Raw genomic sequence first — 57,671 nt, 5'->3', positions numbered from 1 at the left:
TGATCAAATCGAAACATTTATGTTGTCGGCTGTGCGCGGGGGGGATTGCGCGGTATGGCGGCCATGCCGGTATGGCGTGATTTAAATGAAGAGATTCAAATCTGGCGGCCGCTTTTGGCATTTTCCCGCCAGGAATTGGCTGAGTATGCCCAACAATGGGGATTGTCTTTTGTTGAAGACGAAAGTAATGAAGACTCCGGTTATTTACGTAATTGGATGAGAAATCAGGCTTTGCCGCAATGGCAGCAGCGTATTCCGAATTTTGAGCAGCAAATTTGTGCCAATGTTCGATTATTGCAGGAAGATTTGCAGCTTTTAGATGAATTAATTGAGTCTGAATACCAGCGCATCAGTCCAAACGGAATATTCAGCATCAGTCTGTGGCGGCAATGTACGCCGCTTTTGCGCCGTCGGCTGCTTTGGTATTTTTTGCGAAAGCAAACGGAATCATTGCCGTCTTATCACAGTATTGCCGATTTTGCCCGAGTATTGGAAACCGCTGATCAGGCGCAGTTGAATTTGCCAGACGGGGAACTGGTCGCATATCGGAATCAGCTGTTTGTTTGTCAAGAAAGTGAGTTTCAAAAACTGCCTTGGTGTAATGGCAGCGAAGTTCGAGGCCGTCTGAAAGATATTTTGTTAGAAAACGGTTTCGTTTTATTACCGTTTAAGGGAGGTTTGTCAGAAGAGGAGTTGGAAAAGACGGCAGTACTCCGAAATGTGGTCAAAGGTGATGTGATTTATTCGGGGGAGAGGAAAAAATCAGTCGAAAAACTATTGCAAGAGTGTCATATTGTGCCACTCGTCCGTAAATATTGGCCGATTATCGTAAGTATGGGCAACAAGTGCCTTGCTGTTGTTAATCTTCGGGTGGGAAGCGATGTTCAAATAGGGGAAGGCTATCTGCCTGTACATGAAAAGTTAGCTAAATATATAGCAGAAAAGTAAAGAGGCTAACTTTAAAATTAGTAAGTATTAGTAATTTAACTACTTGTGCTAAGTGTATATATAATAAGCAATACAGCTTATGTTAGAGCATCTGCACGAATAAACTTTTGCGATTAAATGTAATCTTGTGGAACTATTTCAAAGCGATGCTGTCTTTATTGTGCACAGCACGCTTTACTATTTTTTGGTTTAAAGCAGTAAAACGATTAAAGGTTGGGTATGAACGATCGCCAAATAGATCAAGTTTTGGTGGAGCGCGCGCAGAAAGGTGACCATAAGGCATTCGAGATGCTGATGTCCAAGTATCAGCGTCGGCTAAACAGACTGATTTCCCGTTTTATTCAGGATGAGCATGAAGTGCACGATGTAACCCAAGAGGCAATGATTAGGGCTTATCGTGCGCTGGTTAATTTTCGAGGTGAGAGTGCATTTTATACATGGCTGTACCGTATCGGTATCAATACGGCAAAGAATTTCCTGACCACTTCGGGTCGCCAGTTTTTTGTCAGCTCGGAAGCAGCCAATGAGGAGGGAGATGTTCTCGATTTAACCGATCAGATTGCGGATTACCATACGCCGGAAGCTGAAATGATGAATCGGGAAATCTTGCAGACCGTCGAAGCAAGCATCGCGCAACTGCCAGACGATATGCGTCAAGCCATTACGCTTAGGGAAATGGATGGCTTGTCTTATGAAGAAATAGCTCGGGTAGTGGATTGTCCGATAGGTACTGTACGTTCGCGTATTTTCAGAGCGCGTGAACTGATTGCAAAAGATTTGCGGCCGCTGTTGGATACTTCTGAAGATCAAAGGTGGTGATAAAAATGAACGAAAAAACAAATAAAGCATTGGAGTATGTGTCTGCATTGATGGACGGTGAAGCATTGACTGATGAGATGCTGGATGCTGTATTGGCAGATGAGGAAGCCTTGCGCGCTTGGCATGAGTACCACATTATCGGCGACTGTATCCGTCAGGGTGCGGCGGCGAGTGTTGCTGGTGAAACTATGCAAAGCAAAGCATTTACAGTGCCTCAAGCCGAAGCTGAAGGCAAACAGGAAAAATATGCTCAGCGTGAAGCGGCCAATAGCGGCTTCTTCAAATTCTTTGCGGCCGCAGCCAGCGTGTGTGCGATTGCTGTTGCAGTATGGCAATTTACACCGCAAACTTCTCGTGAGTCTATGCCAGTTGCAGAGAAGTCTAATGTTCAGCCTGCCCAAAATATCATTCCGGTAAGCGGTACGCCTGTTGAAAAAGCAGCTTCCGAACCTGGCGAGACTGTTGTGCCGAATGCGGCAAAAGACGGCAAACTTGAAAACCGTCCGACTGTCCGTACCGAGCAGCAAAATGAGCAACAGACTGTTGTACAGTAAAAAATGAAATCATGTAAAACCCTTGCTTCATTGCAAGGGTTTTTTATTTTCGAAGCAAAACCGTCAGGCCGTCTGAAAGCATGGCTTCAAGGAAGTTAAAACAGTTATAATGCGCTCCATGAAACTGATTACCTCTGCTCAAAACGAACAGCTCAAACATTTATTCCGTCTGCTGACGCAGGCTAAAGCAAGGCGCGAAAGCGGTGAAACCGTATTGGAAGGTGTACATCTGCTGCAAACTTATTTGCAAAGCGGAGGTACGCCCAAACAGGTGTATCTGCCTGAAAAGAAACAGCAACATATTGAAATTCAAGAAATTACGGCGCAGTTGGATGAGGGATTGATTACTTGGGTCGGTAACGAAGCACTGTCTAAAATCACCAGTCTGACCGATGCCGATGATGTGATGACTTGGATTGATATTCCGCAGCAGGCAGGTTTGCCTTCAGACGGCGATTGCGTGGTATTGGAGCGGGTACAAGACCCCGGTAATGCAGGCACGATTTTGCGTAGCGCGGCAGCGGCCGGAGTCAGGCAAATTGTGTGCGGCAATGATTCCGTGGATATCTGGTCGCCCAAAGTGTTGCGAGCGGGGATGGGTGCGCATTTTCTGCTGTCTATTTTCAGCCGAGTGGAATTATCCGCTTGGATGAAAACGTATCAGCATCAAATTTGGGCAACTGCCTTGGGCGGTCGCAATATCGGTTTGTATGAGATGGACCTCAGTCAACCCTGTGCTTGGGTATTTGGCAACGAAGGCAGCGGCGTGAGTGAAACGGTAAAAGAGAAGGCCGATGCCTGTGTCAAAATCCCCATGTTGGGGCAAACCGAATCCTTGAATGTCGCGATGGCGGCAACGGTTTGTCTGTTTGAACAAATGCGGCAGCGTATCCATGCCCAGGCCGTCTGAAAACAATAATACGATTTTATTTTAAGGAACAAAAATGCAAATACTGACTTTTGATGAAGCGGCACGCAGCCGATTGATGGAATTGTTGGATGCCAAATCTGAAGCCCACAACACCATGCGTTGTGATGAAGTTCAAGGTTTTATGATGGCTTTATTGAGCGGTCCGGATGCTTTGAATCCGACCAACTGGCTGCCAGAGATTTTGGGTGAGGAATCTTTGTTTGATGCCAAAGAGCGCACTGAAATCGAACGTTTGGTTATGGCAATGGCCGCCGATATGCGCATGAAGCTCAACGAAAAAATTCTGCCTGATTTGTGGTTTTATGAAGATGAAGCCGGCAATCCGGATTTCTACACTTGGTGTAACGCCTACCTTTACGCACTGGATATTGTGCCTACCGATTGGTTTGAAGCAGTCAATCAGGAAGAGTTTGAAGATTTGTTCTATCCGATTATGGCTTTGGGTGGTATTTATGACGACGAGGAAAACGGCGAAGTCATCTTGCATCTGAATGAAAAAGAGCTGACCCAACTGGAATCTGACTTGCCGCATGTCCTGCTTGATATTTACTGGTACTGGCAGGCCATCATCAATAAACCGCAAACCGTACGCCGTGAAGGCGAAAAAGTAGGTCGCAACGATCCTTGTCCGTGTGGCAACGGTAAAAAATACAAAGCCTGCTGCGGTAAATAAACCATGAAATAAAAAGGCCGTCTGAATGCTTGAAATTCAGACGGCCTTTAATGTTTTTTGTTTAGAAGAATGAGGCTAACCAAACAAACAGGATAGTCAGTGCAATAGTTAATGCGCAGCCGATTTTAGCTACGGTACCGATGATGAAGCCGATAAACGTACCGATACCGACTTTGCCTGCCTGCCATGTGTCTTTGCGTGCGATAAATTCGCCGATGGCCGCGCCGGTCAACGGGCCGAGCAACAAGCCGGGAATGGAGAAGAATGCGCCGACGATGCCGCCGATAAATGCACCCCAAACCGCGGTTTTACTTGCGCCTGTATATTTTGCACCCAATGCGCCCGCCACATAGTCCATCGCAGTACCGAATACGGCAACGATGGCCAAAAAGGTCAGCGTACCCGAGCCAAACACTTGATAATCGCCGGCATAACCCAACAACCATGCGCCACCAAACATCAAGCCCAATCCAGGCAAGGCAGGGTAAATCGTTCCCAAAATACCGACAACAATGGCGATCAAGCCGAGAACTATGAGAACAGCAGTCATGAGGTTCCTTTTGAATTTAAGAGTGTAATAACGGCAGTATTATGGGCACTTTTTGTTATATTTTTTGAGAGATTGTGCAATAAAATGAAAAATTATCCGGAGGAGCATTCAATTAAAATTGATGGGTAAATATCTGAACTCATTATTGTGAATCACGCTGTGGATAATTAAATAAATTTTTATTCAAATATAAAAGCAGGCCTACCAATACAGCTAAGTACACTGCAACCCAATACGCATCCGTATAACCAATAGCCTTGGCCAGCCGCAGGGCGGAAAAACCGGCCGCGTAACTGCCGAGCAGAACCACGGAGAATTGCAGGCTGCTGTCGAATGCGGCGGTGGCGCGGTCGGATTTATCCATCACCAAAGCCAGTATTACCGGCAGCAGCAGCGTGTAGCTCAGACTCAGGGCGATGATTTGCGCGGGCGGCAGCCAAGGGTGAACGCGGGCGAGCACGTCGATGGCGGTCATGGACACCAAAAGCGGCAGTTGCAGCGCGTAGAGCAGGAACACGAGTTTGCGGCGCGGATAATTGCGTGAAAACCAGCCCGATAGCGGCGTAACAATCAGGCAGGCAACAGGAATACCCACCGCCAGAATCCCGCCCGTCTGTTTCGGGGAAAAGCCCAAATCCGCCAGCTTAGGCACAAAAGTCGCCGCCGCAAATGCATACGGCGCGGCAACGGCAAACAGTAAAACCAGCCACCGCCAGCCCGTTTCAGGCCGCCGCCAAAAGGAAACCAGCCGCGCTGCCAACGCCGTCCAACTGCCTTGCGCCGTCGGGCTGTCCGGCTCGCGGTAGCACAAGAGTTGCAGCAACATCAGCAGGCTGAACGCCAGCATAAAGCCTACCGCCGCCGTCTGCCCGTATTCCTGATACAGCCACAATACCAGCGCGCCGCCTATCATCTTGCCGCCGCGCGCCGCCATCGTCTGAATCACGCCGCCGAAACCGCGTTCGCGGTGCGGAAGGACGATGCACGACAAGCCCAGCATCGCGCAGCCGTACACCGCCGACATGGCCGAGAGCAAAACGCAGCAGACCAGAAGCAGCGCGAAGTTCTGCGTTATGTCGGTGCAGGCTATTAGCCCGAACACTGCCGAAAGCCCCAGTGTCGCCGCCAGCAGCCAGCCGCGAAACCGCCCGAACCGCCCCGCCGGCTGTCGCTCCATCAGCGCGGCAAACAACACCTTCGCCGCTTCGATACCGCCGATTAAATGTATCCAGCTCAGTTGGTTCAGGCTGTAACCGTGGTTTTTCAAAATAGCGACCAGCGCGACCAGATAAAAACCGGTCAGCGTGAATTTGTAGGTACTGCCGCAGATAAGCAGCAGCCAGTCGCGTGAGTTTGGGGAAGTCTGATTGTCGAACATCACATGATTCTTCTGAGAATGAGGCGAATAAAGGTACAAGGCCGTCTGAACACATTGGGTAGCAATAGTTGATTTGTATTTAAGACCCGTAAGTAATGGGTCTAGTATTTTTTTAGACAGCCTTCAACGCTTCTTCTGCGCGAAGCAGGGCGGTTGTTTCATCTGCTTCGACGATATAGTTCACGCCCAGTGCGGGGGCGAGTTTGGACGATTGTTCGCGGAAGAATGCCAGTTGCGCCGCGTCGGGTTCGATGAGGAGCATGGCAGCGCAGTGTTCGGCGAGTTGCGGCCGGTGTGCCTTTATCCATTCGATGTAGGTTTTGCGGTCGGCAATGCGCTGTTCGTCGCTCACCTGCCGCCGCATCGGGGTGCAGACGGTGGCGAAGCGGCGGTTTTGGTTTAACAGGGTTTCGAATTCTGCCAGCCAGTCGGAAAAGTCAGCGACGTGGGTCAGGTCGGTCAGGTAGATGGTACCTTCGGGCAGGGTTTTGGCAGGGGTGAAGTAGTGCATGGGATTCCTTTGGATGTTTTTGGGGAGCAGGCGCAGGTTGGATATTGATGATTAGACTTCTTGTGCCGTCATTAGCTTACGCAAGTCCGCTTCGCTACCCCCGTACAGGCGAGAATCCAAACCTATCCGTATAGAAACTTATCGGATAAAGAAGTACCTTCGAGGCTTCATTCTGGATTCCCGCCTGTGCGGGAATGACGATAATCGGTTGTTACGGCCGTTTCAGCTGACCTTCGTTATTCCAGTAACCGTAGGTAGAGCATTGATGCTTGATCTACGATAGTTTCAGACGGCCTCCATCATTTCAGCCCCGCCTAAAACTTCCATTCCGCGCTCACACCTACGCTTCTGGGGCGTTGGTAGAGTGCGTCTTGGCGGTCGGCGCTGGAAATGAATATGGGGCGGCGGCGGTTGAACACGTTGTCGGCGTAGAGCGAGATGCGGCCTTGTTTGAAGTTGTAGGCGGTGTAGAGGTTGACTTGGTTGTATGCGCCGATTTTGCCTGATTCGGCATTGTCGGCGGCGGAGTAGTAGTCGCCGTAGAAGCGCACGTCGCCGCCGGCTTCCCAGCCTTTGTCGTTCAGGTATTTCACGCCAATGTTGGCGGTGTATTTGGGTGCGCGGCCGAGTTTGTTGCCTTCGATGCCGCTGTAGGGATAGCTTTTGATTTTGGTGTTGAGCAGTCCCAGTCCGGTGGTGAGTTTCAGGCTGTCGGTGGTCTGCCAGTCGGCGGCGAGTTCTGCGCCGTAGGTGTGGACTTTTTTGGCGTTGCGGATGACGACGGAGTTGATGCCGAGATAGAAGGGGAGCTGCATGTCGCGGTAGTGGTTCAGGAACAGGTTGCCGGAGAGTTGCAGGCGGCGGTCTGCGCTGCGCCAGCGGGTGTACCACTCGTAGTTGTTCACATATTCGGGTTCATAAGTGTAGGTTACGACGGGGCGGCCGAAGGTGATGCCCGCGCCGCCGGGGTTGTAGCCGCGTGCGGCTTTGATGCCGCTGACCCATTGGTCGGTGGGTTTGAAGGCAATGTCGATTTTGGGCAGGAACACGGTCTGGCCTTTGTCTAAATCAAGGTGCAGTGCGCCGCTGCCGCCGCTTCTTTTGTGCGTTTCTTTTTCAAGGCGGGCGGCGGCTGTGATGTCCCATTTTTCGCTGGGGCTGTATGTGGTTTCGGCAAACAGGGCGTGCACGCTGTTGCGGTCGTCAAAGGTGTTGCGGCCGCCGATGCTACGGATATCTACCCATTCGTCTTGTTTGCTGCGGAAATAGTGCAGTCCGGCAAGGCCTTTCAGACGGCCTTTGTTGGAAAAATGCAATACTGGCTCCCATTGCAGTTCGCGGCCTTTGAGTTCGGCGGGCACGCCTTGCGGGCTGACGGTCATCGGCAGGTGCAGCCGCTCGTTGTGGTAGCGGCCGTAAACCAGTTTGTTTTCCAGTTTCAGATAGTCGTTAAGCTGCCACGATACGTCCCAGATGCCCGATGTTGAGCCGGTTACGAACACGGGCTTTTCTTTTAAAAAACGGCGGCTGGCGGTATTGCCCATGATTTCGTTTTGCGGCGCGCGCGAACGGATGTGGTTCAGCGTCAGGCGGCTGTAAAAATCGGGATGGTTTTCGGGCGTGAGCAGGAGTTTGAAGCGCACGTTGGTGTTTTCCACGCGACGTGGGTTGCCGGTCGGTTCGTAGGACACGAACGGCTCGTAACTTTCGCGCTGCTGCCGCTCCGCGCTCAATCTGAAGGCAAGGTTGTTTTTCACAATCGGGCCGGACACTACGCCGGCGATGTTGCGCGTTTTTTGGTTGCCCAAACCCAAGCGCAGCGCGCCTTCCCATTCGTCGGTCGGGTCTTTGGAACGCATCACCACCGCGCCCGCCACCGCATTCTGCCCGCGCACATGGCTTTGCGGCCCGCGCAAGACTTCCACCTGCTGCATGTCCCACAGCGACTGCGTGCCGAAGGCATATTCGTTGTAAGTAGCGGAGCGGCCGTCTATAGAGAGGTTCAGGCGCGGCCTCGTGCCCGCGAAAAACGCCACCGCGCCGACGGCGGGGCCGGAGCCGTCTACGCCGCGCACGGTCGGCAAATCGTTGCCGCTGCCCAAGTCCACCGTGTTCACGGTCTGTTTGAGCAGGTCGGTTGCGGAAAGATTGTGGCCGCTGCGGTCGATGTTCGGCACGGTGAAAACGCGATTGGACGTGGCGGTTTCAAAGCCGCTGCGGTTGGTGCGTTCGCCGGTTACGACGACTTCTTCTAACTGCACCTGTTCCGCATCTTGCGCCGCATCAGCGGCATAAATCCATTCGGAGGCGAAAGCGGTAGCAAGCAGCAGCGGCAGGCGGCGGAGGGAGGGTTTCTGCATTTCCTTATCCTTTCAGACGGCATACGTCGGAGCTGATTGAACATCAGATAATCCAACCGCTTCGGCAGTATGCAAATATTTGTGTTTACACATTTACATAAAATAAACTATTAATGTAAAGTATAAGAAATAAAAAACAGGAATGCAAGTGTTTATCATTCACTTTAATTCCTCTCTTATAATAAATTGTCTAAAAAAATTCCTTCTCCTATTTTAGGGAGGAGAGTGATTCTGTAACCTTTATGAATTTGGCCTGCTAAGCATCCGACAGCCCTCATCCATAGGGTGGAGCGGAGGGATAAGGAAAGAGGCCGTCTGAAACGCCGCCGTATTGCCATTGACGCAGTGGGGAAATATGATAAGTATCCTGCTTACGGATAAATTTAATGAAAGCCCTTTATGAACAAAATCAAAATCTTCTTAATGTCATGAACGCCAGCAAACAACAAACCATTGCCGACACCGCCCGCCGCCTGTTCCGCGAACACGGCTTTTCCGCCGTATCCGTGGGCAGCATCTGCGCCGAGGCCGCCGTCAGCCGCGTTACCTTTTACAAATATTACAGCGGTAAAAACGCGCTCTTGCAGGAAATCGTTACCGAGCAGAAAAACCGAGTCCGTGCCGAATTTGAAAATCTGCTTGCACGGCAATGTAGCCTGCGTGAAGCTGCTGAAACCGTTTTTGCCCTGCAAAAACAATCGTTTGAAGAACTCTATTCCGCCGCTTTCCTGCGCGACATTGAAGAGAATACCGATTTGGAGCTGGAGCGGTTTTTCCACGAATTGAACGAAGAAAAATACGCCTTTATGCGCGGTTTCTTCCACACCCTGCAACAACGCCGCCTGATTCAGCCCGATTTGCCGGTCGAACTCATCGACCTGTTCATCCGTCAGGCGGATATATTGATGCACCATCCGCAACTGACTGCGCTTTATACCGCTGCACCGCAAAAGCTGCCGCAGGATATATTGGGGTTGCTGCTGCACGGTTTGTCAGGGAAAGAATAAGATAAAAAAGAATAGAAAAAACTTCAAATGTGAATATTCAGACGGCCTTTCAGTCAATAGCTACCGAAAGGCCGTCTGAATGTCTAAACGCGTTTACATACCGCAGGTTTTGGGTTTGTTTGCCAAAATATTGATGACTTTGCGTTCGGCTTTTTGCGGTTCGATTTTGATTTCGCTTTCGTCTTCTTCTCTGCCGTCAGAGAAACGTTCCGGCATTTTTTCGCTGTCAAACGCCAAGTCGCCGCCGTGTTTCAGGCTTTGACCACGTTCCAAGCCGACAAAGTCGAAAAGTTCGGTATCGGCCAAATGTGATGGAACGACGTTTTGCAGCGCGGAGAACATAGACTCAATACGGCCGGGGAAACGTTTGTCCCAATCGCGCAGCATGTCACCGATGACTTGGCGTTGCAAGTTGGGCTGAGAGCCGCAGAGGTTGCATGGGATAATTGGGAATTGCTTCAGCTCGGCGTATTTGATCAAGTCCTTCTCTTTAACATACGCGAGAGGACGGATAACGATATGTTCGCCATTGTCACTCACTAGCTTGGGCGGCATGGCTTTGAGTTTGCCGCCGTAAAACATATTCAGGAACATGGTAGCGAGGATGTCGTCGCGGTGGTGCCCCAATGCGATTTTGGTGCAGCCTAATTCTTTTGCAGTGCGATAGAGAATACCACGGCGCAGGCGGCTGCACAGTGAGCAAGTCGTTTTACCTTCGTCCAACACGCGTTTGACTGTCGAGTAGGTGTCTTCTTCAACGATTTTGTAGGGGACGCCGATGCTTTCGAGATAGGTCGGCAATACTTCTTCGGGGAAGCCCGGCTGTTTTTGGTCGAGATTGACGGCGACCAGTTCAAAATCAATCGGTGCACTGGCTTGAAGCTGGCGCAGAATATCTAAAAGGGCGTAGCTGTCTTTGCCGCCGGAGAGGCAGACCATGATTTTGTCGCCCGGCTCGATCATGTTGAAATCGTTAATGGCATCGCCGACGGCGTGGCGCAGGCGTTTGCTGAGTTTGTTGTTTTCTAATTCTTGCTTGGTTTTTTTTGACATGGCTGTTTGTGCTTTGAAATAATAGAAAAATTTAAGGGCGGTATTGTACCGCAAAAGAATAAAGGCCGTCTGAAAAACTGCGTTTGCTTGGTTGAAGCTGCGTTTTCAGACGGCCTGATATTTGTGCTTTATTTGATTTGAAGGGCGGTAATTTTGATTTCAACCTTCCAGTCGGGCGAAGCCAGTTTCGCCTCCACGCAGGCACGAGCCGGAGCACGTTCAGGGGCTGTCCATGCGTCCCAGGCTTCGTTCATGGCGGCGTAGTCGCTCATATCGGGCAGATAGATGGTGGCCTCCAAAATATGGGCTTTGTCGGATTGGCATTGTGCGAGCCATGAATCGATTTGCGCCAAAACATTTTCAGTTTGCGCTTTGGCATCGGCTTCAGGATTTTCCGGAACCATGCCGGAGAGGAAAACCAAGCCGTTGGCTACGACGGCTTCCGAATAGCGTTTGCTTGTGCCAAGATAGCGGATGTCCATGTTGTCTCCTGATTTCAAAAAGAAGGTATGGTAACATTGCAGTTGTTTACGTTCCACATTTAAGAGGGGCCGTCTGAAAAGGATGGTGGGAAACAACCCATGAGTAAAGCAGAATATCCGGTTACGCAGGCAGTGCGCTTTTTACGCAGTAAGAAAATTGATTTTGTCCCTTATGTTTATGCGTATGAAGAACATGGCGGTACGGCGCGTTTTGCCGAATGTACGGGCAAGCCCGAGCATCAGGTCATCAAAACGATTGTTTTGCAGGATGAGCATAAAAAAGGCTTGGTTGTTTTAATGCACGGCGACAAACATATTTCTACCCGCAATCTGGCGCGCGAACTGGGCTTGAAACACATCGAGCCGGCAACGGCAGATCAGGCGGCGAAATGGACAGGATATTTGGTCGGCGGTACGTCGCCGTTCGGTATGAAAACCGCGTTGCCGGTTTATGTGGAAGAAAGCATTTGGGCTTTGGACGAGATTTTTATCAATGGCGGCAAACGTGGGTTTATTGTGGGCATGAAACCTGAAAACCTGCGGACGCTCAATCCGCAAGATGTTCATGTTGCAGTCGATTCATAAAGGATAGGAATACAGATGGAACAATTAAATTTATACGAAATCTTGGGTGTATCTCAGGATGCGGATATCAACGTTATCCGCGAAGCTTACGGCAAATTGGTTGCCAATCCGGATATTCAGAAAGATGCGGAGCGTTTCAAAGCCATCGGACAGGCGTTTGAAGTATTGTCTCATCCGGAAAAACGTTTGGCTTATGATGCGGCTATGCAGTACGAGCGCCAGGAAGTCAAAGACAACAGTTTCAATGATACGGCTGCCAATCATACGGCAAACTATAATACAGGGAACAATAATATGGGGGGCAATGTGGTCAGTACGTCCAAATCCGAAGTAAAAAACTATGTTTTTATTGCCTATGTCACATATGCGTTGGGCTTGTTTATTTGGTTTACACCCGTCGTCGGTGTGATTTTGGCGTTTATCAAACGCGATGAAGCGCAAGGCAGCATTTACGCCAGCCATATTGATTATCTGATTAAGACATTTTGGGTGTCTTTGATTGGTATGGTTTTAGGGATGCTGACCATACTTATCTTAATCGGTTGGCTGATTTTGGTGGCAACCGGTATTTGGCTCATTTATCGAGTAGTCGTCGGACTGATTAAACTGAATGAAGATAAGCCTGTTCCTACTCAAGGATGGTTCTAAAGCATGGCATATTTATTGGCAAGTATCGTTTGCAGCGTGTTGGTTTCCGTATTGCTGAAAGTGGCGCGCAAGCAAAAAATCAATATTGAGCAGGCGGTAGCGGTGAACTATATCGTTGCCGTTACTTTGACCATGCTGGTGTTAAAGCCCGATTTGAGCAATCCGCAGGTGTTTTTACCGACTTGGTGGCTCTTTGCGGCTTTGGGTATCTTGTTGCCAAGCGTGTTTGTTATTATGGGCAAATCCGTTGATGCGGCAGGTATCGTCAAATCGGACGCGGCACAGCGCTTATCGCTATTTTTGCCCATTATCGCTTCATTCACGCTTTTTCATGAACAACTGACCGAAGGCCGTCTGATTGGTTTGGTATTGGCATTTACAGCATTGTTTTTCTTACTTTGGAAAAGCGATGGCGGTAAGAAATCCGGCGGTCTCAGTACGCAAGTGATGCTGCTTTTGGGCGTTTGGTGCGGCTACGGCGTCATCGATATTTTATTCAAACAAGTGGCAAAAAGCGGTACCGCGTTTGCCGGCAATTTGCTGGTGGCGTTTTGTTTGGCCGGCATCTTGATGTTTGGCTACCTGTTTGCCAAAGGAAGCAAATGGACCAAAGAGGGCATAGTAGGCGGTATGATTTTGGGCTGTCTGAACTTTTTGAATATTGTTACCTACATTTCTGCACACCAAATCATGAAGGATAATCCGACTTTGGTGTTTGCGGGTATGAATATTGGTGTGATTGTTTTGGGTACGCTGATTGGTGCGGCAATATTTAAGGAAAAAATCAGCAGCATTAATGCAGCCGGTATTAGCATTGCTATTTGCTCGATAGCCTGCCTGTTTTACTGGCCGCAGATTCGCAGCTTACTGGGTTAAAAATACTCAGGCCGTCTGAAAGTTTTCAGACGGCCTTATTTTTATTATAAAATAGCCATTCATGCGCCGATTTGTCCGTATGGAAATTAATTTGCGCTTACGGGCGTTTCTATGTTAAACAAAGAAGTTGAACTCACACAATAATATCGATAGTTACATCATGAAACATATTAAAAAACACATTCAATGCGCCGTTCTCGGCATGCTGGTATTGTCCGGCTGTCAATCGTATCAGGAAGATCAAAGCCGCCGCAGCAAAATGGCTCAATTCGCGCTTAACCATCCCGTAGCCGCCCAAGTTATCGGCATGGAAGACGAAGGTTTAATCAATATGACCAGCAATGCCACACGCTTTGCCGAGCGTTCAGGTTTGGACGACAAAGCAAACGGCGACAGCAGGGGAACACAGGTCAATGCCGTACGCCAAGCATTATGGCAGGCAGCGATTGCTTCTAAATTCGACAGCATTATTGCCGAAAAAGCAGGTAATGCGCGCCTGACGGATATGGAGTTGCGAGAAGGTAAAGACGACTACTTCAGCCGTTACCTTGCCGACCAGGCAGTCGATCAACGTAACAACCGTATCGGCCGCAGTATCGGCAGTGCCAAGCCTGACAGCGATATGAAAACGTTGGTGGCAAGCATTTTGTTCTACTACAACAAAGTAGGCTTATGGACGGCTTCCGAAGTGAAAAACCGTTGGCACATCAAACAGGAAAAACTTTCAGACGGCCAGTATGCCGAGGCATTGAAAAACATCGCCCAATTGGATCAAAACGGCATGACCGAACAGGAACGTAGCGGTTATAAAACCGATACGCTCAGCGAAATCAAGCGTTCGGTTAAGGCCATGCGTCAAGTCGAAGACTGATTTTAAGACTTCATTATTGAAAGGCAATTGTTATGAATTTCCCTCCGCGTTATGTCTCAAACACCCGTATGCGCCGTATGCGTAAAGACGATTTTTCACGTCGTCTGATGCGCGAGCATACTTTGACGGCAGATGATTTAATCTATCCGGTTTTTGTATTGGAAGGCCAGAATCAGGAAGAGGTGGTCCCATCCATGCCGGGTGTCAAACGCCAAAGTTTGGACAAATTATTGTTTACCGCTGAAGAAGCACTGAAGCTCGGTATTCCTATGCTGGCTTTGTTTCCTGTGGTAACGCAAAACAAAACCGAGTTTGCGGAGGAGGCTTATAACCCTGAAGGCTTGGTGCCGACAGTAGTACGAACCCTGCGTGAGAAATTCCCAGAGCTGGGTATCATGACCGACGTTGCCTTGGACCCCTATACCATTCACGGCCAAGACGGTTTAACCGATCAAAATGGCTATGTCCTCAACGATGAAACCATTGAAGTTTTGGTAAAACAGGCTTTGTGTCATGCTGATGCAGGCGCACAAGTCATTGCCCCATCAGACATGATGGACGGACGTATTCTTGCCATCCGTGAAGCCTTAGAAGATGCTGGACATATCCATACGCGCATTATGGCGTATTCGGCAAAATATGCTTCAGCGTTCTATGGCCCGTTCCGCGATGCTGTTGGCAGCTCCGGTAATTTGGGTAAGGCAGACAAGAAAACCTACCAAATGGATCCTGCAAACACTAACGAAGCCTTGCACGAAGTAGCATTGGATATTCAAGAGGGCGCAGACATGGTAATGGTAAAACCGGGTCTGCCGTATCTGGATGTCGTTCGTCGAGTTAAAGACGAGTTCGGCGTACCGACTTATGCCTATCAAGTTTCCGGCGAATATGCCATGCTTCAGGCTGCCATTCAAAACGGTTGGCTGGATGGTGAGAAAACCATTTTGGAAAGCCTATTGGCATTCAAACGCGCCGGCGCTGATGGCATTTTGACTTACTATGCGATTGAAGCGGCAAAATTGTTGAAGAAGTAAAATAAAGAAATAAATCAAAAAAGCGGCAAACAGTGTTTATCCTGTTTAGCCGCTTTTTTGTATTACTTAAGATTGGCTCAATCATTATATTTCAGACGGCCTGGATACGAACAAATGTATAGTTATTAATAGATTAATTGAGATCTAAGTTACTGAATTTCAAATTATGCAATTTTGAAATTTATGGTTTGTTTTTAATAATATCGTCTGGTACCTAAGGCTTCTAATATGTTTTCAAGTAACGGCATGGTAATGAACGACAGTATCAATGAAGATATAATGCTTATCAAAATAATTTTATTTAAAAATTGAGCATATTGAGTTTTTGAAAAAGCCAAAGCCACAGCAATAATGAAATACAGTAATGTCATGAAAGGTGGGAACGCCAAGTAGTAAAAAGCAGTACCGCATATCACGCCGGATAGGACGATTTTGCTTAATTTGGACAGTTTCTCAAACTCAAGAGGCACGATAACTAGTGGAAGCACAAATGGTTTAAAAAATAGATAATTCATTTGTGTAAATAGTGGATCAAATGCCCAATATTCTTTTATGCGGACGTACTTCAAAAAAATAAAGGTATGTAGGAATATAGATAGTAATATACCATAGAAAATAACTTGTTTTCCAAGCTGCTTCTTAGAGTAGAATCCAGCAAGCCTGATAAAGGCAATGACAGCTGCAACTAAGCATAGACCCATTAGGAGGAAAAGGATAAATCCTATTTTTTCTCAATTTGTTATAAATATCGGTGGATTGAATTTTTAGTTTTCTTTAGAGTCCGACTAAGGTTTATTTTTTGAAAATCTAAAAAAATCTTATATAGTAATTTTGACCAAATAAAGGCCGTCTGAAAAATAGCCTACTGATTTTTCGGACTAAGTAGCCTAGAAGGTGATCCGAATGTCCAATTATTGAATATTCAAGGAGGAAAAGGGGAAATAAAGGGGAGATTTGGAACAAAACAGCTGAAATCCTGTATTTGGATCTCAGCTGTTGGGTAGAGTTTTTGCTCAGGCATAGACTTATTGATCCAATCGGATTGACTTACCTTTTATTTTGGTGCAAATACCTCCATCCTCTCCACATCGCACCAGTTTACCATTATCAATAGCTTTATTAATTTCCTCAACCCATTCTATACGTTTTATTTGGGTATTAGCTAATTGAATAGAATAAACTATCGTACCTAAACATAATAGGGCAGTTAGGCCAAATAGAGTGATTGATGCTATTACCAAATATTTTAAATTTTTAGCTGATTGCTGTTGCTGCTTTTCAATTTCACGAGAATTTTCAAGCAACCATCTTCCACTTGTCTCCATTCTTTCGGTAAATTTATCTACAGACTGATTTATACCACGATGTACTTCTTCTGCTGCAGTTTGCTTAATAGTATCTACTGAGCGGTTCAAATCGGTAGTCGCTATATTCAATTCTTCGAATGCTTGTGAAATTAATAGTTCAGCATTTTTTGCCCGCTTTTCCGTTTGTCCAGCTAAAGCAATGATATTATCAGTCAGATGATCAATTTTTTGGTCCAGATCCATATGCTTTCCTTAGCTTCGAAATATACCTGAAGCCCTTGATTGCTCTTCAGCCAATCTCATATTTTCCTGTTCCTGAAGCATTTTTTCTGTATTTTGTTGTAAACCTCGATTAATATTGGAAGCAAGTAGACTGTCTAGCGAATGTTGCATTGTTTTGTCGTCTGCTAATAATGCTGCAAAACCGTATTCACGGAATTCTTTAGAGGAAGCATTTGAAGCTAAAGGTTTGCTAAGATCAAGTTTATTTGCATCAGCATAAATAGTTTTATCGCTATGAGGATGTTTACCCTTATCTTGCATAAGATGCATTGACCGACTATCGAATATAGATTTTGGAGTAGGCGCACTATTAATAAGCTCCTTAATCTTTTCCTGATCTCTATCGTATTTTTCTGTCATGTTACGCAAGATTTTCATTTTTTCGAAAAGATTGGCATTCGCAAAACTGGCTGCAGCAAATAAAGTTTTTGAGGTAGCTACATCACCTCGATAGTCTGAAATCATAAATTTATTTGCTTCAGCTAGTTGGCGAGCGCGAGTGTAATTATGTTCAGAAAGGATCGAATCTTTACCCACAAAATGATCAGATGAGTGAGTTTTAAATGATCTTACTGCTGCAGTCACTGCATGGTAAGCAGACGTATTGCTTTTATTGTTATAGCCAGATTTTTTTAATGGTGCAAGGTCGTCTTGTTCGGCTAGAATGATAACTTTGCCGTAATGCGGATTAGCAGAAGAGACGACATCTGCAGCTTTAACGTAATTGGTTACATCACCGTTACCCTGTCGTACACCATGCATACGGACAGCGCCATATGCATTAAAGGTTACTCCTTCATGACCAAAGCGGTATGTTTGAATTTGAACGTGTGTCCCACCGAGTGAATGTCCGGTATGGGTAACAGAAGGTTTGGGTAAATATGGGTTTTTACTATGAAATTCTTCTGCTTTTGCAATAGCCATGCGTGTTAGTTTTTCTGCATCGGCTGATTGATTATTCATACTTCGGGTAACCATTTTTAAGTCTGTATACCCATCACTCAAATCCTTAAGGCTGATTTCGGTTCCTCGATGAGCAGCGATAAAGTCATTGGTACGGACATCTTGATATACAGCACCATAATATCCAGTTTTCGGATTATTCCATACAGCAGCCACTTTATATTCATTACCTCCGATTTTAATAGTTTCGTTTCCTTTGGTAACGGAGCGTGAGATATAAGCATCTACAGCCAAATCGGCATATTGTTGTCTGGTAATTGTACTCATGGCTGAATTTCCTCTAGAGAGACAGTAATACTGAACATTTCTTTGTGTTTTTCTGCATCATACAGTTCAGGTGACACTATGCCATAATGAACAGAATCAGTATAAAGAGTACCATCTTCTTTTTTTGAAAAGGGATATGTCCATTTCCAGTAATATTGTGTCAGTGATTTTTTATTCAGTAGTTTTTCCAATATATCGCTAAAATTAAATCTAGTTTCTTCTGGTTTCCCCGTTGCTGATAGTGAAAATCCAAATCCTTCAGGGTTCCAGTGACAAACTCCGTTACCAAAGTAGTCTTCATTTAAAACAGCATCTGCATATATAATGGATTCATATTCAAACTCATTGATTTGATGGATATCAAACTGCACATTTTTTTCAGGATGGGCGGGAGCTCCTTCAATTTTATTGATAATGTATGTGCAATCCTCAGCTTTATAGCCAACACCCATCTTTCCCATGAGTTTTAAGGGGCCTGGAGCATCATTAATTTTAATTTTGAGGCGGTATGCCTGTTTAGGCTGAGGATTTAAATGAAATTTGGCTTCTGTCTCTTGTTGAATACTCATACTGTTCTCCGAATTACTACAAGCACTTATGCTGGAAATTGAAAGCAGGGCTGCAGTCAATAATACGGTCATCGGTTTCATTAGATAGTCCTATTGGAATAGAGAAGATAGTCCGAAGACTGGTGCAGATGGCTTTTTATTTTACACGAATAAATTAGTGAATCAACATATTAATCATTTTGGACATTTCTTTATTGTCGGGGGAAGGCATTTTTAAGAAGCCTTTGATAGGAAATTATTGTTTTGTGGACACACTTTTTTGCAAAGGTCTCGGCTTGTGCGGTTTACTGGAAGAAAGTGCTCATGAGAAATCCCCTAAATGCCTTTGTGGGAATTTAGGGGATTTTGGGGAATTTTGCAAAGGTATCAAGCCGTCTGAAAACTGCTGCAGACGGCCTTTTAATTATATACTAATAAATTTCGAACTAACTTATTGATTATTTTAGAATACGTAATATATTTTTTACTGTTAGGGAATCATAATATTCTATTTAACTAATCGAGCATGTTTCGGGAACAATGATTCTGCATTCTTTTGCCCCTTTTTTCATACAATTTAGCAAAGCTATTTTTTCTGCATTTCCCGGAAGGCCTCCACCTGTAAATACAATATAATTCCTTTTTAGCCTTCCTTTTGCAGCTGAGAGACAACTATTCTTGACCCACTTAAGCACTTCACAAGGAGTATTTTGGCTTCCTTTTTGACACTCTTCAATTGCTTTCTCTTGTGCCATCTCCAAAGATCCTTGATTTGTAGCTACTGCAAAATATCCTGTTTGTGAACTTAAAGCAAAAGCTGCAAATAAGGGTGGAACTTCAATATTAATATTATGATAAATGATTTCTATAGGGGGCGCAGATCTATTTTTAGAACCGCAATTTGGATTGTAACCATATTGACACAAGGTAGGGTCGTTTTGCAGGGCGCCTCTTGTGGCATCATAGGAATAAGCATTAAAGCTTAGCAAGCCTAAAAAAATAACAATCATTTTTTTCATTATGATTTTTCCTGTTGTTTAGTGGTGGCTACACCCGCCGTGGGTTTCACGCAAAGCTTCTGCTGCTTGTTCGTCTGCGTGGTAGCTGGAGCGAACCATTGCGCCGATGGCGGCATTGGTAAAGCCTAATTCGTATGCTTCTTTTTCAAAAACTTTGAATTGGTCGGGCGTTACATAGCGCAAGACGGGCAAGTGGCCGTCTGAAGGTTGCAGATATTGGCCGATAGTAATCATCTCGATATTGTTGGCACGCATATCGCGCATGATTTCGCGCACGTCCTCGTCTGTTTCACCCAAGCCGACCATGATGCCGGACTTGGTCGGGATATGGGGCATCATTTCTTTGTAGCGGCGCAGAAGCTCGAGGGAGTGTTGGTAGTTGGCACCCGGACGGGCTTTTTTATACAGGCTTGGATGGGTTTCCAAGTTGTGGTTCATCACGTCGGGTGGTGTTTCTGCCAAGATTTCCAGTGCGATGTCCAGACGGCCGCGGAAATCGGGAACAAGGATTTCGATTTTGGTATTCGGGCTGGTTTCGCGGATGGCTTTAATGCAGTCGGCAAAATGTTGTGCGCCACCATCACGCAGGTCGTCGCGGTCGACGGAAGTGATCACGACATAGCGCAGGTTCATGGATTTGACGGATTCGGCCAAGTGTTTAGGCTCGTCAGGATCCAACATATTGGGGCGGCCATGGCCAACGTCGCAGAACGGGCAACGGCGGGTACAAATATCGCCCATGATCATGAATGTGGCCGTACCCTTGGTAAAGCATTCGCTGATATTTGGACAAGATGCTTCTTCGCACACGGTATGCATTTTTTGTTCGCGAAGAATGTTTTTGATTTCAAAGAATTTCTTGCCCGGTAATTTGGCGCGGATCCATTCGGGCTTTTTCAATTTTTGTTCCAATGGAACAACTTTAATCGGAATGCGTGCAGTTTTGTCTGCGCCTTTTAGTTTGATGCCGCGTTTAGGGTCGTTTTTTACTTCTTCACTCATGGTGATGTGTTCTTTCTGTCGTTATAAAGGCCGTCTGAAAAGCTTATTGCGGCCTTTATGGCCTAAGGGCTTGTGGGTTCAGAGGGGTAGTTAAAAGATGGCGTTGGGGTTGAATATTTCAGACGGCCTTATGCCAGCTCTTTTTGTAAATGCTTGGTCAGTTTGTCTGAGACTTCTGCCAAACTGGGTGCCAGAGAGACATAGTCGGCAATTTGGGTCATTTCCATACCGGCATAACCGCAGGGGTTAATATGGGTAAACGGACTTAAATCCATGTTCACATTGAGAGCCAAACCGTGGTAAACGGAGCCGTCTTTGATACGCAGGCCCAGGGAAGCGATTTTACGCCCGCCGACATAAACGCCGGGACGTTTTGGGTCGGCGGCTGCTTCGATGCCGTATTCTGCCAAGGTGGCGATAATGCTGTTTTCAAGTGCGGAAACGATATGGCGAACGCTGGTTTTACGGCGTTTGAAATTGATCATCGTATAGACGACCAATTGACCGGGGCCGTGATAGGTAATTTGACCACCTCTGTCAATTTGGACAACGGGAATATCGTCGCGGATGAGGAGGTGTTCGGGCTTGCCGGCCAAGCCTTGGGTAAATACGGGTGGATGTTCGACCACCCATAATTCGTCTTCGGTGTTTTCGTCACGCGAGGCATTAAATGCCTTCATGGCTTCGAAAGTCGGCAGGTAATCGACCAAGCCTTTGTGCACGATTTTCATTACAGCACCACTTTTACCAATTCGTGTGAAGTCAGGTCGCGGTAGATATTGTCGAGCTGCTCTTGGTTGTTGACATTTACTTTGACGGTTGCGCCGGTGTAGTTGCCTTTGCTGCTTGGGCGCGTAGTAATGTGGTGCGGCTCGGTATCGGGAGCGTGTTTGCGCACGGTTTCCAAGATGGCGGATTCAAATTCGGGATGAACTGCACCCATAACTTTCAAGGAGAAAGTGCAGGGGAATTCAATCAGTGATTTTTTTTCAGTTGAGTCTGTCATGGTTTATTGCCTTGTTTGGTTTGCTCGGGCCGTCTGAAAAGTTTTCAGACGGCCCGAAATCCGATATATTTTATCGTAAACGTCCATATCGGGCTATTAAAAATGATGTTTTCGAAAATAGGTGCGGATAAGCCGTTTTCAAGTCTTGAAATGCAGCGCTTCAGCCCAATTTTGAGCTACATTCTGATTTAACAATGATTGAGATTTCTAACTATGCCGACAAAAGACAAATATTTCGAGGAATACAGTGCGCTGGCTACCTTGCCTTTACGCGATGTCGTGGTGTATCCGCATATGGTATTGCCGCTGTTCGTCGGTCGTCCTAAATCGATTGCGGCCCTTGAGGCAGCAATGGCCAATGATGATCCGGTTTTCCTGTTGGCCCAGCTTGACCCTAATACAGAAGACCCTAAAGCTGAAGATTTGCACCAGACCGGTACGGTCGCCCAAGTTTTGCAGGTTTTGAAGCTGCCTGACGGCACCGTTAAAGTGTTGGTAGAAGGTATCCGTCGTGCGCGCGCATTGACGGTTGACGAGACAGGCGGACTGTTTTTATCCCATGTTGAGGCGATTGATGAAAACAACGACAAGGACAATCCCGAAATTGAAGCCTTGCGCCGGACTCTGCTGACTCAATTTGAGCAATATGCGAAGTTGAACAAAAAAATCCCTGCCGAAGTCATTAGCACCATCAGCAGCATTGATGACAACAGTCGTCTTGCAGATACCATTGCCGCGCATTTGCAGCTGAAATTGGAGCAGCGTCAATATGTATTGGAGACTGCCGGCATTGTTGACCGTTTGGAATTTTTGCTGGCGCAGTTGGAAGCCGAACTCGACATCATGCAGGTTGAGAAACGCATCCGTGGCCGCGTGAAACGTCAAATGGAAAAATCCCAACGCGAGTATTACTTGAATGAGCAAGTGAAAGCGATTCAGAAAGAATTGGGCGAAGAAGACGAGCGCGGCGAGCTGGATGCGCTGGAAAACAAAATCAAAGAAGCAGGCATGAGCAAAGAGGCTGAAGAAAAATGTCTGTCTGAATTGAAAAAACTGAAAATGATGCCGCCGATGTCTGCGGAATCTACCGTCGTGCGCAACTATATCGATACTTTGCTTGAGTTGCCGTGGAAGAAAAAATCCCGTGTCAGCAAAGATATTGCCAAAGCCGATTTGGTGTTGAACGCTGACCACTATGGTCTGGAAAAAGTCAAAGAGCGCATTTTGGAATATTTGGCTGTTCAAAAACGTATGGACAAGCTCAAAGGCCCGATTTTGTGTCTGGTGGGTCCTCCGGGGGTAGGTAAAACTTCCTTGGGTGAATCGATTGCCAAAGCCACAGGCCGCCAATATGTGCGTATGGCCTTGGGCGGTGTGCGTGATGAAAGCGAAATCCGCGGCCACCGCCGTACCTATATCGGCTCTATGCCGGGCAAAATCCTGCAAAACATGGCGAAAGCGGGTGTGAAAAACCCATTGTTCCTGCTCGATGAAATCGACAAGATGGGCAGCGATTTCCGTGGCGATCCGGCCAGCGCATTGCTTGAGGTGCTGGATCCTGAGCAAAACAACAAGTTCGCCGACCACTATGCCGAAGTCGATTATGATTTGAGCGATGTGATGTTTATTGCCACTTCAAACAGCTTGAATATCCCGACTCCGCTGCTTGACCGTATGGAAATTATCCGTCTGTCCGGTTATACGGAAGATGAAAAAATCAATATCGCCATGCAATACCTTGTGCCGAAACAAATGAAGCGCAATGGTGTGAAAGAGGGCGAGTTGGTGGTTGATGAAAGTGCGGTGCGCGATATTATCCGTTACTACACCCGCGAGGCCGGTGTCCGCTCGTTGGATCGCGAAATTGCCAAAATCTGCCGCAAAGTTGTCATGCAGGTTACCTTGAATGAGGACAAGAAAAAAGCGTCCAAATCTAAAACAGTAAGCAAGGCCAAGCCTAAAGCGATTAAAGTTACTGAGAAAAATCTGCATGACTATCTGGGCGTGCGCCGTTTCGACTATGGTGTGGCTGAAAGCGAAAACCGCATCGGTCAGGTAACCGGTTTGGCTTGGACCGAAGTCGGTGGCGAGTTGTTGACTGTTGAGGCGGTTGCCTTGCCGGGCAAAGGTACGATTCAATGTACTGGTCAACTGGGCGATGTCATGAAAGAATCGGTATCAGCCGCATGGTCGGTTGTCCGTTCACGTGCTGAGTCAGTGGGTTTGGCTCCTGATTTTTACGAGAAGAAAGACATTCACGTCCATGTGCCTGAAGGTGCGACGCCAAAAGACGGTCCGAGCGCAGGTATCGCCATGACTTTGGCGATGGTTTCTGCCTTCACCAAAATTCCGGTGCGTGCAGATGTGGCAATGACCGGCGAAATCACTTTGCGTGGCGAAGTTTTGCCTATCGGCGGTTTGAAAGAAAAACTGCTGGCTGCTTTGCGCGGTGGGATCAAGCATGTATTGATTCCAAAAGACAACGTCAAAGATTTGGAAGAAATCCCTGAAAATGTCAAAACCGGTCTGACCATTCATCCGGTCAAATGGATTGATGAAGTGTTGGCTTTGGGCTTGGAAGCTCAGCCTGAGCAATGGGCGGCTGAATTGGCGGTTGCCGAGACCCCGCAAACTTCTAAGGCGAAGTCAAGAACAAAAGCAACCAAGCATTAAGTTGGCCGTCTGATGTTGCAAAAAATGTGGTTTTGCCCTGAATGCCACAAAAATAGGGCAATTCCACATCTTTTACTTGACATGATAATTTCAGAATTGCTATAAAGTGCGTATGTGCTTTAAAAGTGCTTAAGCCCCGAGTATTCGGGCATTTCATCATTTTTTACGATAGGAAGGGACTAATTGTGAACAAGTCTGAATTGATCGAAGCAATTGCTCAAGAAGCCGGCATTTCCAAATCTGCTGCGCAAAAAGCTTTGGATGCTACTACTAATGCCGTAACCAACGCATTGAAAAACGGCGACACTGTTACTCTGGTCGGTTTCGGTACTTTCTACGTCGGCGAACGCGCCGAACGTCAAGGCCGCAACCCTAAAACTGGCGAGCCTTTGACTATTGCTGCCGCTAAAACTCCTAAATTCCGTGCCGGTAAAGCATTGAAAGACGCTCTGTAATTTAGAGTCTTTCCCTGAATGGGAATAAAAAACCGATTTGATTCGGTTTTTTATTTTGAAGGCCGTCTGAAAGTTTTCAGACGGCCTTTAGTTTGTTGAGTGCATAAAAAGGCTGAAATTCTAATGATAAAAGGATTTCAGCCTTTTTAGTTTATCTTGTTACATTTGATTTTTATATTAAAACGCCTTATCATTAATAGAAACAATAATAGTATTCAAAACAAACCGCACTTATCGAAAGAAGGGGCAAATAGCCATTCATAACCAATCTTTCAAATGTGCAGCACATTCGCCACACTTCTCACGTTTTTTCAATAATCTGATTTTAAAACAAATGAAAAGAGAGGTTTATGTCTACCATTCCTTTGTCGCGCCTTAAAAAAGGCGCAGTCGTACATATTGATTCCATCGTTTCCAATCCTGTTTTTGGTGATTTGGATACCTTGGTAACCCGTCGCCTTGCAGATTTGGGTTTTTCCAGCGGAATGCCGTTGCAAGTGATTGCAGTGGGTGGTTTTGGGAGAGGCCCGTTTGCGGTACGTTTGGGTAACCAATCTCAATTTTCCCTGCGTTTGGAAGAGGCCGGGAAGATTATGTGTCGTATCGTTGAGGCCGTTTAAGGCCGTCTGAAAGAATAAGGAAAAATGATGGAACTAAGCTATTTTGCCTTGATTGGCGCGCCAAACTGCGGCAAAACCGTTTTGTTCAACGGTTTGACCGGCTCACATGCCAAGGTTGCCAATTATCCGGGCGTAACTGTCGATAAGCGCGAGGGCGCCTTCCTCGACGACGAGGCCGTCCGCATTATCGACCTGCCGGGCACATACAGCCTACGCACGACCAGCCCCGACGAAGCGGTGGCGAAAGATGTAATGGTAGGCAAGATGGGCATTCCGCCCGATGCCATTATTGCCGTTGCCGACGCGACCAACCTGCGTATGACCCTGCGCATGATTTTGGAACTGAAAACGCTGGGACTGCCTATGGTGGTGTCGCTGAATTTGAGCGACGTGGCCCGCAAAAGGGGCTTGAATATCGACGCGGCCAAACTGAGCGAGTTGTTGGATGCACCTGTTTTGGAAACAGTTGCAGTGAGCGCGTCGGGCGTACAGGCTGTACGCGAAGCCGTGGCAAAGCTGCCGCGCAAACGCTCTTTCCCCGCAAACCCCGCCTCTGCCGAACGCACGCTCGATGCGCTGGATAGCGACAAACTTTATCAAGAAGTCGAATCGATTTTGGCACAAGTGGTACGCACCCAGATGACGCTGCCCGCATGGCACAAAAAACTCGACGACATCGTGCTGCACCCCGTCTGGGGCATGATTATGCTGCTGGTCATCCTGTTTATGGTGTTCCAAGCGGTTTACACATGGGCGGCGCCGATTATGGACGCCATCGAAGGCGGCTTTACCGCGCTGGGCGAATGGATAGGCGCCAACATGGAGCCGGGCATCCTCAGCGACTTGCTCGTCAACGGCGTCATTGCCGGTTTGGGTAGCGTGTTGGTGTTCCTGCCGCAGATTACGATTCTGTTCGCCTTCATCCTGCTTTTAGAAGACTCCGGCTACCTGCCGCGCGCAGCGTTCTTGTTGGACAACCTCATGGCAAAAAGCGGTCTGTCAGGACGCTCGTTTATCCCGCTTCTGTCGAGTTTCGCCTGTGCCGTTCCCGCCGTGATGTCGGCGCGTACGATTAATGACCCGCGCGAACGTCTTGTTACCATCGCAGTCGCCCCGCTGCTGACCTGCTCCGCGCGGCTGCCCGTGTACGCGCTGATTATCGCCGCCGTCATTCCTAATCGCACGGTAGGCGGGATTTTCAACCTGCAAGGGCTGACACTGTTTATACTCTATCTCGCAGGCATCCTGTCTGCCGCCTTGGCAGCGTATATCATGAAACGCTTGGCGCGTATGAAAGGCAACGTGCAACAATTCCCGCTTCTGATGGAGCTGCCGACTTTCCGCACGCCTAACTTCAAACACATCATGACCAGCTTGTGGGATAGGGTAAAAGCCTTCCTGAAACGCGCGGGTACCATCATTTTTGCGTTGGCCGTGGTTCTGTGGGGCTTGGTAAGCTGGCCGCAACCGCCTGAAGGCGCAACCGGTGCAGCCATCGATTACAGCTTGGCAGGTACGCTTGGTCATGCTATTCAGCCGTTGTTTGCACCTTTGGGCTTTACTTGGGAAATGTGTATCGCCATGATTCCGGGTATTGCCGCGCGCGAAGTGGTCGTTGCCGCATTAGGTACTGTTTACGCCGTCAGCGCATCGTCTGAAGATGCAGTACAAAACGCACTGATTCCTATCATACACAACAACTGGGGCCTGCCGACCGCCTTTGCCTTCTTGGCTTGGTATGTGTATGCTCCGATGTGTGCCGCGACTTTGACCGTAATTAAACGCGAAACCAAATCCACGAAAAATATGCTTATGATTACAGGCTATTTGTTCCTGATGGCTTATTTTGCCGCATTCGTGGTTTATCAAATTTCTTCAAGGATACTATCGTCATGACTCAATATATTATCGTCGGCTTGATTATGCTCGCCTGCGTATTCTTCCTCTTGCGAAAATTCGTATTCAAACCGAAAAAACGCGACTGCAGCAGCGGCTGTGGCAAATGTGGTGGTTGCGGTTAAATAAAGAGGGTTAGGTAAAAGTAAAAGGCCGTCTGAAATGGTTTCAGACGGCCTTTTTTATATTTGCTCTATGGTTTTTCAGATTTAAAACTAAGTATCTAGGGTTTAGCACAAAGATTTATTGAACGGGAAGTCTGAAATGTCCGGTAATGGTGTAGCGGTAGAGGACATCGTCTTCATGGGTTCCAGAACCGATATTATGGATAATCAGAGGTCTGTCACCGATTTTTCGATCGGAGACAATGCCGATATGGGGACGGTTGCCTTTTAGTTCCCAAGTTACAATATCGCCAGCCTGATAGTTTGTATCTTGAACGGCCCAGCCTTGACGCGTGAAATAAGTCATTAGGTTAGGGACGCGGCGGTGGTCGATATTGGTATCAGGTTGTTTCAAACCCCAGCGTTTCGGATAGACGGAAAAGTTACGACTCATGTCTTGATGAACAAGCTCTTGCAAATCTATATTTTGGTCACGCAAGGCTCGGATGACCACGTCCGCGCAAACGCCTTTTTCCATCGGTACATCGCCCATCGGATAAGTGAGTTTCGTGTAAGCCGGGTCGTAACGAAGGGTTTTGCCAATTTGGTTGCGCGCAGATTGTACGATTTGCGGTGATGGTTCTTCGGGTTCGGTAATCTCTTGTTGAAAGAAATCGGTAGTAATACTTGAGATAGAGTTGTGATGATGGGCAAAAAATACAGCTGTTGTAATCAGAAGGATGGAAAGCGCAATACTGATAATTATGGGCTTAAAGGTAGTTTTGTGTTTCATGATATATGCACGGCTTAGATGTTGTCTGCATTATTATCAGATTTTTGGATGGATTGGCAATGCATAATGGAAAAATGGTCTTGAGCAAGTATGTATGGGCAAATAATAGATGAGTGTTATTGGGTATTACTAAAACATTTTTCGTAAATATAGATTTTAAATTGGCACATGATAAAAGGCCGTCTGAAAACTTTTCAGACGGCCTTGGTTAGTGGAAAAGGCTTATTTCAACGCTTCCAACAGCTTTCCGTGTATTCCGCCGAAACCGCCGTTGCTCATGACCAAAATATGGTCGCCTGCTTCGGCATTTTTCACGATTTCGGCAACGAAGGCATCAAAGTCTTTGCCGACATGTAGCTTGCCGCCCAAAGGCGCGAGGGCTTCGGCGACGTCCCAGTCTACGCCGCCTGCGTAGCAGAACACTTGGTCGGCATCTTTGAGGCTTTCGGGCAGGGCGGCTTTCATGGTGCCGAGTTTCATGGTGTTGGAACGCGGCTCGAGGACGGCGAGGATGCGTGCGTTACCGACGCGCTGGCGCAGACCTTCGATGGTGGTTTCGATGGCGGTCGGGTGGTGGGCAAAGTCGTCGTAAACAGTGATGCCGTTCACCGTGCCTTTGATTTCCATACGGCGTTTGACATTTTTAAATGCACTCAAAGCTTCGCAGGCCGTCTGAATATCGACTCCGGCATGACGTGCGGCGGCGATGACGGCAAGGGCGTTCATGCGGTTGTGTCCGCCCATCAAATCCCATGCGACGTGTCCGGCTTTTTTTCCATCAAGCAACACGTCAAACGAGCCGTCGGCATGGACGGTACCAACCTGCCAGCCTTGTTCGGTACCAAATTTTTCTACGGGCGTCCAGCAGCCTTTGTCCAAAGTATCTTGCAGGCTTTGCTGCTGGCCGTTGCAGACGATTAAGCCTTCAGACGGCACGGTGCGTACCAAATGATGGAATTGGGTTTGAATGGCGCCTAAATCGGCAAAAATGTCGGCGTGGTCGAATTCCAGATTGTTCAAAATGGCGGTACGCGGACGGTAATGTACGAATTTGGAGCGTTTGTCAAAAAAGGCGGTATCGTATTCATCGGCTTCGATAACGAAGAATGGGGATTTTGAATTAGGGTCTTGGCGCGGCGTTTGCGGCAGACGGGCTGAAACGCTGAAGTTTTCCGGTACGCCGCCAATCAGGAAGCCTGGTGCGAGACCGGCATACTCTAAAACCCAGGCGAGCATGGAGGCTGTGGTCGTTTTGCCGTGTGTGCCGGCTACGCCGAGTACCCAGTGCTGATGCAATACGTTTTCAGCCAGCCATTGCGGGCCAGAAATGTAAGGCAGGCCTTTGTTCAAAATGGCTTCAATCACATCCATGCCACGTTTGGCAACGTTACCGATAACGTAAATATCAGCTTTAAATTCGTCTAATTGAGCGGCATCAAAACCTTCGTGTACGTCTATGCCCAAGGCTTCGAGCTGGGTGCTCATCGGCGGATACATCTTCGCGTCGCAACCGCTGACTTTAAAACCTGCTTCTTTGGCAATAGCCGCTATGCCGCCCATAAATGTGCCGCCGATACCGATAATGTGGATGTGTTTCATGATAAGACCGTCTTAGGAATGAATTAATTTTAAAGCCGTCATTATAACGGAGTTTGGATAAAGGGGTCGTCTGAAAAGTAAAGCGGCAATAAGAATAGGGGATGATACATACGAAGCCGTGGATGTCAGCCACTTTAAAAACGGCCGTACTGAATGCGTCCGTCCTGTTTCAGAAGAATCGCTGGCATTTGTTGGTACTTTGTTGCAGGAAAAACCGTCTCGTGAAGCACTGGACGCCGTATTGGCCGAACACAAAGCACGCATTAAAGCTTGTAAACTCGGTCAAGGTCCAAACCGTCACTTGCTGTGCCATCAAATTGATGGCGGCTAAAGCAGGCGGCGAGCTTCCTGAAATCTATAAAGATGAAGGCTACCAAACCTTTACTACCGACTTTCTTTCTACTTCAACCGTAGGCGACAACAGAGCGGTAGTAAATTTTGCTTTTGCACCGACTTCAGTGGGCGGCTTGGGCATCAACTACACAATCACGTCGGAAGGCTGGCTGTATACGGTAAGCCATACTCAAGAGCAACAAGAGAAAGTCAACACATTCGTCGATGCTCTGAAAGTAGGCGGAAAAAATCTGCTCGAATTTCTTAATGCTTGATAGCGTGAAATTTTCCGCAGATTGAGCCTGACTCAATCATAGTAAACTGATACATAAAATGCCGCTTGAGTGATAAGCGGCATTTTTATTGTCTATGGGTTTCTATATTTATTTAGGCTGGCAGTGATGGTTTGCGGTCTCGGAAAAGCTGTGGCTGTAATTGTAAAAATAATGCCGTCTGAAAAATAAGTCCTGAGCAAACCACGCTACGACTTATTTTCAGACGGCATTTGTCTTCTGTATTTTAGGATTTCTATTAAAGTGCTGCTTCTGAGCGTTCTCCGGTACGGATACGGATAGCCTCTTCAACCGGATAAATGAAGATTTTACCGTCACCGATTTTGCCGGAATGTGCGGTTTCCAAAATGGCATCCACAGCCTGATCGACTTTATCGTCAGCCAATACCAATTCGATTTTCACTTTAGGCAGAAAATCGACCGCGTATTCTGCGCCGCGATAAATTTCCGTATGGCCTTTTTGGCGACCGAAGCCTTTAACTTCGCTGACAGTCATGCCGGTAATGCCGATTTCAGTCAGGATTTCACGTACATCGTCGAGTTTGAAAGGTTTGATAATAGCTTCGATTTTTTTCATATTGAGTCTCCTTGTTTGCGAAAAGGCCGTCTGAAACATTCAGACGGCCTTTGTTCCATCAAGTTCGTTCAAATTTTATTTGAGTGAACTTATTTCTTTTTCTGCGCAGGCAGGTCGGTACATACGCCCAATGCCACTTCCGCAGCCATACCGATGGATTCGCCCAGGGTTGGGTGTGGGTGGATGGTTTTACCGATATCAGCTGCATCACAGCCCATTTCAATCGCCAAGCAGACTTCGCCGATCATATCGCCGCCGTTAGGACCGACGATACCGCCACCGATGATGCGGCCGGTTTCAGCATCAAAAATCAGCTTAGTGAAACCATTGTCGCAACCGTTGGCAATCGCACGGCCGGAAGCAGCCCATGGGAAGTTGGCTTTGGTGATTTTGCGGCCGGAGGCTTTGGCAGACAACTCGGTTTCGCCAACCCATGCCACTTCAGGAGAAGTGTAGGCAACGCCCGGGATAACGCGTGCGTCGAAGTAGGCTTTGTGGCCGGCACAGTTTTCAGCGGCAACGTGGCCTTCGTGAACGGCTTTGTGTGCCAACATCGGTTGACCGACAATATCGCCGATAGCGTAGATGTGTGGCACATTAGTGCGCATTTGTTTGTTCACTTCGATAAAGCCGCGGTCGGTTACAGCAACACCGGCTTTTTCAGCGCTGATGAGTTTGCCGTTTGGTGCACGACCGGCAGCTACGAGTACGGCATCGTAACGTTGTGGTTCTTTAGGCGCATTTGCACCTTCGAAGGTAACGTAAACGCCGTCTTCTTTAGGCTCGACAGCAACAGTTTTGGTGTTGATCATGATGTTGTCAAAACGGTATTCGTTTTGTTTTTGCCATACTTTAACCAAGTCGCGGTCTGCGCCTTGCATCAGGCCGTCCATCATTTCAACAACATCCAGGCGAGAACCCAGCGTGCTGTAAACCGTACCCATTTCGAGACCGATAATACCACCGCCGATGATCAACAGTTTGCCTGGTACTTCTTTCAGAGCCAAAGCGCCGCTGGAATCGATGATGCGCGGATCTTCAGGGATGAAAGGCAGTTTGGTTACGCGGCTGCCTGCTGCAATGATACAGTTTTTGAAGGCAACGATCTTTTTCTCGCCGGTAGGCGTAGCTTGTTCGTACACTTCGCTGGTCGTCAGAGAAACTTCCAAGTGGTGCGGATTCAAGAATTGGCCGTCACCTTGGATAATGTCCACTTTGCGGCCTTTCGCCATACCGGCCAAACCAGTGGTCAGACGGGAAACAACGCCGTCTTTGTAGGCGCGCAGCATATCGATATCGAGTTCAGGCTCAGGGTATTTGATACCGTTGGCAGCCAAGTGACGTACTTCATCGATAACGGCAGCATTGTGCAACAGCGCTTTGGAAGGGATACAGCCGACGTTCAAGCAAACGCCGCCCAAAGTTTTGTAACGTTCAACGATGGCAACTTTCAAGCCTTCGTCAGCAGCGGCAAATGCAGCAGAATAACCGCCAGGGCCACCACCCAATACGACCACGTCATACTCTGCGTCGGCAGAACCGCCGAATTGAGCAGCTTGAGGAGCAGGAGCGGCTGCTTTAGGTGCTTCTTGTGCAGGAGCGGCAGGCGCTTCGGCTTTAGGAGCAGCAGCTGCACCTTCGGCCTCAACGACAACAATCAAACCGCCTTCAGAGATTTTATCGCCCACTTTAACTTTAACTTCTTTGACCACGCCTGCAACTTCGGCAGGTACGTCCATCGTCGCTTTATCGGTTTCCAAAGTAATCAGGGTATCGTCCACAGCAATGGTATCACCCACATTTACTTCAACCGCAATAATATCTACATTTTCGTGACCGCCAATGTCGGGCACTTTCAATTCAACTAAGCTCATGTCTAATCTTTCTGAATGATGTTCGGACTTCTTTTTTCAGACGGCCTGTCTATTCAGGCCGTCTGAAAATGCTCGGATTACAGAGTAATGCGGCGGAAGTCTTTCAACAGGTTAGCCAGGAATACGGTGAAGCGCATACCGGCGGCACCGTCGATGACACGGTGGTCAAAGGACAGGCTCAATGGGCACATCAGGCGAGGAGTAAATTCTTTGCCGTTCCAAACCGGTTTGATTTGGGATTTGCACACGCCCAAGATAGCAACTTCAGGAGCATTCACGATTGGTGTGAAGCCTGTACCGCCGATACCGCCCAAGCTGGAAATGGTAAAGCATGCGCCTTGCATTTCTTGTGGTTTGAGCTTGCCTTCGCGGGCTTTTTTAGACAATTCGGTCAGCTCTTGGCTGATTTGTTTCAAGCCTTTTTGATCCACGTCTTTGATGACTGGAACAACCAAGCCGTTTGGCGTGTCTGCTGCGAAACCGATGTTGAAGTAGTTTTTCAGCACCAAGTTGTCGCCATCCAGAGAGGCGTTGAATTCAGGGAAGGCTTTCAGCGCAGCAACAGAGGCTTTAATGATGAACGCCAATGGAGACAGTTTCACGCCTTCGCGTTCCCATTCTTTGTTCAGCTGTTTGCGGAATTCTTCCAATTCGGTCATGTCCGCTTCTTCGTGTACGGTAACGTGAGGAATCACAACCCAGTTGCGAGACAGGTTTTGACCGGAGATTTTCTTAATGCGAGACAGTTCTTTAACTTCGACGCTGCCGAATTTAGAGAAGTCAACTTTAGGCCATGGCAACAAGTCCAGACCAACGCCCAAAGAAGCAGCGGCAGGTTTGCCTGCACCGCTTTGCATAACGGATTTAACGAAGGCTTTAACGTCTTCGCCCATGATACGGCCTTTCAGACCGGTACCTTTGACTTGGCCCAAATCTACGCCCAATTCGCGAGCCAGTTTACGAGCAGAAGGACCTGCGTGAGCTTTGGCAAACGCAGCTTCGTCGATTTTGGCAGCAGCAGGAGCAGCAGGTGCAGGCGCAGCGGCTGGTGCAGCAGGAGCTGGAGCGGTAGCCGGTGCAGGTGCGGCAGCTTGAGCGGCAGGAGCTGGAGCTGCTGCAGCAGAGCCAGCAGTTTCTACTTCGATGATGGCGGATCCTTCGGATACTTTGTCGCCAACTTTCAGGAATACGGCTTTAACCACACCAGCTTCGGTACATGGTACGTCCATAGTGGCTTTATCGGTTTCCAAAGTAATCAGGGTGTCGTCAACGGCAACAGTGTCGCCGACTTTAACTTCAACAGCAATAACGTCTACGTCAGAGTGACCGCCGATATCAGGTACAACAACTTGTACGGTAGCGCCACCGGCAGGAGCGGCTGCGGGCGCAGCAACTGGAGCAGCAGGAGCTTCTGCTGCAGGAGCCGGAGCGGCATCAGCAGCGGCAGCACCGGTTTCAACGGTCAGAATAACGCCGCCTTCAGAGATTTTATCGCCAACTTTAACTTTAACTTCTTTCACGATGCCGGCTGCATCAGCAGGTACATCCATAGTGGCTTTATCGGTTTCCAATGTAATCAGGGTGTCGTCAACGGCGATGGTGTCGCCCGCTTTGACTTCTACGGCGATGATGTCGACGTTTTCATGACCGCCGATATCAGGGACTTTGATTTCTACGATACTCATTTGAGTTCCTTTAACATTTTCAGTTTGATGCCGTCTGAAAACTGTTTCTTACGGCATCGGTACAGTTTGTTCAAGCCATTCAAGCATTCGGTTTCCAGACGGCCTGATGTCTGAATAAAGCAAACAGGCCGTCTGAAACATCAATTAGCGTTTCCAGCTTGGAGCCACATCGGCATTAATGCCGTATTTTTCAATGGCTTGCTGAACGGTTTCTTTGCTGACTTTGCCTTGCTCTGCCAATGCGCTCAATGCTGCCACGGCAACGTTGTAGCGGTCCACTTCGAAGAAGCGGCGCAGGTTGGCACGGCTGTCGGAACGGCCGAAACCATCGGTACCCAAGACATGGTAGTCGTTCGGGATGTACGCGCGGATACGGTCGGCATAGCTGCGGATATAGTCGGTAGCGGCGATAACCGGACCGTCATGACCTTGCAGTTGTGAGGTAACGAAAGGCACTTTTTCAGCTTCCAGCGGATGCAGGCGGTTGAAACGTTCTACTTCGATGGCGTCGCGGTGCAACAGGTTGAAGGACGGGCAAGACCAAATGTCTGCTTCTACGCCAAAGTCGGCTTTCAACAATTCGGCACCGGCAATTACTTCTTGCAGGATGGTGCCGGAACCCATCAATTGAACTTTCTTGTCGCCTTTGTCACCGGCTTTCAGCAAGTACATACCTTTCAGGATGTCTTGTTCCACGCCTTCAGGCATGTCAGGATGAGCGTAGTTCTCGTTCATCAAGGTGATGTAGTAGAACACGTCTTCGTTATTGGCATACATACGGCGCAGACCGTCTTGTACGATAACAGCTACTTCGTATTGGAAGGTCGGATCGTAAGAAACGCAGTTCGGGATCAAATCGGCTTGAATATGACTGTGGCCGTCTTCGTGTTGCAGGCCTTCACCGTTCAGTGTTGTACGGCCGGCAGTACCACCCAACAGGAAGCCGCGTGCGTGCATATCGCCTGCTGCCCATGCCAAGTCGCCAACGCGTTGGAAACCGAACATAGAGTAGTAGATGTAGAAAGGAATCATCGCAAAGTTGTTGTTGGCGTAGCTGGTTGCAGCCGCGATCCAGTCAGCCATTGCGCCTGGCTCGTTAATACCTTCTTGCAAGATTTGACCGTCAACAGATTCTTTGTAGAACATCAGTTGGTCTTTATCTTGAGGGGTGTATTGTTGGCCTTTAGGGTTCCAAATACCGTATTGACGGAACATACCTTCCATACCGAACGTACGGCTTTCATCTGGAACGATAGGCACCACGCGTTTGCCGATTTTTTTGTCTTTCAACAGAGTAGACAGGATGCGGACGAAAGCCATGGTGGTTGAGAATTCACGGTCACCGCTGGATTTCAGTTGGGCATCAAATGCTGACAACTCAGGCACTTCCAGAACTTCTTGGGTAGGTTTGCGTTGAGGCAGGTAGCCACCCAAAGATTCGCGGCGTGCGTGCAGGTATTTGTATTCTTCGCTGTCAGGAGCAAAAGTCAGGTAAGGCAGGTCGCCGCTTTCGATTTGCTCGTCAGTTACAGGAATGTCAAAGCGGTCACGGAATTGTTTCAGAGAAGCTTTGTCCATTTTTTTGGCTTGGTGGGCAACGTTTTGGCCTTCGCCGGATGCACCCATACCGTAACCTTTAATGGTTTTCGCCAAGATTACAGTAGGTTTGCCGTCTGCGTGGTTCACAGCGCGGTCGTAAGCGTTGTACACTTTTTGAGGGTCATGACCACCACGGTTCAATGCCCAAATTTCGTCATCAGTCATATCGGCGACCAATGCTTTCAGTTCAGGCGTATTGAAGAAGTGTTCACGAACGTATGCACCGTCTTTGGATTTGTAAGTTTGGTAGTCACCATCCAAGCATTCTTCCATGCGTTTGCGCAGGATGCCGTCTTTGTCTTTTGCCAAAAGGCGGTCCCAACGACGACCCCAGATGACTTTCACAACATTCCAGCCGGCGCCGGCAAAGTTGCCTTCCAGCTCTTGAATGATTTTGCCGTTACCGCGTACTGGGCCGTCCAAACGTTGCAGGTTACAGTTGATGACAAATACCAAGTTGTCCAAGCCTTCGCGTGAAGCCAGAGCAATAGCACCTTGGCTTTCAGGTTCGTCCATTTCGCCGTCGCCACAGAATACCCATACTTTACGGCCTTTGGTTTTAGCCAGGCCGCGAGATTCCAAGTATTTCAGGAAGCGTGCTTGGTAAATTGCCATCAATGGGCCAAGACCCATAGATACGGTTGGGAATTGCCAGAAGTCAGGCAACAGGTGAGGGTGAGGGTAAGAAGGCAGACCTTTACCGTCAACTTCTTGACGGAAGTTGTTCAATTGGTCTTCAGTCAGACGGCCTTCAACAAAAGCGCGTGCGTAGATACCAGGAGCAACGTGGCCTTGGAAGAATACTAAATCGCCTTCTTCGCCTTCGCCTTTAGCTTTCCAGAAGTGGTTGAAGCCGACTTCGTACATAGTGGCGGCTGATTGGAAAGATGCGATGTGTCCACCCAATTCCAAATCTTTTTTACCCGCGCGCAAAACGATAGCGGCAGCGTTCCAACGAACGAATGCACGGATGCGGTGTTCGATGTTTTGATCGCCAGGGATGCCTTTTTCGTCTTCAACGGAAACGGTGTTCAAGTATGGAGTAGTGGTGCCGTGAGGCATACGGATGCCTTTGTCACGGCTGTATTTGACCAAACTTTCCAGCAGATACTGGGCGCGCTCGCTGCCTTCATATTCTAAAACAGAGCTTAACGCGTCTAACCATTCTTTGGTTTCAATTGGGTCAACATCGTGTAATTGGGTGGACATAATATCTATCCTTGTGTTGAGTGTTTTTCAATGACGGAGTATTACTCCGATATTTTCGTTTGTGAACAAATGTGAGTTAAAAACGAAAATTCCTAGAGTCAAATTCGAAAAAGTTTTAATTACTGTAATGTTTTCAATACGTTATAACCGTTGACGAAAAATCAGAAAGAATTGAACTTTTTGCAAATAGGCTAACCTGCAAATGCTATCAGTAATTGGGCAAACTGGCAAATCATGCTGTAGATATTGATAGGATGTAGAGGTTGAAATTGAGATTTTTTAAAAGAGTTATGAAGCTTGTTTTTAAATCGAGATATTGAGTGGATACAGTAAAAAATTATCAGATGTTTGAGTAAATGAATTCGAATACGAAAAATATTTTTCAAATTTTGTTGTAAATAGAAAATTAAATTTAGATTATCTGGTTTTTTACAAAGAGAATAGGCCGTCTGAAGATTCTAAAGAGATTAAGGAGAAATGGGATTTGAAGATGGCGATTGTAGAGGAAGGGTAAATGAAAAAATGACATGTACAGGCTATTTTAGCGCTGACATGTCATTTATGTAGGAAGTTAGAATTTCAGACGGCCTTTAAGCGGCAGAGCCTTTTTGAGCGAATTGTTTCCATTGAGCCAAAAGCTCTTTGAGAACGTCTTGCTGTTCATGTCCATGTTGGATGGCTTCTTGCAGCCAGAAACAAGCATTGTTGATGTCTTTTTCTACACCCATGCCGTGATAATACAGACAGGCAAGATTATATTGAGCCATCGTGTCTCTTTGTTTGGCCGCTGCTTCAAACCATTTTGCAGCTTGGGCATAGTCGACAGGTACGCCTTGTCCACTGTAATACATCATGCCAAGATTGGTTTGGGATTTGCTGTGTCCACGTTCTGCGGATTGATGGTATAGGTCCAGTGCTTCAGCGTAATTCTGTTGGCGTTTTAAGCCATAGTGCGCTGCAAATGCCAGCTTGTACAAACGTTCAGCTTCCTGACGTTGGAGGGCGATTTCTTTAGTCAGCTCATAGTTTTGCTGGTTATTCAATGCGCTGTCAGACAAAAGTTTTTGGTAAGCGGCAAGATTACCTAAATCGGCCGAGCGTTGATAATATTGACGCGCAGTGTTCGCATCAACTGCTCGTCCCAATCCGTAGCGATGGATATCACCTAAAAGGCGCAAGCCTTCCGGATCATTTTGATCCGCAGCAAATTTAGCGTGCTGATAGGCCTTTTGAGGGTCCCGCTCTGTGTTTTTGCCCAATAGATATATTTCGGCAAGTGCTACATGCGCATTACTGTCACCTTGTTCGGCAGCTTTTTCGAACCATTTCAATGCTTCAGCAGGATTTGATGCGGCTAAGAGTTCTGCAAGAGAAGTTTGCGCTGGAACAATGTCGTAATCGGCGGCAATACGCAAATGTTCGATTGCCTTTCCAGGGTTTTGTGCAACACCTTGCCCCAATTTGTATTGAAGGCCGAGTTGCCAGTGTGCAGCAATAAATCCCTGTGCAGCGGATTGCTGATAAAGTTTATGAGAATATTCCAAATCAGGAGAGCTGGAATATTGGTAATGTTGGGCTAAGAAGTATTGTCCCTGAGGATTTTGCTGTTCGGCGGCTTTCAATGCCCATTTGACTGCTTCTTGGTCATTGCCGTTATCTGCATATAAACGCATCAGGCGCAGTTGTGCAGGGGCTAATCCTTCTTCGGCAAGCTCTTGATAGGCGCCAACTAAGTCTTCTATTGCAATCCCTCTGCTTTCTTCTATTTGCAGAAGGTTGTAACGAGCATATGGGTGACCGGCTTGGGCAGCCTGTTTGAGATATGAGACAGCAATTGCTAAATCTTGTGCATTTTCGTGGTGTTCGATCAGGCATCCTGCCAGCTGAAATGCAGCCTCAACATGCCCAGCTTCTGCTGCTTCGCAGAGCAATGGGATGGCTTGTGCAAAATCAGGTGGGTCTTGAGTGATTAATTTTTCTGCTAGCAGAAAAGATTCTTCATATTGTTGAGCATTCATCGGTTTGCTTTTATATTTTGTGAAGGACTAAGAATAAAATAATCGGCCGACAGGGTGCGGCCGTTATGATTTTGTAATTTTGAGGTTATTTACAAAACCAGGCAACCGTATTTGTATTTTTATACTTAGAATAATGGAATAATTTGTTTTATGCTGCATAAATACAACAGAAGGATATGATAAAGTGGGTTGAGAAAATACTTCTGCTGTTTATTCAATTTAAATTATTCATCGTCCGGTTTTTTACGCCACAAAACAAGTAATTTGCCAATATGTTGCACCAGTTGAGCACCCAGTGTTTCACACAGGGCATTGCAAATTTCAATACGTTCAGCGCGATCATCACCAAAAACACGGACTTTAATCAATTCATGCGCTGTCAATGCGGCATCGGTTTCTTTGATGACCGAGTCGGTCAAGCCTTGTTGGCCAACCATAACGACAGGGTGGAGGTGATGTGCTTGGGCTTTCAAGGCCAAAATTTCTTTGGTGCTTAATTTGTTGTCGCTCATATTAATAAGTATCCAATTAAAAAGAATAATGGCTATATTGTACGCGATTTAGAACATTTACGGGGGAAATAACGTACAATGCTGATTTTAACTTAAGCATTTCAAATCAAGATGGCTGTACGCTCAAAATCTTCAAAAGCATGGCTGCATGAGCACGTTAACGATCATTATGTCCATATGGCACAAAAGGACGGATATCGTGCCAGAGCGGCTTATAAATTATTGGAAATCAATCAAAAAGACAAATTAATCAAGCCAGGTACGGTTTTGGCGGATTTGGGCAGCGCGCCGGGAAGTTGGTCACAGGTTGCGGCCAAGCTGGTCGGTAAAACAGGGGTAGTGTTCGCTTTGGATATTTTGCCGATGGATGCTATTGAAGGCGTGTCGTTTATTCAGGGCGACTTTAGGGAAGATGCTGTTTTGGAGCAGTTTGAAGCCTTATTGGATAATCGTCCGTTAGACCTTGTAATCTGTGATATGGCACCCAATATGTCAGGCAATGCCGTAACCGACCAGGCACGCAGTTTTTATTTGTGTGAACTGGCTTTAGATTTTGCCTCCCAGCATTTGAAACCCGGAGGCAGTTTTTTAGTGAAAGTGTTTCAAGGCACGGGTTATCAAGAGTATACGGCGGCTATGCGTGAAATTTTTGCCAGTGTACAAACTCGAAAGCCGGATGCTTCCCGCAATCGTTCCAGTGAGATTTACCTATTAGGTAAAAATAAACGCTGACAATGTAGGGTGGGTGCTTTAAAATTCTTTCCCTTGATTTTATTTATTTTGTAACCATGGAGCCTGTTCAGTGGGGAATACCATTAAAAACATATTAGTCTGGGTAGTGGGTGGTGCTATGCTTTTAGCAGCATTCAATGCACTCAGCGATAAGCAGGAAGATAAACAGCAAATCGAATATTCTCAATTTATTCAGCAAGTTAATAGTGGCGAAGTATCCAATGTCAATATTGAAGGATCTGTTGTCAGCGGCTATCTGATTAAAGGTGAGCGCACCGATAAAACTGCCTTCTATACCAATGCGCCTTTGGATGACAACTTGGTTAAAACACTGTTGGACAACAAAGTACGCGTCAAAGTGACTCCGGAAGAAAAACCAAGCATGCTGGCCAGTCTGTTTTACAGCCTGCTGCCTGTTTTATTGTTGATCGGTGCATGGTTCTACTTCATGCGCATGCAAAGCGGCGGTGGCGGTAAAGGCGGCGCATTCTCTTTTGGTAAGAGCCGTGCACGTTTACTGGACAAAGATTCCAATAAAGTTACTTTTGCCGATGTTGCCGGTTGTGATGAGGCAAAAGAAGAAGTACAAGAAATTGTGGATTACCTGAAATCGCCTAACCGCTATCAAAGCCTGGGTGGTCGTGTACCTCGCGGTATTTTGTTGGCCGGTAGCCCTGGTACGGGTAAAACATTGCTGGCTAAAGCGATTGCCGGTGAGGCCGGTGTGCCATTCTTCAGTATTTCAGGTTCTGACTTCGTAGAAATGTTTGTCGGTGTCGGTGCGAGCCGTGTCCGCGATATGTTCGAGCAGGCCAAGAAAAACGCGCCATGTATCATCTTTATCGATGAAATTGATGCGGTTGGCCGTCAGCGCGGTGCCGGTTTGGGTGGCGGTAATGATGAGCGTGAGCAAACATTAAACCAATTGTTGGTTGAAATGGATGGTTTTGAAAGCAACCAAACCGTTATTGTGATCGCAGCAACCAACCGTCCTGATGTGCTTGACCCTGCGTTGCAGCGTCCGGGCCGTTTTGACCGTCAAGTCGTTGTTCCATTGCCTGATATCCGTGGCCGTGAGCAAATCTTGAAAGTACACGCTAAAAAAGTACCTTTGGATGCATCCGTAGATTTGACTTCTTTAGCACGCGGTACCCCTGGTTTTTCAGGTGCGGATTTGGCAAACTTGGTCAATGAAGCAGCTTTGTTTGCCGGTCGTCGCAATAAAGTTAAAGTCGATCAAAGCGACTTTGAAGATGCGAAAGACAAAATTTATATGGGTCCGGAGCGTCGCAGCATGGTGATGCACGAAGATGAAAAACGTGCAACGGCCTATCATGAGGCCGGTCATGCCATCGTAGCGGAAAGCCTGCCATTTACCGATCCGGTTCACAAAGTAACCATTATGCCTCGTGGCCGCGCATTGGGTTTGACTTGGCAGCTGCCTGAGCGTGACCGTATCAGCATGTACAAAGACCAAATGCTGAGCCAGCTCTCAATCTTGTTTGGTGGCCGTATTGCTGAAGATATTTTTGTCGGCCGTATTTCTACCGGCGCATCTAACGACTTTGAGCGTGCAACTCAAATGGCACGCGAGATGGTAACGCGTTATGGTATGAGCGACAAAATGGGTGTGATGGTTTATGCTGAGAACGAAGGTGAAGTATTCTTGGGTCGCAGCGTAACCCGTTCTCAAAATATTTCCGAGAAAACCCAACAAGATATCGATGCGGAAATCCGCCGTATTTTGGATGAGCAATACCAAGTCGCTTACAAAATCTTGGATGAAAATCGCGATAAGATGGAAACCATGTGCAAAGCACTGATGGATTGGGAAACCATCGATCGAGACCAAGTTTTGGAAATTATGGCCGGTAAACAACCTAGTCCGCCTAAAGATTACAGCCACAATGTCCGTGATGACAAAGTAGAAGAGCCTGAAGAGCCTGTTGCTGAAGCTGTTGAACCTGTTGAGCAAAATGAGGTTCAGAATGCTGAGTCAGTAGAAGCAGACAAAACAGATAAATCTGTATAAGGTTTGAAACAGAAAACGGTAGCTTTAAAGCTACCGTTTTTATTTTGAAGATAAGCAAAAGGCCGTCTGAAAATTTCCAGACGGCCTGATTTTATTGAGTCAATTACAAAACAGCCAAAGCAGCTTCGTAGTCAGGCTCGTTCGCAATTTCAGAAACCAACTCAGCATGGAGAACTTGGTTTTGCTCATTCAAAACCACCACTGCACGGGCAGTCAGGCCGCGTAATGGGCTTTCTATTAGTGTAACACCGTAATCGTTAGAAAAGCTGCTGCGGAATGTAGAAAGTGTCACTACATTTTCCAAACCTTCTGCGCCGCAGAAACGGGTTTGTGCAAACGGTAAATCGGCAGAAATACACAAGACGACGGTATTGTCCAAAGACGAGGCACGTTTGTTGAAAGTGCGGACGGACTGGGCGCATACGCCTGTGTCAATGCTAGGGAAAATATTCAGCACTTTGCGTTTGCCTGCAAAGTCAACCAATGATTTCTCAGATAGGTCTGCCGCTACCAATGTGAAATCAGGTGCAACTTGGCCGATAGCGGGCAAATTGCCGTTTGTAGAAATAGGTGAGCCTTGGAAAGTAACTTGAGCCATGATTCAGTCCTTGTGTCAGGGGGAAAATAGGATGGGCAGGATTTAGTAATGACGGCGGCGGAAGTAGAACATGCCTTCGCTGTCAATTTCTAAAATATAGCGGCCGTTTTGTACGGCGGCATAGCCGCTTTTGCCTTCGGTATAAGGCTGCAAAGCAGCGTGTGAAATCAGATAGTTGGTCAGTTTGCTGCCGTCTTGGGCAATATTATCCACCATTTTTGCAAAGGTAGTGTGGCAGACTCCGTTGGCTGACCAGCCGGCTGAAACGCCTTTGTCATTTTTTTCCATGCATTGGCCGCTGATGACTTCTAAGTCGGTAGGGTGCTTGCCAATCAGATTGATGACGCCACCCTCTATGCCGTTAATCGGGTAGGTGCGTTGTTTTTTACCTTCTTTCGTTTCGCTTTCTTGAGCTGTACCTAAATCCAAGCCGGCTATGGCTTGTTCATCGATATATTTAACTTTGAAGGTAGGCTTGGGCGCTTTGCCTGACGCAGCATCATTGGCTGCAGTATCTTCAGATTTACCGCCGCAGGCAGCCAATGAAAGGCTGAGCAAGATAAGGGGAAAGGTTCTTTTCATATGAGAAACCCTAGAAAAACGATTATATTTCAAATGATAAACGATATTATGGCCGTCTGAAATATTCAGACGGCCTTGCTATTATTATTTCAACGGACGAATACCTACCGCATCGCGTACTTTATCCAACAATTCGCGTGCTTCTTTACGCGCTTTTTGTGCACCGGCCTGCAAAATGTCTTCAATTTGAGAGGGTTTAGCAGTCAATTCATTGTAGCGCTCGCGCGGTTCTGCGAGCTCGGCATTGATTTTTGTGCCCAAGAGTTTCTTGGCCTCACCCCAAGCAAGGCCTTCGGCCAGCATTTGCGTGAACTCGGCAGTTTCAGACGGCGTGGAGAAGGCTTTATAGATTTCAAACAGAGGACTTTCATCAGGCTGTTTCGGCTCGCCGGGTTCTTTCATATTGGTGATGATTTTGTTGACCGATTTTTGGGTTTTCTTGTCGTTTTCCCAAAGCGGAATGGTGTTGCCGTAGGACTTGGACATTTTGCGTCCGTCCAAGCCGACCAAGAGTTCGACGTTTTCGTCGATTTTCACTTCTGGCAGGGTGAAGAGCTCTTGGAAGCGATGGTTGAAGCGACCGGCAATATCGCGAGCCATTTCGACGTGTTGGATTTGGTCGCGACCGACTGGTACTTCATGGGCATTGAACATCAGGATGTCGGCAGTCATGAGGATAGGGTAGCTGTACAGGCCCATTTCCACGCCATGATCCGGATCTTCTTGACCGTTTTCGGTATTTGCCTGTACTGCAGCTTTATAAGCGTGGGCACGGTTCATCAGGCCTTTTGCAGTGATACAGGTCAGAATCCAGTTCAACTCCATCACTTCGGGAATATCGCTTTGACGATAGAAAGTGGTCTGTTCAGGGTTGAGTCCGCAGGCGAGCCATGTGGCGGCAACAGCTTGAGTAGATTGATGAATCATTTCAGGCTCATGACATTTGATGATGCCATGATAGTCGGCCAAAAAGAGGAATGATTCGGTATTGGCATCCTGCGCAGCACGGATAGCTGGGCGGATGGCGCCGACGTAGTTGCCCAAGTGTGGAATACCTGTTGTGGTAACGCCTGTTAAAACTCGTTTTTTGCTCATGAAAGTATCCTTCGGCATAAAGGCCGTCTGAAAATAAATATGGTGCCGATTATACCTGATTATTCTTGATTTTTCAGACGGCCTTTTGAGTAAAGGGTAACTGAATAATAAAAGTTATACACATAAAATTTAAAAAATAAAACATTATAAAACAATAATATAGTAAAAAACGTTGATTAATGGAGTAAATGGCTATTGAGTTATCCACATTTGCGCTTATATAGGCTCTAACAGAATATATTTGAAGAGGAACTTAAAATGAGATTTGATAAATTGACTGCCAAATTTCAGCAAGCTTTGCAAGAAGGTCAAAGTCTGGCTTTGGCTGCGGACAGCAGCTACCTTGAGGCCGGCTTTATCTTAAAAGCGTTGCTTGACGATCAAAACAGTGGTGCTGCTGCGTTACTGGCTCATGCAGGTGTGAATGTGCCTCAAGTGAAACAACGTTTGCAGCAACATTTGAGCAGCTTACCAAAAGTATCCGGTCAAGGTGGCGATATTATGCCTAGCCGTGAGCTGCAAGCTGTATTGAACTTGATGGACAAGGCTGCGACCAAACGCGGCGATGCCTATATCGCCAGCGAACTTTTCCTGCTGGCTTTGGTTCAGCAGAATGATGCGACCGGCAAAATTTTGAAAGAAGCCGGTGCGAACGAACAAAATATCAATGCCGCGATCGATGCGGTACGAGGAGGACAAAACGTGAACGATGCGAATGCCGAAGACCAACGCAATGCTTTGAAAAAATACACACTTGACCTGACTCAACGCGCCCGAGACGGTAAGCTCGACCCTGTTATCGGTCGTGATGATGAAATCCGCCGTGCAATTCAGGTATTGCAACGCCGTACCAAAAACAACCCTGTGCTGATTGGTGAGCCGGGTGTGGGTAAAACCGCTATTGTTGAAGGTTTGGCGCAACGTATTGTTAACGGCGAAGTGCCTGAATCCCTGCGTAACAAACGCCTTTTGGTTTTGGACTTGGCGGCTTTGATTGCTGGCGCGAAATACCGTGGTGAATTTGAAGAACGCTTGAAAGGCGTGTTGAACGACTTGGCTAAAGATGATGGTAACACTTTGATTTTCATCGATGAAATCCATACTTTGGTTGGTGCAGGCAAAACTGACGGCGCAATGGATGCGGGCAATATGTTGAAACCGGCTTTGGCGCGCGGCGAATTGCACTGTATCGGTGCGACTACTTTGGACGAATACCGTCAGTACATCGAAAAAGATGCGGCACTCGAACGCCGCTTCCAAAAAGTATTGGTTGGCGAGCCAAGTGTAGAAGATACCATTGCTATTCTGCGTGGTTTGCAAGAGCGTTATGAAATTCACCACGGTATCGATATTACTGACCCTGCTATCGTTGCCGCAGCGGAGTTGAGCGACCGTTATATTACCGACCGCTTCCTGCCTGATAAAGCGATTGATTTGATCGACGAAGCCGCCAGCCGCATCAAAATGGAGCTGGACAGCAAACCTGAGCAAATGGATAAACTTGACCGTCGCATTATCCAGCTCAAAATGGAAAAAATGCACGTTGCCAAAGAAACCGATGATGCCAGCAAAAAACGTCTGGAATTGATAGACGAAGAAATCGACGGACTGCAAAAAGAATATGCCGATTTGGATGAAATCTGGAAAGCCGAAAAAGCGGCATCATCCAGCACTGCCGACATCAAGAAACAGATGGACGACATTAAAGTCAAAATCGAACAGGCCAAACGCCAAGGCGACTTTGCCCGCGCGTCCGAACTCGAATACGGCGAGTTACCGAAATTGGGTGCACAGTTGCAGGCAGCGGAAAGCAACTCCGACGGCAAAAAACAAAACAAACTTTTCCGTACTGAAGTCGGCGCGGATGAAGTAGCCGAAATCGTTTCCCGCATGACCGGTATCCCCGTGTCAAAAATGATGGAAGGCGAACGCGACAAGCTGCTGAAGATGGAAGAAGTATTGCACCGCCGCGTGGTTGGTCAAGACGAAGCTGTGCGTGCTGTGTCTGACGCTATCCGCCGCAGCCGTTCCGGTTTGGCCGATCCGAATAAACCTTATGGCAGTTTCTTATTCTTAGGCCCGACCGGCGTGGGTAAAACCGAATTGTGTAAGGCATTGGCAGGCTTCCTGTTTGACAGCGAAGATCATCTGATTCGTATTGATATGTCCGAATACATGGAAAAACATGCTGTTGCCCGCTTAATCGGTGCGCCTCCCGGCTATGTCGGCTACGAAGAAGGCGGCTACCTGACTGAGCAAGTCCGCCGCAAACCATACAGCGTGATTCTTTTGGATGAAGTGGAAAAAGCCCATCCGGACGTATTCAACATCTTGCTGCAAGTATTGGATGACGGCCGTTTGACCGATGGACAAGGTCGAACTGTTGACTTCAAAAATACCGTTATCGTGATGACTTCCAATATCGGTAGCCAACATATCCAACAAATGGGTACTCAGGACTACGAAGCGGTGAAAGAAGCGGTGATGGAAGAAGTGAAGGCCTACTTCCGCCCCGAAATGATCAACCGTATTGACGAAGTGGTCGTGTTCCACGGACTGAATCAGGAGAATATCCGCAACATTGCGAAAATCCAGCTTAAAGGTTTGGAAAAACGTTTGGAAGCACAACATCTGCACCTGAAAGTCGATGATGCTGCCTTGGATCTGATTGCTAAAGCTGGTTTCGACCCTGTGTATGGTGCCCGTCCGCTCAAACGTGCTATTCAGTCAGAAATCGAAAACCCGCTGGCAAAAGCATTGCTTGAAGGTAAATATGCACCGGATAGCACAATCCATGTTAAAGAAGAGGGTGGTAAGCTCTTGTTTGCATAAGGTTAAAACAATGTAGTATGCTGTTGTAAAAGGCCGTCTGAAAGAATTCAGACGGCCTTTCCTAGTTATTGATTCACATCATATATTTGTTATGTAATTTGATTATTCATTGAATTTTAGAGAATATTAATCGAAAATCTTGTGCTATAGATTGATAAAGAATGCGATATAATCCGACCTGTTTGCCAAGGTTCTTGCTAAATATTTCATTTTGTGTAATAATACTACAATGCAAAAACTGACTAATCAAAATCTTCACATTATTTTGTCGGAGCGCTTAAATGATACCGACTTCGTTCTTATTCTCAATGCATTAATCAAATTTTTGCGCCGAGGAGGCAAAAAACAGGCTTCCGAGCGTTTCGATTTGATTTTATCTACTTTAAAACAAGACGATGCTTTATGCCGTCAATTCAGCCTGCGTTTCTATGCCTGGTTGTCTAAAGTTCACATCTATCCTGCACTGATTAAGCTGGGTATTTTCTCGCGCCATAGTTTTACTCGGGAGATGGGCATACGGATTTACGAACGTTTCAGCCCGTCTTATAAAGATTTTTCCAATCTGCGCGAAGTATTTTTATATCTTTTTCATTCGAAAAACGATGATAAATGGTTGCAGACTTTGAGTTTGCGTCAATGGTTGAGCATGTATGAATTGTTGCAGGGCAAAGCCGATCCTGCTTTGCTTCAGACGGCCAGCCGACAGTTGGCAGATGCCCGTTTGCGTGCAGTGGAAATGCTGTCTATTTGGATTGCTTCCGAAGCGATTGAGCCGGATTTAATACGGATTGCCCCCCGTTTGTTGGAGGCAGATTCGGCATTTGTTGCTTTGCAACGTGAAATTGCAAAATTGGTTGAACACTATCGCCACAGTGAAGAAACTTATGATACGGCGCACTTGGAGGTCATGTTTGACCAGTGCGACAAGCAAATTGAGTATCTGCGTCGTAGAGGGACTGGGGCAGGGTCTGGTTCGTCAGTGAAAGTGGCGCACTTGCTGGAGCGTTTGCAGCAAACTATCAGCCGTCTGAAACTGTTAACCAATATTCAAATCGAAACCGGCAGCCGTACCCGCTTAACCATCAATCTGATGAATGCGATGATTTACGCGGCAGTAGAGCAATACAGTACCAGCCACTTGCGTAAAAGCAGTATCCGAATGCTGGCGCGCAGTATTACGGAAAACAAAAGTCATCATGGTGAGCATTACATTACGCGCAACCGTAGTGAATATTTCAAAATGTTTTATTCCGCAGCAGGAGGCGGCGTAATTATTGCTTTGATGGCACTGAATAAAATCTATATTGCGTCTTTGGGATTCGGAGAGTTTACTACTTCATTCCTTGCCGGGCTTAACTACGGCTTAGGCTTTATGCTGATTCATATGCTGCATTGCACTGTTGCGACCAAGCAGCCTGCCATGACAGCGGCGAGCTTTGCCGAGCAGGTGGACTCAAATGAAGGGAGTAAGGCGGTGGACAACAAATTGGCAAAACTGCTCATTGATGTGTGCCGTTCGCAAAGTGTTGCTGTGTTTGGCAATGTATCGATTGCCGTATTGTTGGCGGCAGGGATTGCTTTTGGCTATGCCCATACGCATGGTCAGCCCTTGCTAAATGAGGCAGTTACGGCCTATCAGTTCAAATCCATTGAGATTTTTACCCAACCGACCTTATGGTATGCCGCTATTGCCGGTGTATGGCTGTTTTGCTCGGGGATTATTGCCGGCTTCTTTGACAACCGTTCCGATTATCTGAACCTGCGTCAGCGTCTGCCGTTTAATCCGTTGTTACGAAAAATCATGCGCCCGCAGCCACGCCGCCTTCTGGCCGCTTATATTCATAAGCATTACGGCTCGCTTATGGGCAATTTTATTTTCGGTATGCTTTTAGGTATGACCGGCTATTTTGGCCATCTTTTCGGCTTGCCGCTGGATATTCGCCATGTGGCGTTTTCTTCGGCAAATTTGGGTTATGCCGCGATTAGCGGTCATGCAGATATATTCACTTTTATGCTTGGCTTGGCAAGTGTATTGGCAATCGGCATGGTGAATCTGGTGGTCAGCTTTTCTTTAGCTTTGGCCGTTGCGCTCCGCTCTCGAGGCACGCGTTTGGGCAGTATGCGTAATCTGCTGAAGAGTTTCTGGAGTCAAGTGAAAGCCAATCCTTTGATTTTGCTGTATCCGGTTCAAGTGAATAACAAAGACAACACGAAGTAAGATTGAAGAAAGGCCGTCTGAATATATATTTTTCAGACGGCCTTTTGATTTAAAAACTATAAAGATTAGGCTTGCAGAGAGGCGCGGTTTTCCAAAACTTGGTCAATCAAACCATATTCTTTAGCTTCATCGGCAGACATATAATTGTCGCGGTCGGTATCGCGTTCCAAGTCGGCTAAATCACGATCACAATGTTTGGCGAGTAAGAGGTTCAGTTTCTCTTTGATTTTCAGCAGCTCTTTAGCATGAATTTCAATATCGGAAGCCTGACCGGCCAAGCCGCCGCTGATGAGCGGTTGGTGAATCATGATGCGGCTGTTTGGCAGGGCAAAGCGTTTGCCTTTTTCGCCTGCGGACAACAGGAATGCACCCATACTTGCCGCTTGGCCCAAGCATAAGGTAGAAACATGAGGCTTGATGAAGTTCATGGTGTCGTAAATCGACATACCGGCAGTAACCGAACCGCCCGGAGAGTTGATATAGAAGAAGATATCTTTATCTGGATTTTCGCTTTCCAAGAACAGCAATTGCGCAACAACCAAGTTGGCTGATTCGTCTGTCACCGGGCCGATCAAGAAAACGATGCGCTCTTTTAAAAGGCGTGAGTAGATGTCGAATGCGCGCTCGCCGCGACCGCTTTGTTCGATAACGGTAGGGACAAGGTAATTATTGAAATCGAAGGACATTTTTGTCTCCTGTTAATGATGGAAAAGCACCAAAGCCATTTAAAGCGCTTCGGTGCTTTTGATTGTCTGTTTCAGACGGCCTTAGAGCAATTAAGCTTGTGCGCCCATTACTTCGTCAAAAGACAGCGCTTTTTCAGTTACTTTAGCTTTGCTCAGAACGAAATCAACAACGTTGCTTTCTACTGCCAAAGAAGTCGGACCTTGCAGGCGGGAAGGCTCTGCGTAGTACCAGTCGATAACTTCTTGAGGATCTTCGTAGCTTTCAGCAAAGTTGGCAACAACGGCTTTGATTTGGTCTTCAGTTGGCTCAAGTTTGTTTTCTTCAACCAATTTAGCCAAAATCAGGCCCAAAGAAACGCGGCGTTCTGCTTGTTCTTTGAACATATCCAAAGGCAGATCCAAGTTGGCAGCGTCAGCCATACCTTGGTTAACGAAGTTTTGTTTCATTTCGTTTGCCAAGCGGGCGGCTTCTTCGTTGACCAAAGTAACAGGAACTTGCAAATCGGCTGCTTTGAGCAGGGCGTTCATTACAGATTCTTTAGTTTGTTCACCGATGCGGCGCTCAACTTCGCGGCTAACGTTTTTCTTCACTTCTTCACGCATTTTGGCAACGTCGCCGTCTTCAATACCCAAAGCTTTAGCGAAGTCTGCGTCAACTTCAGGCAAAGTAGCTTCAGAAACGTTGTTCAGAGTGATGGTGAATACGGCAGATTTACCGGCAACATCTTTACCATGGTAGTCTTCAGGGAAGTTTACGGTAACATCTTTGCTTTCACCGGCTTTCATGCCGACAACACCAGCTTCGAATTCAGGCAGCATTTGACCTGCGCCCAATACGAAAGCGTAGTTTTTAGACGCGCCGCCAGCGAAAGGTTCGCCGTCGATTTTGCCTTCAAAGTCGATGATGACGCGGTCGCCGTTTTGGGCTTCGCGGTCAACATGGTTGAAGCGGGTGCGTTGTTTACGCAGGATTTCTACAGTTTGGTCAACTTCGGCATCGCCAACAGTCGCAGTAACTTTTTCTACTTCTTGGGCAGACAGGTCGCCAATAGTTACTTCAGGGAAAACTTCAAAAATAGCGGCAACTTTGAAAGACTCTTGATCGTCTTGTTCTTCAACGGCTTCAAAGCGTGGGTAACCGGCAACTTTCAATTCTTGGGCAACGGCAACTTCGTAGAATTCGCGTTGTACCAATTCGTTGATAACGTCGTTTTGTGCGCTTGCACCGTACATTTGGGCAATCATTTTGAACGGTGCTTTACCCGGACGGAAGCCGTCAATTTTTGCACGGCGTTGGGTTTGTTTCAGTTTTTTCTCAGTTTCTGCGTTGATTTTGGACCAAGGCAGAGACAATACTACTTTGCGTTCCAGATTTTCTAAAGTTTCAACAGTTACGCTCATCGTAAGCCCTTAAATTTGTTGTGTTTAAACGGTTATCCTTATGCCCAGTATCCCGAAGAATTTCGGAAGCGTGCATAAGGTCAAAATTTAGCTGCTTAGTATAACACAATGTTTCATGAATAACATAAAAAGGCCGTCTGAAAAGTGGGAAATTCTTTTCAGACGGCCTTTGTGTTTTGATATTGTTGTTTTTTACAGCCGGTCTTTTTGTGCCAGAATCCGTCGGCTGCCGTTGATGTCTGCCGGAGAAAGAATACCGGCATTTTCAAGCGCATCTACCAAATTGGCAGCACGGTTGTAGCCGATGCGCAATTGGCGTTGGAGGGCGGAAATGGAAGTCTTGCGGCTTTCCAATACGAAGGCGACGGCTTGATCGAATAACTCATCGCTGTTTGCGTTCGGATTGACAATATTGGTGGTTTCGATGGCCGCTTCGCCACTGAGCAGGCCTTCCACATAGTTGGTCGGAGCCTGTTCTTTGACAAAATTGACGACCTGATGCACTTCATCATCGGAAACAAACGCACCTTGCAGGCGTGTCGGTTCTGCGCTGCCCGGTTGCAGGAATAATGAGTCGCCGTATTTGAGTAATTCGTCCGCACCCATTTGGTCAAGAATAGTACGGCTGTCGATTTTGCTTTGTACGGTAAAGGCCATACGTGTCGGAATGTTGGCTTTAATCAGGCCGGTAACCACATCGACACTCGGGCGCTGGGTGGCAACAATCATGTGAATGCCTGCTGCACGTGCTTTTTGGGCAAGGCGTGCGATTTGCTGCTCAACGGATTTGCGTTCGGTCATCATCAAGTCTGCCAACTCGTCGATAACAACCACAATCAACGGCAGTTTGTCAAGAGGCTCAGGATCGTCAGGATTTAAGCTGAACGGATTGAGTAATGGCTTGCCTGCTGCTTTGGCTTGTTCGACTTTTTGGTTGAAGCCGTCCAAATTACGCACGCCAGCATGGGAAAGTAGGCGATAACGTTTTTCCATTTCGGCAACACACCAGTTCAACGCTTGTCCAGCCTCGCGCATATCGGTCACCACTGGGCAGAGCAGGTGCGGAATGCCGTCGTAAATACTCAATTCCAGCATTTTCGGGTCAATCATAATGAAGCGGACTTCGTCGGGCGTGGCTTTGAAGAGCATGGACATAATCATGCCGTTTACGCCGACGGATTTACCTGAGCCGGTCATACCTGCGACCAAAAGATGCGGCATTTTTGCCAAGTCGCCGACAACGGGCGTACCTGCAATATCTTTACCCAAAGCAACGGTCAGTTTGGACTTGGCGTCGGTAAATATGGATGAAGAGAGGATTTCGCTCAACATCACGTCTTGGCGTTTCTCATTGGGCAATTCAATGCCCATGGTGTTTTTACCGGCAATGGTTTCTACGATACGTACCGCTTGCAGAGACATCGAGCGCGCCAAATCTTTGGACAGGGCGACAATTTGACTGCCTTTGACACCTTGTGCCGGTTCGATTTCGTAGCGTGTGATCACGGGGCCGGAAGTGGCGGAAACAACCTGTACACCGATGCCGAATTCAGCCAGCTTGGCTTCGATTAATTCTGCGGTCTGTTGCAATTCATCCGGATTGACGGCAACCGGTTCTTCAGACGGCATACGCAACAGGTTCATGTTGGGTTTGTGGTATTCGCCGTTGTTTTTAGGTTCAGTATCGTCAAACAGGGAAGTTTGGATTTTAGGAGGCGGCGCAACAGATACGGCAACGGTTTTACGGTTGCTGCTGCTGCCTGCCAACGGAGCAACCGGAGTAGCGGTAATAGTTTTGGCCTCTTTCACCATGCGGCGCGTATTTTGGGTTTCCAAAGCTTCGGAACGGACATCTTCTTTTTTATTTTGGAATTGAGACAGTTTTTTCATCAGGCTGCTAAACAGGCCGCCCACATGGCTGCCGGATTTGGCCATGACTTCCAACCATGACACCTGAGCCAACAGGGAAATGGACAACAGCAACATCACCAGCATAATCAACAGGCTGCCTGATTTGCCCAACAGCCAAGCCAAGCCTGAGCCGGCCAATAAGCCGACCAAGCCGCCGGCGCCGACGGGAAGGGATTCGCTTAATGCGTTGTCAAACAGGAAATGTTCGATAATCGGGCTGCACACCAGCAGGAGGAACAATGCCAAAGCGGCTACGCCGTGATTGTAGGGCTTGTGGTTTTCCTGCTTTTTCATGGGGCGGAAATTTTTGTAGAGGAAAACGCAAGAGGCGGCTATCCACCACCAAAATGATAAGCCGAACAGATAATATCCGACATCGGAAAGATATGCGCCGAAGAGGCCGCCAAGGTTGGCGACATCATTGCTTTTGGGAACGCTGCGTGACCATGCAGGGTCGTCCATACTGAAGCTGGCCAGGGAAATGGCCAGATAAATGGTGATAACCAAGCCAAACAGCCATAAAGCATCATTAATCAAGTTGACGACATGCTCGGGACGCGCTTTTTTTTCTTCGTTTCTTTGCAGCTCTTTGGCCGCCTTGAGGCGTTGGGAGACTTTATTGTCGGCTTGAGTTTGTGCTTTAGTGGATTTGCATGTGGTCGGTTTGGCTGTCGGTTTGGTAGAGACGCGTTTTTTTGTTTGGGTTTTAGAAGATTTTGCAGTCATGAGATAAAGGCCGTCTGAAAAGACCGGAGGTAATGTGCGTAAAGGGCAAATTATACCGTATTTACTAGGCACAAGAAATTGAAACGGGCGTAATCATTATAGGATTCAGGCCGTCTGTTTGGCGTGACGAAGATTTTGGATTTCGTTTCCACCTGTTCAGACGGCCTGATGTTTTGATTGATTTGGACTTACATTCTGCCCAGTTCGCGCTGGAGGGCTTGAATGTTTTTCTCCCTATCCAAAACCGCACCTTGCAATGTGCTGATGGCCTGTTGATTGACGCTGCCCCCTTTGGCTGTCCGCGCTTGGCTCAGTTGCTTTTTGGCATCGGCCAAAGCCGCACGTTCATTGGACAACTCGGTTTCCAAAATAGAACGGCGACTGTTGACACCGGAGGATTTGGGAACCGGAGGAGGAGCCGTTTCAGAAGTAGTACGGACAGGGGCAGGTTTGGGTGTTGCTTTGTGGTTGGATTTTGCCGCTGTGTTTTTGCTTTTTGCCGGAGCCGTTTGTGATGTCGGTGCGTTGAGTGTAGGCGCATCGCTGACCGGGGCGTCGTATCGGCTGCTGCTGTATTTGCCGACAATTGGTAAATCGTTGACGGCTTGGCAGTTTCCGCTTGGACGTGAGGTATAGACAATCGAGCCGTTGACTTCACAGGTGTAGATTTTTGCGGCGTGTGCTTGGCTGTTGAAAACGGCAAGCGGCAGCAGGGATAGGGTAAGCAGATATTTTTTCATGATTCAGGTAGGGCTGATTCGTTGCAGTTGAGCATTTTATTCTTGTTCAGACGGCATGGGCTGCTGTTTTTTAGCTTTTGCACTGTTTTTGTTTTTGCTCGGTTTGTCGGCTTTTTTCTCTTGTTTATCGGATTTTTCCGCGCGTGCCTTTTTCTTAGGCTTTGCACTTGCGCGTTCATCGGAGGCATTGAGGCTGCGGATGTTGAGGTGGTAACCGCTGCCTTGATGGCCGCTGATTTTAGGCAATTCGGCCTGTGCACAGGAGGATTTGGGTTCGGAAGTATAGCTGCCGTTGCCGCAGGAATAAACTGCGGCGGCTGCGTGAAGAGAAATGCCCAAGACAAAAGAGGATACGAGGAAGTATCCGGCTTGTTTGATGGTTGAAGTCATGTTTTTCCGTATTGTGTTTTATTTCAGACGGCCTGATGGCTCTATTTTTATTGGGAAAACTCGGCTTCGACATCAACTTGGATTTGCTCAAGCTCTTCCTGCCATTGCAGCCAGTTTTCTTCCAGTTGCGTTAATTTTACTTTAGTTTCTGTTAATTGTGCGAGTGTCTCTTGCAATTTGGGTTTATTTTCTTCTGAATAAGCAGATTCTTGTGCCAAAAATGCTTCACAGGCCGTCTGAATATCAGTCAATCGTGCGATTTCTTTTTCGGCTTTGTCGATCTTCTGCTGAATCGGTTTGCTGCGTTTGGCTTTTTCCTGACGGATTTGTGCTTCTATGCGCTTTGTATCCTTACGGCTTTGGCTTTGTGCAGAAGCGGCGGGGGCTGCTGCAGCGTTTTCTTGTGCCAACCGCCATTGACGGTAGTCGTTCAAATCGCCGTCGAAGTTGTTCAGACGACCTTTGTCAATAAGGAGGAAACTATCGGTAGTCGCTTCAAGCAGGCTGCGGTCGTGCGAAACAACAATCAATGCGCCTTGGAAACTTTGCAGGGCAAGTGTCAGGGCGTGGCGCATATCCGAGTCTAGGTGGTTGGTCGGTTCGTCAAGCAGGAGCAGATTAGGTTTTTGCCAGATAATCATGGCAAGGGCAAGCCGAGCTTTTTCACCGCCCGAAAAAGGCTCGGTCTTTTGAATCGCCATATCGCCAACAAAGTTGAAACCGCCTAAAAAGTTGCGGATTTCCTGTTCGCGGACTTCGGGCGAAAGCTGTTGGATATGCCAAACCGGACTTTGGTCGGTGCGTAAAGTATCCAGTTGATGTTGGGCAAAATAGCCGATATTGAGCTTTTCGGAGCGGACGATGCTGCCGGAAAGTAAATCGATTTTTCCTGCCAATGCTTTGATAAATGTAGATTTACCGCTGCCGTTAACGCCCAACAGGCCGTAACGTGCCCCGCTTTCCAGAGACAAGGTGATATCGTGCAAAACGGTATTATCACCATAACCCAAGTCGGCATGGTCGAGTTTTAATAATGGATTGGGCAGGTGGGTCGGATTGGCAAACTCAAAGGAAAACTCGCTATCCAAATGCGCAGGAGCGATGCGCTCGAGCTTGGCTAATGCCTTCATGCGGCTTTGAGCTTGTACGGCCTTTGTGGCTTTGGCTTTGAAACGGTCGATAAAGGATTGCAGATGTTTGATTTGCGCCTGCTGTTTGACGTAGGCGGCTTGTTGTTGCACCAGACGTTGGGCGCGTTCGGCTTGGTAGAAATCGTAATTGCCGCCGTATTGGGTCAGTTTTTGTTGCGACAGCTCGATGGTCTGCGTTGTGGTGGCATTCAAGAAGTCGCGGTCATGGGAGATGATGATTTGCGTACAGGGCAGGGAGGCGAGATGGTTTTCCAGCCACAATACGGTTTCTAAATCCAAGTGGTTGGTTGGTTCGTCCAAAAGCAGCAAATCGGCACGACAAATCAGCGCTTGGGCAAGGTTGAGGCGCATACGCCAGCCGCCGGAAAAAGATTTGACGGGGCGGGTATGTTCTTCTTGTGCAAAACCTAAGCCGTTAAGCAGTTTGGCGGCGCGTGCCGGAGCAGTGTAGGCATCGATTTCTTCAAGTTTGGCGTGATATTCGGCTTGCTTCATGCCGTCGTTTTGCGCTTCTGCTTGGGCCAAAGCCGTCTGAAAAGCCTGTAATTCGGCATCGCCTTGCAAAACGTAGTCTAAAGCGGAAATATCTAAATCAGGCGTTTCTTGAGAGACGGAAGCCAGACGCCATGTTTTGGGAATAAGGATTTCGCCGCCATCTTGTGT

At 47.4% G+C, this 57,671-nt stretch carries 51 protein-coding genes and 2 pseudogenes (2 of these 53 running past the window's edge); 23 read left to right on the top strand and 30 right to left on the bottom strand.

Going from position 1 to position 57,671, the window contains the following annotated elements; all coding sequences use genetic code 11:
• The 6 genes and pseudogenes from tilS (KCG55_RS10130) to KCG55_RS10105 all read left to right on the top strand — a co-directional run.
• A pseudogene (tilS, locus tag KCG55_RS10130) lies at positions 1-168 on the top strand (tRNA lysidine(34) synthetase TilS); its annotated part reaches 377 nt to the left of the window's first position; the annotation flags it as partial.
• Positions 169-216: 48 nt separating this feature from the next.
• Entirely contained in the window at positions 217-948 is a 732-nt protein-coding gene (gene tilS / locus KCG55_RS10125; RefSeq protein WP_432761072.1) for a tRNA lysidine(34) synthetase TilS, read from the top strand.
• A 219-nt stretch (positions 949-1,167) separates the two neighbouring features.
• Positions 1,168-1,767: an RNA polymerase sigma factor RpoE gene (gene rpoE / locus KCG55_RS10120; protein WP_004519728.1), complete on the top strand. Its 600-nt coding sequence runs from the start codon at positions 1,168-1,170 to the stop codon at positions 1,765-1,767.
• Positions 1,768-1,772: 5 nt separating this feature from the next.
• Positions 1,773-2,321: a sigma-E factor negative regulatory protein gene (locus KCG55_RS10115; RefSeq protein WP_254322957.1), complete on the top strand. Its 549-nt coding sequence runs from the start codon at positions 1,773-1,775 to the stop codon at positions 2,319-2,321.
• Positions 2,322-2,439: 118 nt separating this feature from the next.
• Positions 2,440-3,231 carry a TrmH family RNA methyltransferase gene (locus tag KCG55_RS10110; protein WP_254322956.1) on the top strand — a complete coding sequence of 264 codons (792 nt, stop codon included), beginning with the start codon at positions 2,440-2,442 and terminating at the stop codon, positions 3,229-3,231.
• Positions 3,232-3,265: 34 nt separating this feature from the next.
• On the top strand, positions 3,266-3,925 hold the full coding sequence (locus tag KCG55_RS10105) for a YecA family protein (protein ID WP_254322955.1): 660 nt from the start codon (positions 3,266-3,268) through the stop codon (positions 3,923-3,925).
• 61 nt (positions 3,926-3,986) lie between these two features.
• Here the strand turns inward: KCG55_RS10105 and KCG55_RS10100 are convergent, their stop codons facing one another.
• From KCG55_RS10100 to KCG55_RS10085, 4 genes are all read right to left on the bottom strand, one after another.
• Positions 3,987-4,475, bottom strand: a complete 489-nt coding sequence (locus tag KCG55_RS10100) for a DUF456 domain-containing protein (protein WP_063075298.1) — start codon at positions 4,473-4,475, stop codon at positions 3,987-3,989.
• 142 nt (positions 4,476-4,617) lie between these two features.
• Positions 4,618-5,853 (bottom strand): MFS transporter, encoded by a 1,236-nt coding sequence (locus KCG55_RS10095; RefSeq protein ID WP_254322954.1) that lies wholly within the window; start codon positions 5,851-5,853, stop codon positions 4,618-4,620.
• A 112-nt stretch (positions 5,854-5,965) separates the two neighbouring features.
• Positions 5,966-6,364, bottom strand: a complete 399-nt coding sequence (locus KCG55_RS10090) for an extensin (RefSeq protein ID WP_254322953.1) — start codon at positions 6,362-6,364, stop codon at positions 5,966-5,968.
• Positions 6,365-6,678: 314 nt separating this feature from the next.
• A complete protein-coding gene (locus tag KCG55_RS10085; protein WP_254322952.1) occupies positions 6,679-8,724 on the bottom strand; it encodes a TonB-dependent receptor in 2,046 nt (681 codons plus the stop codon).
• Positions 8,725-9,110: 386 nt separating this feature from the next.
• Between KCG55_RS10085 and KCG55_RS10080 the strand changes: the two genes are divergently transcribed.
• The gene (locus KCG55_RS10080; RefSeq protein ID WP_254322951.1) at positions 9,111-9,731 is read left to right on the top strand and encodes a TetR/AcrR family transcriptional regulator; all 621 of its coding nucleotides are present in this window, start codon (positions 9,111-9,113) and stop codon (positions 9,729-9,731) included.
• Positions 9,732-9,824: 93 nt separating this feature from the next.
• Here KCG55_RS10080 and ttcA read toward each other — a convergent pair whose 3' ends face one another.
• Together ttcA and KCG55_RS10070 are read right to left on the bottom strand one after the other, a co-directional pair.
• Entirely contained in the window at positions 9,825-10,784 is a 960-nt protein-coding gene (ttcA, locus tag KCG55_RS10075; protein WP_254322950.1) for a tRNA 2-thiocytidine(32) synthetase TtcA, read from the bottom strand.
• A 128-nt stretch (positions 10,785-10,912) separates the two neighbouring features.
• On the bottom strand, positions 10,913-11,266 hold the full coding sequence (locus KCG55_RS10070; RefSeq protein ID WP_070647070.1) for a RidA family protein: 354 nt from the start codon (positions 11,264-11,266) through the stop codon (positions 10,913-10,915).
• Positions 11,267-11,365: 99 nt separating this feature from the next.
• Here KCG55_RS10070 and ybaK point away from each other — a divergent pair, with 99 nt between their 5' ends.
• From ybaK to hemB, 5 genes are all read left to right on the top strand, one after another.
• Complete coding sequence (ybaK, locus tag KCG55_RS10065; RefSeq protein ID WP_049329597.1) at positions 11,366-11,851, top strand: Cys-tRNA(Pro) deacylase; 486 nt, start codon at positions 11,366-11,368, stop codon at positions 11,849-11,851.
• A 15-nt stretch (positions 11,852-11,866) separates the two neighbouring features.
• Positions 11,867-12,499, top strand: a complete 633-nt coding sequence (locus tag KCG55_RS10060; RefSeq protein ID WP_254322949.1) for a DnaJ domain-containing protein — start codon at positions 11,867-11,869, stop codon at positions 12,497-12,499.
• Positions 12,500-12,502: 3 nt separating this feature from the next.
• Complete coding sequence (locus KCG55_RS10055; RefSeq protein WP_254322948.1) at positions 12,503-13,375, top strand: DMT family transporter; 873 nt, start codon at positions 12,503-12,505, stop codon at positions 13,373-13,375.
• Positions 13,376-13,535: 160 nt separating this feature from the next.
• On the top strand, positions 13,536-14,246 hold the full coding sequence (locus KCG55_RS10050) for a DUF6973 domain-containing protein (protein ID WP_254322947.1): 711 nt from the start codon (positions 13,536-13,538) through the stop codon (positions 14,244-14,246).
• 32 nt (positions 14,247-14,278) lie between these two features.
• Positions 14,279-15,280, top strand: a complete 1,002-nt coding sequence (gene hemB / locus KCG55_RS10045) for a porphobilinogen synthase (RefSeq protein WP_254322946.1) — start codon at positions 14,279-14,281, stop codon at positions 15,278-15,280.
• A 1,025-nt stretch (positions 15,281-16,305) separates the two neighbouring features.
• On the opposite strand, the gene KCG55_RS10040 is transcribed toward hemB, so the two are convergent.
• The 7 genes from KCG55_RS10040 to KCG55_RS10010 form a co-directional block, all read right to left on the bottom strand.
• Positions 16,306-16,830, bottom strand: coding sequence for a hypothetical protein (locus tag KCG55_RS10040; RefSeq protein ID WP_063075309.1), 525 nt, complete (start codon positions 16,828-16,830; stop codon positions 16,306-16,308).
• Between the two features lie 9 nt (positions 16,831-16,839).
• Positions 16,840-18,099, bottom strand: coding sequence for a lipase (locus KCG55_RS10035; protein ID WP_254322945.1), 1,260 nt, complete (start codon positions 18,097-18,099; stop codon positions 16,840-16,842).
• Entirely contained in the window at positions 18,096-18,749 is a 654-nt protein-coding gene (locus KCG55_RS10030; protein WP_254322944.1) for a hypothetical protein, read from the bottom strand. Before KCG55_RS10030 ends, KCG55_RS10035 begins: the two co-directional genes overlap by 4 nt.
• 410 nt (positions 18,750-19,159) lie before the next feature.
• Positions 19,160-19,666 (bottom strand): DUF4189 domain-containing protein, encoded by a 507-nt coding sequence (locus tag KCG55_RS10025; RefSeq protein ID WP_254322943.1) that lies wholly within the window; start codon positions 19,664-19,666, stop codon positions 19,160-19,162.
• A gap of 18 nt (positions 19,667-19,684) precedes the next feature.
• Positions 19,685-20,668, bottom strand: coding sequence for a lipoyl synthase (gene lipA, locus KCG55_RS10020; protein ID WP_003683323.1), 984 nt, complete (start codon positions 20,666-20,668; stop codon positions 19,685-19,687).
• A 128-nt stretch (positions 20,669-20,796) separates the two neighbouring features.
• A complete protein-coding gene (gene lipB / locus KCG55_RS10015) occupies positions 20,797-21,399 on the bottom strand; it encodes a lipoyl(octanoyl) transferase LipB (RefSeq protein ID WP_254322942.1) in 603 nt (200 codons plus the stop codon).
• Entirely contained in the window at positions 21,399-21,674 is a 276-nt protein-coding gene (locus KCG55_RS10010) for an HP0495 family protein (protein ID WP_254322941.1), read from the bottom strand. Before KCG55_RS10010 ends, lipB begins: the two co-directional genes overlap by 1 nt.
• Before the next feature lie 213 nt (positions 21,675-21,887).
• Here KCG55_RS10010 and lon point away from each other — a divergent pair, with 213 nt between their 5' ends.
• The 5 genes from lon (at position 21,888) to KCG55_RS09985 (ending at position 27,443) form a co-directional block, all read left to right on the top strand.
• Positions 21,888-24,347, top strand: a complete 2,460-nt coding sequence (gene lon, locus KCG55_RS10005) for an endopeptidase La (RefSeq protein ID WP_254322940.1) — start codon at positions 21,888-21,890, stop codon at positions 24,345-24,347.
• Between the two features lie 185 nt (positions 24,348-24,532).
• A complete protein-coding gene (locus KCG55_RS10000; protein ID WP_003683413.1) occupies positions 24,533-24,802 on the top strand; it encodes an HU family DNA-binding protein in 270 nt (89 codons plus the stop codon).
• Between the two features lie 350 nt (positions 24,803-25,152).
• Positions 25,153-25,422 (top strand): FeoA family protein, encoded by a 270-nt coding sequence (locus KCG55_RS09995; RefSeq protein WP_049344802.1) that lies wholly within the window; start codon positions 25,153-25,155, stop codon positions 25,420-25,422.
• A 27-nt stretch (positions 25,423-25,449) separates the two neighbouring features.
• Complete coding sequence (gene feoB / locus KCG55_RS09990) at positions 25,450-27,318, top strand: ferrous iron transporter B (RefSeq protein WP_254323662.1); 1,869 nt, start codon at positions 25,450-25,452, stop codon at positions 27,316-27,318.
• On the top strand, positions 27,315-27,443 hold the full coding sequence (locus KCG55_RS09985; RefSeq protein WP_003683546.1) for a FeoB-associated Cys-rich membrane protein: 129 nt from the start codon (positions 27,315-27,317) through the stop codon (positions 27,441-27,443). Before feoB ends, KCG55_RS09985 begins: the two co-directional genes overlap by 4 nt.
• 118 nt (positions 27,444-27,561) lie before the next feature.
• Here the strand turns inward: KCG55_RS09985 and KCG55_RS09980 are convergent, their stop codons facing one another.
• Both KCG55_RS09980 and mpl read right to left on the bottom strand, forming a co-directional pair.
• On the bottom strand, positions 27,562-28,215 hold the full coding sequence (locus tag KCG55_RS09980) for a DUF1287 domain-containing protein (RefSeq protein WP_254322939.1): 654 nt from the start codon (positions 28,213-28,215) through the stop codon (positions 27,562-27,564).
• A gap of 222 nt (positions 28,216-28,437) precedes the next feature.
• Positions 28,438-29,814, bottom strand: coding sequence for a UDP-N-acetylmuramate:L-alanyl-gamma-D-glutamyl-meso-diaminopimelate ligase (gene mpl / locus KCG55_RS09975; RefSeq protein WP_254322938.1), 1,377 nt, complete (start codon positions 29,812-29,814; stop codon positions 28,438-28,440).
• A gap of 118 nt (positions 29,815-29,932) precedes the next feature.
• Between mpl and KCG55_RS10635 the strand changes: the two genes are divergently transcribed.
• Positions 29,933-30,145, top strand: coding sequence for a choline/carnitine O-acyltransferase (locus KCG55_RS10635; RefSeq protein WP_349306500.1), 213 nt, complete (start codon positions 29,933-29,935; stop codon positions 30,143-30,145).
• The gene (locus tag KCG55_RS10630; RefSeq protein WP_349306499.1) at positions 30,135-30,422 is read left to right on the top strand and encodes a choline/carnitine O-acyltransferase; all 288 of its coding nucleotides are present in this window, start codon (positions 30,135-30,137) and stop codon (positions 30,420-30,422) included. Before KCG55_RS10635 ends, KCG55_RS10630 begins: the two co-directional genes overlap by 11 nt.
• A gap of 256 nt (positions 30,423-30,678) precedes the next feature.
• On the opposite strand, the gene KCG55_RS09965 is transcribed toward KCG55_RS10630, so the two are convergent.
• From KCG55_RS09965 to yhbY, 6 genes are all read right to left on the bottom strand, one after another.
• Positions 30,679-31,017 carry a P-II family nitrogen regulator gene (locus KCG55_RS09965; protein ID WP_003683576.1) on the bottom strand — a complete coding sequence of 113 codons (339 nt, stop codon included), beginning with the start codon at positions 31,015-31,017 and terminating at the stop codon, positions 30,679-30,681.
• Positions 31,018-31,106: 89 nt separating this feature from the next.
• Positions 31,107-32,891: a dihydrolipoyl dehydrogenase gene (lpdA, locus tag KCG55_RS09960; RefSeq protein WP_254322937.1), complete on the bottom strand. Its 1,785-nt coding sequence runs from the start codon at positions 32,889-32,891 to the stop codon at positions 31,107-31,109.
• 77 nt (positions 32,892-32,968) lie between these two features.
• Positions 32,969-34,576, bottom strand: a complete 1,608-nt coding sequence (aceF, locus tag KCG55_RS09955) for a dihydrolipoyllysine-residue acetyltransferase (protein WP_254322936.1) — start codon at positions 34,574-34,576, stop codon at positions 32,969-32,971.
• Between the two features lie 144 nt (positions 34,577-34,720).
• A complete protein-coding gene (gene aceE / locus KCG55_RS09950) occupies positions 34,721-37,384 on the bottom strand; it encodes a pyruvate dehydrogenase (acetyl-transferring), homodimeric type (RefSeq protein ID WP_254322935.1) in 2,664 nt (887 codons plus the stop codon).
• A 590-nt stretch (positions 37,385-37,974) separates the two neighbouring features.
• Positions 37,975-39,402 carry a tetratricopeptide repeat protein gene (locus KCG55_RS09945; RefSeq protein WP_254322934.1) on the bottom strand — a complete coding sequence of 476 codons (1,428 nt, stop codon included), beginning with the start codon at positions 39,400-39,402 and terminating at the stop codon, positions 37,975-37,977.
• Positions 39,403-39,626: 224 nt separating this feature from the next.
• On the bottom strand, positions 39,627-39,914 hold the full coding sequence (gene yhbY, locus KCG55_RS09940) for a ribosome assembly RNA-binding protein YhbY (protein WP_039863504.1): 288 nt from the start codon (positions 39,912-39,914) through the stop codon (positions 39,627-39,629).
• Between the two features lie 111 nt (positions 39,915-40,025).
• Here yhbY and rlmE point away from each other — a divergent pair, with 111 nt between their 5' ends.
• Together rlmE and ftsH are read left to right on the top strand one after the other, a co-directional pair.
• Positions 40,026-40,646, top strand: a complete 621-nt coding sequence (gene rlmE / locus KCG55_RS09935; protein WP_254322933.1) for a 23S rRNA (uridine(2552)-2'-O)-methyltransferase RlmE — start codon at positions 40,026-40,028, stop codon at positions 40,644-40,646.
• Positions 40,647-40,716: 70 nt separating this feature from the next.
• A complete protein-coding gene (gene ftsH / locus KCG55_RS09930; protein WP_070591271.1) occupies positions 40,717-42,678 on the top strand; it encodes an ATP-dependent zinc metalloprotease FtsH in 1,962 nt (653 codons plus the stop codon).
• Positions 42,679-42,781: 103 nt separating this feature from the next.
• Here the strand turns inward: ftsH and tpx are convergent, their stop codons facing one another.
• From tpx to trpS, 3 genes are all read right to left on the bottom strand, one after another.
• The gene (gene tpx, locus KCG55_RS09925; RefSeq protein ID WP_254322932.1) at positions 42,782-43,276 is read right to left on the bottom strand and encodes a thiol peroxidase; all 495 of its coding nucleotides are present in this window, start codon (positions 43,274-43,276) and stop codon (positions 42,782-42,784) included.
• A gap of 42 nt (positions 43,277-43,318) precedes the next feature.
• The gene (locus KCG55_RS09920) at positions 43,319-43,858 is read right to left on the bottom strand and encodes a hypothetical protein (RefSeq protein WP_254322931.1); all 540 of its coding nucleotides are present in this window, start codon (positions 43,856-43,858) and stop codon (positions 43,319-43,321) included.
• An 84-nt stretch (positions 43,859-43,942) separates the two neighbouring features.
• Positions 43,943-44,953: a tryptophan--tRNA ligase gene (gene trpS / locus KCG55_RS09915; RefSeq protein ID WP_254322930.1), complete on the bottom strand. Its 1,011-nt coding sequence runs from the start codon at positions 44,951-44,953 to the stop codon at positions 43,943-43,945.
• A 258-nt stretch (positions 44,954-45,211) separates the two neighbouring features.
• On the opposite strand from trpS, the gene clpB reads away from it, so the two are divergent.
• Positions 45,212-47,785, top strand: a complete 2,574-nt coding sequence (gene clpB / locus KCG55_RS09910; protein ID WP_254322929.1) for an ATP-dependent chaperone ClpB — start codon at positions 45,212-45,214, stop codon at positions 47,783-47,785.
• A gap of 229 nt (positions 47,786-48,014) precedes the next feature.
• The gene (locus KCG55_RS09905) at positions 48,015-50,003 is read left to right on the top strand and encodes a site-specific recombinase (RefSeq protein WP_254322928.1); all 1,989 of its coding nucleotides are present in this window, start codon (positions 48,015-48,017) and stop codon (positions 50,001-50,003) included.
• Between the two features lie 65 nt (positions 50,004-50,068).
• Here KCG55_RS09905 and clpP read toward each other — a convergent pair whose 3' ends face one another.
• The 6 genes and pseudogenes from clpP to KCG55_RS09875 all read right to left on the bottom strand — a co-directional run.
• Positions 50,069-50,689, bottom strand: a complete 621-nt coding sequence (clpP, locus tag KCG55_RS09900; RefSeq protein ID WP_254322927.1) for an ATP-dependent Clp endopeptidase proteolytic subunit ClpP — start codon at positions 50,687-50,689, stop codon at positions 50,069-50,071.
• A gap of 90 nt (positions 50,690-50,779) precedes the next feature.
• Positions 50,780-52,090 carry a trigger factor gene (tig, locus tag KCG55_RS09895; protein WP_254322926.1) on the bottom strand — a complete coding sequence of 437 codons (1,311 nt, stop codon included), beginning with the start codon at positions 52,088-52,090 and terminating at the stop codon, positions 50,780-50,782.
• 192 nt (positions 52,091-52,282) lie between these two features.
• Positions 52,283-54,625 (bottom strand): annotated as a pseudogene (locus KCG55_RS09890) (DNA translocase FtsK); the annotation flags it as partial.
• Between the two features lie 290 nt (positions 54,626-54,915).
• A complete protein-coding gene (locus tag KCG55_RS09885; protein WP_254322924.1) occupies positions 54,916-55,467 on the bottom strand; it encodes a hypothetical protein in 552 nt (183 codons plus the stop codon).
• Between the two features lie 36 nt (positions 55,468-55,503).
• Positions 55,504-55,857, bottom strand: coding sequence for a nucleolar protein (locus KCG55_RS09880; RefSeq protein ID WP_254322923.1), 354 nt, complete (start codon positions 55,855-55,857; stop codon positions 55,504-55,506).
• Between the two features lie 47 nt (positions 55,858-55,904).
• A protein-coding gene (locus KCG55_RS09875; protein ID WP_254322922.1) for an ATP-binding cassette domain-containing protein crosses the window boundary here: on the bottom strand, positions 55,905-57,671 show its 3' portion. Its footprint extends 153 nt past the window's final position; 1,767 of the gene's 1,920 nt are visible here — the last part of the coding sequence; its start codon lies off the right edge, out of view; its stop codon occupies positions 55,905-55,907.

This window comes from Neisseria subflava, assembly GCF_024205745.1.
In the GTDB taxonomy this organism is placed as follows: domain Bacteria; phylum Pseudomonadota; class Gammaproteobacteria; order Burkholderiales; family Neisseriaceae; genus Neisseria; species Neisseria flavescens_B.
The sequence above is the reverse complement of the archived record's forward strand: the minus strand, read 5'-3'. Positions and strand labels throughout refer to the sequence as shown.

Excerpts from the sequence above, each read along its gene's own strand:
- tilS (WP_432761072.1), top strand. The coding sequence starts at position 217 with ATGAGAAATCAGGCTTTGCCGCAATGGCAGCAGCGTATTCCGAATTTT.
- rpoE (WP_004519728.1), top strand. The coding sequence starts at position 1,168 with ATGAACGATCGCCAAATAGATCAAGTTTTGGTGGAGCGCGCGCAGAAA.
- KCG55_RS10115 (WP_254322957.1), top strand. The coding sequence starts at position 1,773 with ATGAACGAAAAAACAAATAAAGCATTGGAGTATGTGTCTGCATTGATG.
- KCG55_RS10110 (WP_254322956.1), top strand. The coding sequence starts at position 2,440 with ATGAAACTGATTACCTCTGCTCAAAACGAACAGCTCAAACATTTATTC.
- KCG55_RS10105 (WP_254322955.1), top strand. The coding sequence starts at position 3,266 with ATGCAAATACTGACTTTTGATGAAGCGGCACGCAGCCGATTGATGGAA.
- KCG55_RS10100 (WP_063075298.1), bottom strand. The coding sequence starts at position 4,475 with ATGACTGCTGTTCTCATAGTTCTCGGCTTGATCGCCATTGTTGTCGGT.
- KCG55_RS10095 (WP_254322954.1), bottom strand. The coding sequence starts at position 5,853 with ATGTTCGACAATCAGACTTCCCCAAACTCACGCGACTGGCTGCTGCTT.
- KCG55_RS10090 (WP_254322953.1), bottom strand. The coding sequence starts at position 6,364 with ATGCACTACTTCACCCCTGCCAAAACCCTGCCCGAAGGTACCATCTAC.
- KCG55_RS10085 (WP_254322952.1), bottom strand. The coding sequence starts at position 8,724 with ATGCAGAAACCCTCCCTCCGCCGCCTGCCGCTGCTGCTTGCTACCGCT.
- KCG55_RS10080 (WP_254322951.1), top strand. The coding sequence starts at position 9,111 with ATGAAAGCCCTTTATGAACAAAATCAAAATCTTCTTAATGTCATGAAC.
- ttcA (WP_254322950.1), bottom strand. The coding sequence starts at position 10,784 with ATGTCAAAAAAAACCAAGCAAGAATTAGAAAACAACAAACTCAGCAAA.
- KCG55_RS10070 (WP_070647070.1), bottom strand. The coding sequence starts at position 11,266 with ATGGACATCCGCTATCTTGGCACAAGCAAACGCTATTCGGAAGCCGTC.
- ybaK (WP_049329597.1), top strand. The coding sequence starts at position 11,366 with ATGAGTAAAGCAGAATATCCGGTTACGCAGGCAGTGCGCTTTTTACGC.
- KCG55_RS10060 (WP_254322949.1), top strand. The coding sequence starts at position 11,867 with ATGGAACAATTAAATTTATACGAAATCTTGGGTGTATCTCAGGATGCG.
- KCG55_RS10055 (WP_254322948.1), top strand. The coding sequence starts at position 12,503 with ATGGCATATTTATTGGCAAGTATCGTTTGCAGCGTGTTGGTTTCCGTA.
- KCG55_RS10050 (WP_254322947.1), top strand. The coding sequence starts at position 13,536 with ATGAAACATATTAAAAAACACATTCAATGCGCCGTTCTCGGCATGCTG.
- hemB (WP_254322946.1), top strand. The coding sequence starts at position 14,279 with ATGAATTTCCCTCCGCGTTATGTCTCAAACACCCGTATGCGCCGTATG.
- KCG55_RS10040 (WP_063075309.1), bottom strand. The coding sequence starts at position 16,830 with ATGGATCTGGACCAAAAAATTGATCATCTGACTGATAATATCATTGCT.
- KCG55_RS10035 (WP_254322945.1), bottom strand. The coding sequence starts at position 18,099 with ATGAGTACAATTACCAGACAACAATATGCCGATTTGGCTGTAGATGCT.
- KCG55_RS10030 (WP_254322944.1), bottom strand. The coding sequence starts at position 18,749 with ATGAAACCGATGACCGTATTATTGACTGCAGCCCTGCTTTCAATTTCC.
- KCG55_RS10025 (WP_254322943.1), bottom strand. The coding sequence starts at position 19,666 with ATGAAAAAAATGATTGTTATTTTTTTAGGCTTGCTAAGCTTTAATGCT.
- lipA (WP_003683323.1), bottom strand. The coding sequence starts at position 20,668 with ATGAGTGAAGAAGTAAAAAACGACCCTAAACGCGGCATCAAACTAAAA.
- lipB (WP_254322942.1), bottom strand. The coding sequence starts at position 21,399 with ATGAAAATCGTGCACAAAGGCTTGGTCGATTACCTGCCGACTTTCGAA.
- KCG55_RS10010 (WP_254322941.1), bottom strand. The coding sequence starts at position 21,674 with ATGACAGACTCAACTGAAAAAAAATCACTGATTGAATTCCCCTGCACT.
- lon (WP_254322940.1), top strand. The coding sequence starts at position 21,888 with ATGCCGACAAAAGACAAATATTTCGAGGAATACAGTGCGCTGGCTACC.
- KCG55_RS09995 (WP_049344802.1), top strand. The coding sequence starts at position 25,153 with ATGTCTACCATTCCTTTGTCGCGCCTTAAAAAAGGCGCAGTCGTACAT.
- feoB (WP_254323662.1), top strand. The coding sequence starts at position 25,450 with ATGGAACTAAGCTATTTTGCCTTGATTGGCGCGCCAAACTGCGGCAAA.
- KCG55_RS09985 (WP_003683546.1), top strand. The coding sequence starts at position 27,315 with ATGACTCAATATATTATCGTCGGCTTGATTATGCTCGCCTGCGTATTC.
- KCG55_RS09980 (WP_254322939.1), bottom strand. The coding sequence starts at position 28,215 with ATGAAACACAAAACTACCTTTAAGCCCATAATTATCAGTATTGCGCTT.
- mpl (WP_254322938.1), bottom strand. The coding sequence starts at position 29,814 with ATGAAACACATCCACATTATCGGTATCGGCGGCACATTTATGGGCGGC.
- KCG55_RS10630 (WP_349306499.1), top strand. The coding sequence starts at position 30,135 with ATGGCGGCTAAAGCAGGCGGCGAGCTTCCTGAAATCTATAAAGATGAA.
- KCG55_RS09965 (WP_003683576.1), bottom strand. The coding sequence starts at position 31,017 with ATGAAAAAAATCGAAGCTATTATCAAACCTTTCAAACTCGACGATGTA.
- lpdA (WP_254322937.1), bottom strand. The coding sequence starts at position 32,891 with ATGAGCTTAGTTGAATTGAAAGTGCCCGACATTGGCGGTCACGAAAAT.
- aceF (WP_254322936.1), bottom strand. The coding sequence starts at position 34,576 with ATGAGTATCGTAGAAATCAAAGTCCCTGATATCGGCGGTCATGAAAAC.
- aceE (WP_254322935.1), bottom strand. The coding sequence starts at position 37,384 with ATGTCCACCCAATTACACGATGTTGACCCAATTGAAACCAAAGAATGG.
- KCG55_RS09945 (WP_254322934.1), bottom strand. The coding sequence starts at position 39,402 with ATGAATGCTCAACAATATGAAGAATCTTTTCTGCTAGCAGAAAAATTA.
- yhbY (WP_039863504.1), bottom strand. The coding sequence starts at position 39,914 with ATGAGCGACAACAAATTAAGCACCAAAGAAATTTTGGCCTTGAAAGCC.
- rlmE (WP_254322933.1), top strand. The coding sequence starts at position 40,026 with ATGGCTGTACGCTCAAAATCTTCAAAAGCATGGCTGCATGAGCACGTT.
- tpx (WP_254322932.1), bottom strand. The coding sequence starts at position 43,276 with ATGGCTCAAGTTACTTTCCAAGGCTCACCTATTTCTACAAACGGCAAT.
- KCG55_RS09920 (WP_254322931.1), bottom strand. The coding sequence starts at position 43,858 with ATGAAAAGAACCTTTCCCCTTATCTTGCTCAGCCTTTCATTGGCTGCC.
- trpS (WP_254322930.1), bottom strand. The coding sequence starts at position 44,953 with ATGAGCAAAAAACGAGTTTTAACAGGCGTTACCACAACAGGTATTCCA.
- clpB (WP_254322929.1), top strand. The coding sequence starts at position 45,212 with ATGAGATTTGATAAATTGACTGCCAAATTTCAGCAAGCTTTGCAAGAA.
- KCG55_RS09905 (WP_254322928.1), top strand. The coding sequence starts at position 48,015 with ATGCAAAAACTGACTAATCAAAATCTTCACATTATTTTGTCGGAGCGC.
- clpP (WP_254322927.1), bottom strand. The coding sequence starts at position 50,689 with ATGTCCTTCGATTTCAATAATTACCTTGTCCCTACCGTTATCGAACAA.
- tig (WP_254322926.1), bottom strand. The coding sequence starts at position 52,090 with ATGAGCGTAACTGTTGAAACTTTAGAAAATCTGGAACGCAAAGTAGTA.
- KCG55_RS09885 (WP_254322924.1), bottom strand. The coding sequence starts at position 55,467 with ATGAAAAAATATCTGCTTACCCTATCCCTGCTGCCGCTTGCCGTTTTC.
- KCG55_RS09880 (WP_254322923.1), bottom strand. The coding sequence starts at position 55,857 with ATGACTTCAACCATCAAACAAGCCGGATACTTCCTCGTATCCTCTTTT.